A 55932-nucleotide genomic window follows, 5' to 3' on the forward strand; every position below is an offset into this window, starting at 1 on the left:
ACGTCAACGCATACAACGACAGAGCCGAGCCCTTCGTCTGGACCAAGAAAAAGGTCCGTCAACGCCGTTTCAAAGGCCGCCGTATCACTCAGCTCTGATTCCGGGTACTAGAGCTCGATCACGCCGCGGCGTGCCGCATGCGCGACCGCGTCGGTGCGGCCGGTGGCATCCAGCTTGTCGAGCAGCGAGCCGACGTGGAATTTGACCGTGTGCACGGAAATGCCGAGCTGGCGCGCGATCAGCTTGTTGGACGCGCCTTCCGCCATCAGCGCCAGGACATCGAGCTCGCGCTGCGTCAGCGCGATGTCTTCCGGCATGCTGCGCGGATCGCGGGCCATGACCGTCGCCGTGGCGGCCTCGCCGGGCGCGGCGAGCCGAAGCCCGGCGATGTTGCCGAGCAGGACCGCCAGGCGATCGGCGAGGGCGGGATCGTCGATCTCCAGGGCGAGCACGATCTCGGGCGCGTTGTCCTCGCTCACGCCTCCGGCCTCTCGCCGATCGTGACCTTGAAGCTGACGGGCTCGCCGCCGCGGCGCACCGCGACATCGACCACCGTGCCGACGCTCGCAGGCCCGAGCGTCCGCGACAGCGCGCGCACGCCGGAGAGCTTCTGGTCGTTGACCGCCACGATGACGTCGCCCTGGCGGATGCCGGCCGCAGCCGAAGGGCCGGCCTTGTCGACATTCATCACCATCGCCCCGAGGCCATCGTCGAGCCGCACCGGCTGGAGCCCGAGGCCGAGATATCCGCGGGCGATGCGGCCGCGCGCCTCGAGCTGTGCCGCGACCCGCTCGATTGTCGCCGTTGGGATCACCAGGACCCGCCGCGGCCCGAGCACGGCCATGCCGAAGGCTTCGCCTGATGTATCGAGCGCGAGCCCGCCTTGCTGCGCGAAGCGCAGGCGCACGTCGAGCTCGATCCGCGCATCGATGTCGCCGCCGCGCAAGGAGCGCCAGCTCTTGCCGGACAGTGATACCATGCCGAGCGCCGCGCTCGGCGCGTCGCGATCGGTGGCGACGACGACCGACAGCGTGCCGAGGGGCGGAACGGTCGCGGCCAGCTTGACCGGCGCAAGACTGGTATCGGTGCGCAACAGCGCGACGTCGGTCGTATGGTCACGGCCGACGATCGTGGCGGCCGCGGTGCTGCCGTCGGGGAGGCTGATCTGGATATCGCCCTCGTCGGCCAGCGCTTCGTGGGCGGTGACGATCAAGCCGGGTTTCCAGACGAAGCCGGTGGCGCGGGAGCGATGCGAATGCACGGCGACGACGGATGGCGCGGTGCGCGTCACGACATCCGCGAGCGCCGACGAAAGGGACGACAGAGGAGTGGGGTCGGTCATGGAAGGCTCCTGTAAATTGTTCTCAATCTGGGATGTCGCGGGCGATTGCGAAACTGGCCGGGTGGCCAGGACAGACGGGGCGGACCGGCTTCCGCTGGACCACGGCCGACGAACATGTGATTGGGACGCCCTCACGGGAACGTGTAGCAATCCAGGAATTGCCCCGCACGTCCCTAAGCGTTTCCAGCGAGCCCCGACCGATGACCGTCGACCTCACCCGCCGCACCCTGCTTCAACTCGCCGGTGCGACCTCGCTCGCGACGGCGGCGGCCGCCGCCGCTCGGGCCGAGGGCCTGCCGCAAGGCGGCGGGCCGACCTATGCCAGCCGCACGCCGATGCGGGTGGGCATGGTGACGCTCCGGGTCAAGAACCTCGACAAGGTCGCGGACTACTATCGCGACGTGATCGGGCTCACCGTGATGGAGCGCTCCGCCGGCGTCGCGACGCTCGGCACGGCTGGCATCACGCTGCTCGTGCTGGAAGCCCGTCCCGAGGCCGCGATCGAGCCGCGCAACGCCGCGGGCCTCTATCACACCGCCTTCCTGATGCCGTCGCGAAAAGATCTCGCGCGCTGGCTGGTGCACGCCGCCTCGCATCGCGTGCCGCTGTCGGGCTTCGCCGATCATCTCGTCAGCGAATCCGTCTATCTCGACGACCCCGAAGGCAACGGTATCGAGGTCTATGCCGACCGCGATCCCTCGCAATGGCAGTGGAGCGAGGGCAGCGTGAAGATGGCAAGCGACGAGCTCAACATCCCTGACCTCTTGTCGCTGACCAACACGCGCGTGGCAGACTACGCCAAGGCGCCGGACGGTCTGCGCGTCGGCCACATGCATCTGCGTGTCGGCGATCTCGCCGAGGCCGAACGGTTTTATCACGGCGCGGTCGGACTCGATCCGACCCGCCGCCGTGGCGGCGCCGCGTTCCTGTCGTCGGGCCGCTATCACCATCACCTCGGCATGAACGTCTGGCAGAGCCAGGGGGCCGGCCAACGCGACGATCAGACCACGGGGCTCGCCTGGTTCTCGCTAGCAGGACATTCTCGCCGCGCAGAAGGAACGCCTGCGCAAGGGCGGCGCGCAGGTCACGGCGCTCGCCAACGGTCTGGAGGCCGTCGATCCCTGGGGCACGCGGGTGCGCCTGATCAGGGTTTGATCGCTAGCGCGGGCATTGCTATGACCGGTCAGGCGCTAGCCAGTTTCCCGGGGTTCAGCCTGACATGCCCGATTTTCACGGCGTCTTTCCCTATCTCGTTTCGCCCGTGGATGCCGATGGCACGGTGCGCACCGAGGTCCTCGGCAAGCTTTGCGACGATTTGATCGGCGCAGGCGTGCACGGGCTGACGCCGCTGGGTTCGACCGGCGAGTTCGCCTATCTCAATGCCGCGCAACGCACCGCGATCGTGCAGACCACCATCCAGGCCGCGAAGGGCCGTGTGCCGGTTGTGGCCGGCGTCGCCTCCACCTCGACGGCGGATGCAGTGGCGCAGGCGAAGGCCTACGAGAGGCTCGGCGCCAACGGGATTTTGGCGATCCTGGAGGCGTACTTCCCGCTCGCCGATGCCCAGGTCGAATCCTACTTCCGCAGCATCGCGGATGCCGTCGACATCCCCGTCGTCATCTACACCAATCCGCAATTCCAGCGCTCCGATCTCACGCTCGACATCATCGCGCGCCTCGCTGAACATCCGCGCATCGGCTACATCAAGGACGCCTCGACCAATACCGGCCGGCTGCTCTCGATCATGAACCGCTGCGGCGATGCCTTGCGCGTGTTCTCGGCCTCGGCCCACATCCCGGCCGCGGTGATGCTGATCGGCGGGCTCGGCTGGATGGCGGGCCCTGCGTGCATCGTCCCGCGCCAGAGCGTCGCACTCTACGACCTCTGCAAGGCCGGCCACTGGGACGAGGCCATGGCGCTCCAGCGCAGGCTGTGGCGGATCAACGAGGCTTTCGCCCGCTTCAACCTCGCCGCCTGCATCAAGGCGGGCCTTGCGATCCAGGGCTACGACGTCGGCGATCCCGTCCCGCCGCAGGCCGCGCTGTCGGCCGAGGCGCGCAAGGTCGTGGAAGCGGCGTTGAGGGAGCTTTCCTAGCCGTCATGGCCGGGCTTGTCCCGGCCATCCACGCCTTGCCCTGTGGCACATAGAACGTGGATGCCCGGGACAAGCCCGGGCATGACGAATCTGTGGGTTTTCCGCCCAAAACCGCGGCTGGCCTCGCATGCCTCGATCCGCTAAAAGGCGGCCGCACTTTGAGGCTTAGAGGACCCCACGGAATGAACATTCTTCCCGGCAATTTGCGTTTCGGAGCGGGCCAGCCCGTCAAGCGTTTGGAAGACCAGCGGCTGCTCACCGGGAAGGGTCAGTTCATCGACGACAAGCCGGAGGAGGGCGCGCTGTGGTTGCATGTGCTGCGCTCGCCGCACGCCCACGCGAAGATCGTCGCGATCGACACCAGCGCCGCCGCATCGATGCACGGCGTCACCGCGATCTATACCGGCGCCGACCTCGTCAAGGACGATATCGGCACCATCCCGACCCTGAGCATCTTCAAGCGCCCCGACGGCAAGCCGATGACGGTGCCGCCGCGCCGCCTGCTCGCCCATGAGATCGTCCGCTACGCTGGCGAAGCGATTGCGGCGGTGGTGGCTGCCTCCCGTGCGGAAGCGCAAAGCGCGGCCGAAGCGATCGTGATCGAATACGACGTGCAGCCCGCGGTGGTCGATCCAGTCGAGGCCGTAAAACCCGGCGCGCCCGTGGTGTGGCCGGAGGCGCCCGACAACATCGTCGGCGCGATGAGCTATGGCGATGCCGCCAAGGCGGACGAGGCGTTTGCCAAGGCTGCGCATACGGTCGAGCTCGACATCGTCAGCCAGCGTCTGGTGCCCTCCGCGATGGAGCCGCGCTCGACCATTGCCGAGATCGACAAGAAGACCGGCCGTCTCCTCCTGCACGTGCAGTCGCAGACCCCGGCCTCCACCCGCGACGTGCTCGCGGAAGCGGTGCTGAAGCGCCCCAAGGACAGCGTCCGCGTGCTGGTCGGCGACATCGGCGGCGGCTTTGGCCAGAAGACCAACCTCTACCCGGAAGACGGCATCGTCGCCTATGCCGCGACCAAGCTGAACAGGAAGATCCGCTGGCGTGGCGACCGCACCGACGAATTCGTCGGCGGTACCCACGGCCGTGATCTCACCTCGACCGCGTCGTTCGCGCTCGACGAGAAGGGCAAGGTGCTGGCCTATCGCGTCAAGTCGATCGGCTGCACGGGTGCGTACTCCTCGGGTGCGGCCAACATCATCCCGCTGGTGCTCGGGCCGTTCGTGCAGACCGGCGTCTACGATCTGCCGCTGGTGCATTTCGAGGTGCAGTCGGTGATGACCAACACCGCGCCTGTCGGTGCCTATCGCGGCGCGGGCCGGCCCGAAGCGGTGTTCATCGTCGAGCGTCTGTTCGACGCGGCCGCGCGAAAAATCGGCATGGATCCGCGTGCGATCCGTAAAGCGAACTACATCAAGCCGGCGCAGCTGCCCTACACCAACGCCGCCGGCCAGGTTTACGATTCCGGCGCCTTCGCGCATATGCTCGACCGTGCCGTGAAGCTGGCCGACTGGGACGGCTTTGCCGCGCGCAAGAAGGCGGCGAAGAAGAAGGGCCTGCTCTACGGCCGCGGGCTCACCTCCTACATCGAGTGGACCGGCGGCCGCGCCCACACCGAGAAGGTCAGCCTGCACGCGACCTCGCAGGGCCGCGTTGTGCTGCATTCCGGTACCATGGCGATGGGGCAGGGGCTGCAGACCACCTACACCCAGATGATCTCCGACACGCTCGGCATTGCCATGGACAAGATCGACGTCGTCCAGGGTGACACTGATCTTGCGATGGGCTTTGGCAGCGTCGGCTCGCGCTCGCTGTTCGTCGGCGGCACGGCGGTCGCGGTCTCATCCAACGATCTGATCCAGAAGGCGCGCGAGAAGGCCGCGAACGTGCTCGAGACCTCGGTCGAGGATATCGAATATCAGGGCGGCATGCTCACCGTGGTCGGCACCGACCGCCGCATCAGCCTGTTCGATCTTGCCGAGAAGGAAGGCGGCGCAAAACTCAGCGTCGATTCCGAAGGTGAGGTCGACGGTCCCAGCTGGCCGAATGGCACGCATATCTGCGAGGTCGAGATCGACCCGGAGACCGGCGTGTCCAAGGTCGTGCGCTACACCACCGTCGACGACGTCGGCGTTGCCGTGAACCCGATGCTGGTCACGGGCCAGATCCATGGCGGCGTCGCGCAGGGCATCGGCCAGGCGCTGTATGAAGGCGTCTCGTATGACGCCGACGGTCAGCTCCTCACCGCGAGCTACCAGGATTACTGCATCCCGCGCGCCGACGACGTGCCGCCGATCGAGGTGACGCTGGACGATTCCGCGCCCTGCCGCACCAATCCGCTCGGTGCCAAGGGCTGCGGCGAATCCGGCGCCATCGGCGGCCCGCCCTGCGTCACCAATGGCGTGATGGACGCACTCGCCGAGCTCGGCATCACCCAGCTCAACACGCCCCTGACGCCGCAGAAGATCTGGAAGGCGATCAAGGACGCGAAGGTGGCGGGCTAGGCGCAACGCATTGTTGCGCGGGCTGTCGCGCCAAACTCAACTGTCGTCCCGGGGCGCGCAAAGCGCGAACCCGGGACCCATAACCACAGGGAGTGGTTGTAGCGCGAAGCAGGTCACTCCGAGTCCCCGTAACCACCTCTTCTTGTGGTTATGGGTCCCGGATCTGCGCTTCGCTTGTCCGGGACGACAGCGGAGTGTGTTGCGCCAGCGTGCTCTCTAAATCCCCAGCATCATCTTCGCGATGATGTCGCGCTGGATCTCCGAGGTGCCGCCGAAGATCGTGTAGGCCCGGCCGTTGAGATATTCCGGCACCACCGTCAGCATCTCCTCAGGCGTCGCCGGCGCGTGGTTGAGCTTGTAGAGCGGGCGCATCGGCTCGACCGCGAGGGCGTCGTGGCCGATTACGTCGACGCCCAGCCGCGTCACGGCCTGCCGGATCTCGCTGTTGCGCAGCTTCAGGATCGACGACACCGCGCCGGGATTCTGCCCGGTCTGCAGCGCCGAGAGGACGCGCAGCTCGGTCATCTCCAGCGCGTCGATATCGACCTCGACCTCGGAGATGCGCGAGGCGATATCGGGACTGTCGATCGCGCGACCGGTCAGATCTGACTCGGCGAGCTCCGCAATCGCCTTCAACCCCTCGCGCAGCTTCGCCGACGCAATGCCGGAGCCGCGCTCGAACTCGAGCAGATATTTGCCGTAGGTCCAGCCTCTGCCTTCGTCGCCGACGCGGTTGGCCACGGGCACGCGCACGTCGTCGAAGAACACCTGGTTGACCTCGTGGTCGCCGCCGATGGTCAGGATCGGGCGCGTCGTGATGCCCGGCGTTGTCATGTCGATGAGAATAAAACTGATGCCGTCCTGCTGCCGCGGCCCGTCGCTGGTGCGCACCAGCGCGAACATGCGGTTGGCGTGGTGGGCATGCGTGGTCCAGATTTTCGTGCCGTTGATGATGTAGTCGTCGCCGTCGCGCACCGCGCGCGTCTTCAGCGACGAGAGATCGGAGCCGGAGCCCGGCTCGGAATAGCCCTGGCACCAATAATCCTCGCCGGAGAGGATGCGCGGCAGATAAAAGTTCTTCTGCTCGGGACTGCCGAAACCGATGATGACGGGTCCCACCATCTTCACGCCCATCACGTTGACATTCGGCACGCCGGCCCGCGCGGATTCGGTCTCGAAAATCCAGCGCTGCGCTGGCGTCCAATTCGGTCCGCCGTGTTCGACCGGCCAGCCCGGTGCGCCCCAGCCCTGCCGGTGCAGCGCGCGCTGCCAGGCCATGCCGATATCAGGGTCGGAGAAAACCGACGGCGTCAGCGCGGTTGCACGCTTCATCTCCTCGGTGAGGTTCTTTGCAATGAAGCCGCGCACCTCGTCCTGGAAGGCGCGCTCCTCGGTGTTGAATGAGAGGTCCATGATGCGCTCCTTGTGTCAGGCCGTGCGGCCGAGCTGGGCGTGGCGGCTGTAATGATGCGCGCTGCCGCCGAACAGCGTGTCGAAGGCGACCAGCCGCTTGAAATAGGCGCCGACCTCGAGCTCCTCGGTGACGCCCATGCCGCCATGGAGCTGGATCGACTGCTCGCCGACGAAGCGCGCGCATTTGCCGATCTTCGCCTTCGCACCCGATGCAGCCCGTGCGCGCTCGACCGGCGGGCTATCTGCCTTCAGCGCGGCGCGCAGCGCCATCGAGCGCGCCTCGTCGACCTGCATCGCCATGTCGGCGAGGCGGTGGCGGATCACCTGGTTGGCGGAGAGCGGCCGGCCGAACTGCTTTCGGATCTTGGTGTATTCCAAGGTTGTGTCGAGCAGCGTCTGCATGATGCCGACGGCTTCGGCACCTAACGCGGCCATGGCGCGATCGACGGCCCATTCGATCGCGGGCAGGGCGTCATGTCCATCGCCGAGCAGGCCGTCCTCCGGCAGCTCGACGCCGGACAGCTCGATATTGCAGGCCCGTCCGCCGCCGAGACGCTCATAGTCGGTGATGACAACGCTGGGCGTCTTCGCCGGCACCAGGAACAGGCCGATGCGGCCCGACGGTCCTTGGTGATCGTGGATGTGTGCGGAGACGATGATCTCGTCGGCGGCGTGGCCGTCGAGCACCGCGATCTTGCTGCCGGCAAGACGCCAGCCTTGCGCCGTCTTGTGGGCGACGGTCGCGACCTTGGCGAGATCGGACCGCGCGGCGCGCTCGGAATGCGCAAAGGCGAGCTTCAGTGATCCGTCCGCGATCTTGGGCAGGCTCGCCTGCTTCTGCGCCGTGCTGCCGCATCTGTCGAGCAGCGCGGCCCCGAGCACGACCGTTGCGACATAGGGCTCGGACACCAGGCCGCGGCCGAAGGCCTCCATGAGAATGCCGGTGTCGACTGTGCCGCCGCCGAGCCCGCCATAGTCTTCGGAGATCGGCAGCGCCAGCCAGCCAAGCTCGGCGAACTGCTTCCAGACCGCCGGGCTGAAGCCGAGCGGGTCGTTCGCCATCTTGCGGCGGTGATCGGCATCGTAGCTCTCGGCCACGAAGCGCTCGGCGCTCACGCGCAGCAGCCGTTGCTCGTCACTCAGGTTGAGGTCCATGTCGTTACTCCGCGGCCGCCGGCGGCTTGCGCACGGAGGGATGCAGTCCGGATGGATCGACCACCATGCCGAACTCCTGAAGATTATGGGCGTGACAGAGCTGATGCAGCGCAAAGGCCTGGTCGATCGCGGCGGGCTGGCCCATCACATCGACCGAGCGATTCACCGCCTCCTTGGTCAGCTTCAGCGCGAAGGACGGCTTTGATGCGATCCGGCGCGCCAGCTCCAGCACCGACGCTGAAAGCTCCGCGCGCGGCACGACCCGGTTGACCATGCCGAGCTGATGCGCCTCCTGCGCACTCCATGCGTCGGCGGTGAACAGGAATTCCTTCGCCTTGCGCGGGCCGAGCTCCCAGGGATGCACGAACCATTCGACGCCGCAGACGCCCATGGTCACCACGGGATCGCAGAACTGCGCATCGTCGCTGGCGACGATGAGGTCGCAGGCCCAGGCCAGCATCAATCCGCCGGCGATGCACTTGCCGTGCACCTCGGCAATGGTCGGCTTTGCCAGGTTGCGCCAACGCCGGGTGATCTGGAGATAGATCTCCTGCTCGCGCGCGAAGCGGCCATGAGCATTGGGCTCCGCGAAGCCACCCCAATTTCCGATCGGCGGAAAATCGACGCCTGCGGCGTTCTTGCCGCCGGGGCGCAGATCGTGGCCGGAGGAGAAATGCGGCCCGTTGCCGGCGAGGATGATCACCTTGACCACGTCGTCCTGCACCGCCTCGTCGAAGGCGGCATTGAGGTCGTAGGTCATCTGCAGGTTCTGCGCGTTGCGCGCCTCGGGCCGGTTCATCACGATCCGGACAATCGCCGGCTCCGGCCGCTCCACGAGGATGGTCTCGAACGAGCTCATCGCGTTCCCCTTGGCGTTTCCGTTCTTGTTTTGCCCAAGTTGACTATGTCGGCCAGGGATAGGCAAGGGGCTTGCGTCAGTCGGCTGCTTTTCGCGCCGCCGGCACAAGATGTCTGGCACCGCGCGCGCTCAATCTGATAGTTTATGCCAGATTTCACCGGGAGGAATTTGATGCGCAAGATCCTGACCGTGCTGGCGGCTCTGGCCTCGCTGAGCCTGACCAATTGCGGCTACAACGCCATCCAGAGCGAGGACGAGCAGATCAAGGGCAACTGGTCCGAGGTCGTGAACCAGTATCAGCGCCGCGCCGATCTCGTGCCCAATCTCGTCAACTCGGTAAAGGGCTTCGCGCAGCAGGAGAAGGATGTGCTGCTCGGCGTCACCAATGCGCGCGCCAAGGTCGGCAGCATCCAGGCGACGCCCGAGGTGCTGAACGATCCCGCCGCCTTCCAGAAATTCCAGGCTGCACAGGGCGAGCTCTCCAGCGCGCTCTCGCGTCTTCTCGTCGTCACCGAGAATTACCCGCAGCTCAAGTCCGATGCGCTGTTCAAGGATTTGATGTCGCAGCTCGAAGGCACCGAGAACCGCATCACCGTCGCGCGCAACCGCTACATCAAGGCGGTGCAGGACTATAACGTCACCATTCGCTCGTTCCCGAGCAACCTCACCGCGATGATGTTCGGCTACAAGGAGAAGCCGAATTTCGCGGTCGAGAACGAAAAGGAAATCTCGACCGCGCCGAAGGTCGATTTCAATCCGGCGCCGTCGAAGTAAGCGCGCGTCATTTTGCGAATGCGCTTCGCCCCACCCACCGCTGTCATTCCCCGCGAAGGCGGGGAATCCAGTACGCCGCGGCTCCTCCGTAGTCCTCTGGCGTCTCTGGAATACTGGATCGCCCGGTCAAGCTGGGCGATGACAACGAGGTTGTGGCGCGCTTGTTCTGCTGTTTCACTGTGCGTTGCCCTCTTGCTCGCGCTTGCACTTACCTTTGCCTTCCCCGCCCTTGCCGATGTCGCCGTGCCGCAACTCACCGGCCGCGTGGTTGACCAGACCGGCACGCTGTCGAGCGGCGACATCGCCGCGTTGTCGCAAAAGCTGCGTGATTTCGAGACGCGCAAGGGCAGCCAAATCGCCGTCCTGATCGTGCCGACGACCCAGCCGGAGACGATCGAGCAGTTCTCGATCCACGTCGCAGACGCCTGGAAGGTCGGCCGCAAGAAGGTGGACGACGGCGCGATCCTCGTCGTCGCCAAGAACGACCGGCATTTGCGCATCGAGGTCGGCTACGGCCTCGAGGGCGCGCTCACCGACGTCACGTCGCGGCGGATCATCGACGAGATCATCACGCCGAAATTCAGGACGGGCGATTTCGCCGGCGGCATTACTGATGGCGTCGATCGCATGATCCGCGTGATCGACGGCGAGCCGCTGCCAGTACCCTCGCCGACTGTGAATTTCGGCAATCTGGACGATATTGCGCCGCTGTTCATTGTGACGCTGTTCGCCTCGATTGGGGTCGGCGGCTTCTTCCGGGCCATGCTGGGGCGGCTGCTTGGCTCATTGGCGACCGGCGGCATCATCGCAGCGCTGACCTGGCTCATTCTCGGGTCGTTTGCAATTGCGCTCGCTCTCGGAGCGCTCGGCTTCGTCATCGGCTTCATCGCCGATCTGTTTGCGGCGATGGCACCAAGCTCGGGGTCGTCGCGCGGCGGCTCGTGGTCGAGCGGCTCCTCGGGAGGTGGCTGGAGCAGCGGCTCGTCGTCCAGCGACAGCGGCGGTTTCAGCGGCGGCGGTGGCAGTTTTGGCGGCGGCGGCGCCTCGGGGAGCTGGTAGCGGTCATGAGCATCAAGCGCATTGCCAGACATCTCGTGCAGCATCATTGGCGGGCGAAGCAAATCTTCCCGCCAAAGGTGCTCGCCCGCATCGAGCAGGCGATCAAGCAGGGTGAGAGCACGCATTCCGGCCAGGTCCGCTTCGTCGTCGAAGGCGCGCTCGACGGGCGACCGCTGTTCCGCAACCAGCCGGCCCGCGAGCGGGCGCTCGACGTGTTTTCGCACCTGCGTATCTGGGACACCGCGCACAACAACGGCGTCCTGATCTATCTCCTGCTCGCCGACCGCGACGTCGAGATCATTGCCGATCGCGGCATCGATGCGAAGGTTGGTGCGGAGGGCTGGGAGAGCATCTGCCGCGCGATGGAGGCCGAGTTCGCCTCCGGCCAGTTCGAGCGCGGCGTGATCGGCGGCATCGCGGCGGTGTCGCGCGAGCTGTCGCGACACTTCCCGCCGCAAGGCCCGCATGCGAACGAGCTGCCGGATGCGCCGGTCGTGATGTGAACGGCGGCCGATGATCCACATTCCGTCATTGTGAGCGTAGCGAAGCAATCCAGAGCCTTTCCGCAGTGCCAGTCTGGATCGCTTCGCTGCGCTCGCGATGACGGTGTCGAGGCCCAGCCATTCCGCGGCCGTTCATCTTCCCCCGCTTACAATTTGTTTCACGCCCGCCACACCGGTTCCACGTTCCCGGCCAAATTCGGCCCCGGATGACTTCCTAAAATTTCGGTAAGCGGGTCCCGAAGTAAGGATTTCGCAAGCAATGAAAGTTACCAAAAGGTCAATCCAGAGTGGAGTATTCGAACTGTGAGCGAACCAATGGCTGAGCAGGCTGCCCAAGAGATCGGCGAACCGACGAGCGTCGTCGAACCCGCCGCGACCGCGCCTGCCGTCGAGGCTGCCGGCATCGAGGCCCCCTCGATCGCCCCCGACCATGAGTCGCCGCCCAAGCCGGATCCCGTCAAGGCAGAGGCCCCGAAGGTCGAGCCGCCCCGGATCGAAGTGCCGAAGTTCGAGACCAAGCCCGAGCCGAAGCCCGGCAAGCTCATCGTCATGGCGCCTTCGGAGCGCTCCTGGGAGCGCGAAGAATTTGCCCCGCATGTGAAGGCGGACGAGCCGCGCGAGACCGACGGCAAGCGCCGCCTGTCGGCGATGGCCGCGGTGGTGGCGATCGCCGCCAGCGTCGGCGCCATCAGCGGCGCGCTCGCGACCGCCGGCATGATGCACTTCGCAGCCCCGGCCCCCGCGCCGGCGCAGGTCGCCGACACCAGCGCGCTGGAATCCTCGGTTGCCCGGATCGATGCCGACGTCGTCGCACTGAAGGCGAACGTCGAGCACACCTCCAAGACTGGCCTCAGCCAGTTCAACCGGGCCAATGACCGCCTCGACAAGCTCGAGAAGGCCCAGGCCGAGCCGATGGCCAAAATCGCAAAGCTGTCCGAGACCGTCGACAAGCTCCGCGCCACGCCGCCCGCGGCCCCCACGCAGGCCGCCGCCGCCGCGAAGGAGACCACCGGCTCGATCGCGCCGACCCAGGTTGCGACCGCCGCCGCCGCACCGGTTCCGGCCCCTGCCGCGCCCAAGACCGAGGTCGGCCGGTTGCCGACGATCGATGGCTGGGTGCTGCGCGACGTCGCCAATGGCGGTGCGCTGATCGAGGGCCGCGGCGGCCTCTACGAGGTCTATGCCGGCGACCCCATCCCCGGAATTGGCCGCGTCGATGCGATCCGCCGTCAGGACGGCCGCTGGGTCGTCGTCACCAGCAAGGGCCTGATCGTCGCCCGCTGAGCGTTCGATATCCGACTTCCACAGAGGCGCTTCACCACCATGTGAGGCGCCTTTTGACTTGAATAGGCCGGCTCACGCGGTGTTACTGAAGGCATGAGCCGCGCGTTGCGAATTCTCTTTGCTGCCGCCGTCTTGCTTGGCGGAACTGTTTCGCTTTTCGCAGCGGACAACGCGCCGTTGACGCGCGGCACCGCGATCATCGATCCCGATCTGCTCCGCAAGCTCGACCAGAACGATTCGCTCACGATCTCGCGCCTGCTATGGCCGGAGCGGAACGCAAACGTTCCGCTGACGACCGATTTGCTGTTCTCGTCGCTCTCCCAGCTCAAGGAGATTCCGCCGGCGATCGACGCGGAGTTCGACCGCTACATCGTCAGGCAGAAGGCGGCGTACCCGACCGAGACCATTGGCGTCGGTGAAGGCTTTGACGTGCAGCTGTTCGATCGGGCCAATCTGAAATCCCGCGACACCCGCTTCGTGCTGGCCGGCATCGTCAATCGCATGGACCGCGCCTACGTCTCGGAGGAGGCGTGCGGCGAGATCAGGCTGATCTATCGGCTGGTGCGTTTCGAGAGCAAGCCGGAAGGTGGCAAGACCGCAACGCGTCTGCCGATGACGTTCAATCTGGTGATGAAGGCACGCGATGCGCGCCAGACCGACGCGAGCGGAAAGCCTGTGACCTGCGCCGAGGTCGCGCGGCGCTGGCTCGACAATGGCGACTGGCAGGGGCTGATCGGCAGCGGCATCTCCCCTTCGGACGCCATGCTCGACCGCATCGAGACCAATATCCAGATCTCGATCGCGCCGAAATCGGCACTGCACGATTTCCGCTCCGACTATCTGCTCAAGGTGTTCAAATATAACGCCGCGACAAAGACGTTTGAGGAATCGACGCTGGAGAACCAGATCGACCGCGACCACATCCTCGCCGACAACGATCTCCGACGTGACTTCAAGGCCTGGCTGCTTGCGCCGGAAAATCTCCGCGAGTTCGATCGCGGCGCGGTGCTGATCCCCGAGACATTCCTGGCCAAGGCCGCGGTGGTGCCGACGCCGGCGGGCCTTGACGCTTCGCCGTTGCAGCCGGAGTTCGGCATGGTGCAAGGGGAGGACAGGGACAACAACAAGGGCGAGCGGGTCTTCACCGACAACGACGTGGTCGGCGCGCTGAAGCAGGCGGCGGCGCGCGGCATCGACATGCAGAACATCCGCTCGGTCGCGGGCTTCCAGCGCCGCCTCAACGACGTCACCTGCGGCGGCTGCCACCAGACCCGCGGCATCGGCGGCTTCCATTTTCCGGGCGTCGACTGGCTGGCGGACAAGCCGTCGAACTCCACCATCGTGCCGGCCTCGCCGCATTTCTTCGGCGACCAGGTCCGCCGCCGCGACATCCTGACCGCATTCGCCGCGGGCAAACGCCCTGATTTCTCACGCGGATTTGCCAGCCGGCCGCAGACCCGGGGCAGCGGGGAGCTGGCCGGCACCGAATATCAGGATGGCTGGGGCGCCCATTGCTCCCTGCAAAGTGCGGGATCGGGAACGCCGGATAAGAGTTTTACGTCATGGAGCTGTGCTAAAGGTCTCACCTGTCAGGCTGCCGCGGCATCGAGCCGCATCGGCATGTGCTTCATCAAGACGCGTTAGCGCGTGATCCGAAAAAGTGTGTAGCGGTTTTTCGAAAAGATCACGCGCCGGATAAAACCAGCAACCGGTTTGGATGACCCATGACTGAGACCAGCGACGCCGACAAGGAGCGCAATCGCGAGATAGCGCGCAATGAGGAAGCCAAGCAGGTCACCGGCAGCAATCCGCGTCAGCACTTGGGCGGTCGCGGTGGTCGTCATCGTCGGCGGGATTCTGTTCACGCTCGGCTGGCTGGCGCTGCGGTAAGCCGCGCTTTCTTTCGTCATGCCCGGGCTTGTCCCGGGCATCCACGTTCCGGTGTCCGCGCTCAAGATCGTGGATGGCCGGGACAAGCCCGGCCATGACGGCTCTGAGAGTTCAGCGCTAACGCTCACTTCGCGTAGTTCGTCATCCGCTTGCCGGGCAGCAGCTCATAGGCCGGTTTCCAGCCGGGCAGCGCGGCCATGCGGCCGAGCCAGGCGTGGATGGCAGGGTGGCTCGCCGCGAAATCGAAGCCGTGCTCGTCGCTCGGATAGTGCAGGTAGGCCATCATCGAGATGTCGGCGACCGTCGGCCTCGCGCCGATCGCAAAGGCATTGTGCTGGAGATGTCCGTCGAGAATGCCGAGGAAGTCGTCGAGCCGCCGGCGAAAATGCTTCAGCACCTGCGGATCGTTTTTCTCAGTGAACGCCCGCATGAAGCGATAGGTCGCCATGTAGCCGGTGAGCTTGTGGTTGTCCCAGAACAGCCAGCGCAGCAGCTCGAACTTCTCGTCCTCGGTCTCGGCGCCGAAACGGCCGTATTGCTCGGCAAGCTTCAGCAGCAAGGGCGCGGTTTGCGTCATCTTCACGCCGTCGACCTCGAGCACGGGAATCTCGCCCATCGCGTTCACGACCTTGCGCCATTCCGCCGTGCGCGTGACGCCGCCGCCGAAATCGGTCCAGACCGGCTCGAACCTCTCGCCGCAAAGCGTCAGCATCAACGCCAGCTTGTAGCTGTTGCCGGATTCCGGGAAGTAGTGCAGGCGGTAGTTGGGCATGAGGGCCTCACGAGACGCGATGTTGCCGTGAGTTTATAGCGAGATCGTCCCACGCCGTCATTGCGAGCGCGGCGAAACAATCCAGCAATGCATCTGGAGACGCGAGCTATCTCCCCACCGTCGTCCCGGACAAGCGCAGCGCAGATCCGGGACCCATAACCACAGGCCGTGGTTTGACGATGACTCGTAGTTACCAGGGAGTGCGACAACCGCTCCCTGTGGTTATGGGTCCCGGGCTCGCGCCTTGCGCGCCCCGGGACGACGGCGGAGTGTGTTGCGCCGCCTTACCCCACCGCCCCCGAACCCCGCAGCTGCTTGATCGCCTTCTCATCGTATCCCGCCCCGCGCAAGATCTCGTCACTGTGCTCGCCGACGGCCGGCGGCTTGCGTGGCTGCACCTTCTTGGCGCCGTCGATCCAGATCGGGCTGGAGATGGTGAGCATGGTGTCGTTCTCGAACGGCACCAGCACCTCGTTGTCGAGCATCTGCTTGTCGTTGGGGATGTCGTCGAGAATGCCGACGATGCCGAACACGAGGCCGTTGCCATCGAGGATCTTGCGCCATTCGGCGAGATCCCTGGTCGCAAAGGTCTCATCGAAAATCTTGATCAGCTCGACCGAGCGGGCGTGACGGTCAGCCTTGGTGGCGAAGCGCGGATCGTCAATCAGGTTCTCGCGTTCCAGGCATCTGGCCAGTATCGGAAACTGCTTCTCCTCACTCAGCAGCGACAGGATCAGCCAGCGGCCGTCCTTGCACTGGTAGTGGTTGGCCACAGCGTTCAGCGCACGTTCGCGCGGCCGCCTCTCGGCGAACTTGGAGCCGCACAGTTTTGCCTGCGCCAGCGTGCCCGCGGCCCACACCCCGTTCGCCATCAGATTGGAGGCGACATGCGAGCCCTTGCCGGTCTTCTCGCGCTGATACAGCGCGGTGACGATCGCACTGTACAGGGCCATGGCGCAGGGATGATCGCCCATGCCTGCGACCGAACGGGCCGGCGTGGTGTCGATGTCAGCGCGGACGAGGTCCATCAGGCCGGAGCGCGCCCAATAGGCGTTGCTGTCGAAGCCGGGCTTGTTGGCCTCTTCGCCCTGTTCGCCATAGCCAGTGAACGAGGCGTAGATCAGCCGGTCGTTGAGATGGGCGAGATGATCATAGGTGATGCCGAGCTTGGCGCGCACCGGCGGCGGCATGTTGGTGATGAAGACGTCGGCCTCTTCCACGAGCTTGTAGAGCACGGCCTGCGCCTCCGGCTTGGAGAGGTCGAGCGCGATGCTCTTCTTGTTGCGGGCCTCCAGCAGCCAGGCGTAATTATGCTCGCTGGTCGGATAGCCTGGAATGTTGGGCAGATTGCGGTAAGGGTCGCCGGCGCCGGGCGGCTCGATCTTGATGACGTCGGCGCCGAAATCCGACAGCACGGTCGCGGCCGCGGGCGCTGCGATGAAGCTCGCGCAGTCCAGAACCTTGAGCCCTGCAAAAATGCCCTTTTCCATCGCGGCGTAGCTCCCTCGCTCTTGTTGTTTCCCGCGCGCTGGAATTGGCGCAGGCCAAGTCATGGCAGCATTAGACCGATGTTTCGCCGGGATGCAACGGCGCCAGGCGCAGGGCTCATTGCTGTGCAGTTCTCAGTCCCGTCATCCTGAGGTGCGAGGCATGGGACGCAACGCGTCCCATCGGGAGCCTCGAAGGATGAACGGCCCGGCTGCATCCCGGCCGTTCATCCTTCGAGGCCTCCGCTATGCTCCGGCGCCTCAGGATGACGGAACTGGCATCGTGCGTTGCTGCGGATGGTTCGAGCTGCGAGCCTCACTCCTCCCCCGCAAGCAGCGCGGCATTACCGCCGGCTGCCGCGGTGTTGATCGTCACGGTCTGCTCGGTCGCAAAGCGTGCGAGATAATGCGGGCCGCCCGCTTTCGGGCCGGTTCCGGACAGCCCGTTGCCGCCGAATGGCTGCACGCCGACCACGGCGCCGATCATGTTGCGGTTGACATAGATGTTGCCGACCTGGACGCGATCGATGATCGCCTCGATGGTGTCGTCGATCCGGGAGTGAACGCCGAGCGTGAGTCCATAGCCGCTGCGCTCGATCGCCTGCAGGACGCGGTCGAGGTTTTCCGCGCGATAGCGCACGATGTGCAGGATCGGTCCGAACACCTCCTCGGTGAGCTGGCCGGCGTCCTTGAGCTCGAAAATGTGCGGGGCGACGAAGCAGCCATCGGGTACAGTACCGGCAAAGTGCAGCCGCGCCTCGCTCTTCATCCGCGCGATATGCGCATCGAGGCGCTGCTTGGCCTCGGCGTCGATCACCGGACCGACATGGGTCGCGACATCTGCGGGGTCGCCAATCCTGAGTTCGCGCGCCGCGCCTGCGATCATCTCGATCATGCGGTCGGCAACATCCTCCTGCACGAACAGCAGCCGCAGCGCCGAGCAGCGCTGGCCGGCGGAGCGGAAGGCCGAGGTCACGACGTCGTCGGCGACCTGCTCCGGCAGCGCGGTTGCATCCGCGATCATGGCGTTGATGCCGCCGGTCTCCGCGATCAGCGGCACGATCGGCCCGTCCTTGGCGGCAAGCGTCCGGTTGATCAGGCGGGCGACCTCGGTCGAGCCGGTGAAGACAACGCCGGCGATGTCGGCATGCGCGGTCAGCACGGCGCCGATGCGGCCGTCGCCGGTGACGAGATGCAGCGCGCTCTTGGGAATGCCGGCTTCGTGCAGCAGCGCTACGGCCTCGCGGGCGATGCGCGGCGTCTGCTCGGCGGGTTTTGCGACGACGCTGTTGCCGGCCATCAATGCCGCCGTGACCTGGCCCAGGAAGATCGCCAGCGGAAAATTCCACGGCGAGATCGCGACGAAGGCGCCGCGCCCGCGCATGGCGAGCGCATTGCTCTCGCCGGTCGGGCCCGGCATGGCGGCATCAACGCCGAACAGCTTTCGACCCTGCGCGGCGTAGTAGCGGCAGAAGTCGGCGGCCTCGCGCAGCTCCGATAGCGCATCGTCCAGCGTCTTGCCGCCCTCGGCTTGCAGCAGCGCGATGAAATGGGCGCTCCGGCTCTCCAAGAGATGCGCGGCCTGCTCCAGTGTGGCCGCGCGCGTGGCCGCCGGCGTTCGGCTCCAGGCGGCAAAACCGGCGCGCGCAGCCGTCACCGCCGCGTTGGCCTGGCCCGGCGTTACGTCGGCGATGGGCTTGAGGCCGGCTGTCTCGGCCTTCACGTCTGCCAGCAACCGGTCGAGCGCCGCGCGCGCGCCGAATTCAACGCCGCGTGAATTGCGCCGCTCCGGCGCGAACAGATCGCCCGGCAACGGAATTTTGGGATGGGCCGCCGCTTGCGGCCGGACGATGGCATCGGCCGGACGCTGCAACAGCGCCACAACCGGCACGCGATAGTCGGCCGCCTGCGCCACGAACGACGAGTTGGCGCCGTTCTCCAGCAGCCGCCGCACCAGATAGGCGAGTAGGTCGCGATGGCTGCCGACCGGGGCATAGGTACGATAGGCGATGTCGGGGTGATCCTTGGCGAGCTGTTCGTAGAGCGCCTCGCCCATGCCGTGCAGGCGCTGGAATTCGAAGCCGCCGCCATCTTGCGCAAGCTCCAGCACGGTCGCGACCGTCAGCGCGTTGTGGGTGGCGAATTGCGGGAAGATGCGCGGCCGCAGACTCAAAAGCTTCGAAGCGCAGGCGACGTAGTTCAGATCCGTCATCGCCTTGCGCGTGAACACGGGATAGCCGTCCAGCCCGCGCTCCTGCGCGCGCTTGATCTCGGTGTCCCAATAGGCGCCCTTGACCAGCCGCACCATCAGCTTGCGGTCATGCGCGCGTGCCAGCGCGTCGACATAGTCGATCACGGCGCTGGCGCGCTTCTGATAGGCCTGGATCGCCAGGCCAAAGCCGTCCCAGCCGCTGAGCGAGGGGTCGGCGAGCGTCGCCGCGATCACGTCGAGCGACAGCTCCAGCCGGTCGGCTTCCTCGGCATCGACGGTGAAGTTCAAATCATGGGCCTTGGCGCGCTGCGCCAGGTCCAGCAGTTGCGGCACCAGCTCGCTCATCACGCGCGCACGGCTGATCGCCTCGAAGCGCGGATGCAGCGCCGACAGCTTGACCGAGATGCCGGGCCGGTCGGGCAGGGGATGGCTGCCCGCCGCCTTGCCGATGGTCTCGATCGCACTGGCATAGGCGTCGAAATAACGCCTGGCGTCCGCCGCGGTGCGCGCGCCTTCGCCGAGCATGTCGAAGGAGTAGCGCGTCTTCTGACCGGAGCGCGGACGGCCTCGCTCCAGCGCCTGCTCGATGGTCTCACCCAGCACGAAATGATTGCCCATCAGCCGCATCGCCTGGCGCGTGGCGGTGCGCACCGCCGGCGCGCCTAGCCGCTTCACCAGCCGGCCGATGGTGCCGTCGGGCGTCTCGCCGGGCTGGATCACCCGCGCCGAGAGGCCGAGCGCCCAGGCTGAGGCGTTGACCAGGAAGGCCGTCGACTTCGTCTCGTGGTGGATGAAGTCGCCCTCGCCGAGCTTGTCCTCGATGAACTGGTCGGCGGTGCGCGCGTCGGGCACGCGGAGCAACGCCTCGGCCAGCACCATCAGTGCGAGCCCCTCCTTGGTCGAAAGCGCGAACTCCCGCAGCATGTCCTCGACCCCGCCAAGCCGGTCGTCGCGCTTGCGGATCGCCTCGATCAGCCGCGTCGCGGTGCGGTCGATCCGCGCTTCCTGCGGCGGGCCGAGATGCGAAGCCGGCAAGAGCCGCGCGGCAATCTCGGCATCATCGGGCGCGTAGGGGGCAGTGAAGGGCGGCGGGATGTTCGGCATGGCGTGTCCTGTGGCTCAAATTCAGGATAAGGCCCGCTAGACCGTAGTTCGATAGACAAATTAGCCATTTTGCCTTAGAAAATGAAGATCTTTTGTATATTGGCCACATAAAATATGGAACTCGATCGAACCGACCGGAAGATCCTCTCAATTCTGCAGCAGGACGGGCGCATCGCCAATGTCGAGCTCGCCGAACGCATCGGGCTGTCGCCGACCTCGGTCGGCGAGCGGTTGAAGCGGTTGCAGCGGGAGGGCTTTGTCGAGGGCTATGGGGCGCGGCTCAATCCGCACCGGCTCGGCCTGGGTCTTTTGGTGTTCGTCGAGGTGCTGCTCGACAAGACCACGCCGGACAATTTCGAACGGTTCGCGCGCGCGGTGAAACTCGCACCCGAGGTGCTGGAGTGTCACATGGTTGCAGGCGGCTTCGACTATCTTGTGAAGGCGCGGCTTGCGGACATGACCGCCTATCGACGCTTCCTCGGCGAGACGTTGCTGTCGATGCCGGGCGTGCGCGAGACGCGAACCTATGCGGTGATGGAAGAGATCAAGCGCGACGCACCATTGCCGGTGGACTAACGAAGGGCCGTCGCGATTGTCATTGCTGTGGCGTTGAACGAGCGGTCTTCGCGGGAAAATAGCTCTCCGTGTGCAATCGCAACGCCTGTCGTCGAATGCACTGGCCGTCTTCAAAAATTTTTTTGGCCCGGCTCCCGGACAGATCCGGGAGGCAGCAAAGGCTGCCGGGCTTATACTTTGAGGTTCTCTGCGGAGGTCTTGCCCCGGTTTGCGATCTCTTCGTATTCCACCGTCTGTCCTTCGTTCAGGGACGACAGACCGGCTTTCTGCACTGCCGAGATATGCACGAACACATCCTTGCCGCCCGACGCAGGCTGGATAAATCCATAACCCTTCGTCGGGTTGAACCACTTGACCGTACCTTTAGCCATCACGTCTTCTCCGCGGGTCTTCCTCCGAGATCTCGAACCGCCAGTCCCCGCCAACCGGCCGGTTCGGTCCTAACAGGATACGCGGAATGTGGCCGGCTTGGTAGCTCAAACCATATCGGCATTTCGCCGAATTCCGCTCAACTTCGCAGCGTTTTTGCCGATTTTGCCCGTTTCGCGGTCAATTGATCGGCACGCCGCGCGCCATCTGTCAATAAGTCGCGGCCAGATAATCGACGATCTTGCCGACATCGGCATCGTCGATCGGGGCGCCATAGACCTTGATCATCTTGGTCACCTCGGCCTGCCAAAAACCTTTCTTGTCCTTCATCGGCGGTTGCGTGTTGACGTAATCGGCCGAGTGGCAGGCGCTGCAATTGCCCTGCACCACCTCGAGATTGGGGCCTGGCTTGAAGGCCGCGACCTCGTCGGGCGTCTTGTAGTTGATCGGCGCTGCAAGTGCCGAACCGACCATTGCGGCGACGGCGAGTGAGATGGCGAGGAGAACGGTGCGCTGCATGATCATTCTCCCTCAGGCCACGGTGACGCGGACGGTTTCGACGACGTTGCGTAGATAACCCGCCGGGTTCCAGCGTGGCGCATCCGGCTGGGTCTCGCCACCATTGCCGGTGGCGCGCACCTTGAGCTCGTGGGCGCCCGCCGCGAGCTTCACCGGCAGCTTCCATTCACGGAATGAGTATTTGCCGAGATCCTTGCCGAGCTTGGCGCTGACCCAGGTCTTGCCGCCGTCGGTGGAAACCTGGACGTCCTTGATGCCTTTGCCGCCGTCGAAGGCGATGCCGCGCAGCGTCGTGCCGCCGGCCTTCAGCTTGGCGCCATCGGGAACGCTGGTGATGAAGGATCGGATGGTGAAGCGGTTGATCGGGATCGTCGCCTTCGGCGCGGTGCCCGGCTCGACCGCATTGTTCGGCGTATCCGGAATGCGATAGGCCGACTTCATCCAGAAGCCGTCATAGACATTGTCGATGACGGTGATCTCGTTGAGGTGCTTGACCCAGTAGGTGCCGTAATAGCCGGGCACGATCAGGCGCAGCGGAAAGCCGTTGAGGAACGGCAGGTCCTCGCCGTTCATGCCATAGGCCAGCATCACCTCGCCGTCGGTGGCATGATCGAGATCGAGCGCCTTGACGAAATCCGGCGTCTTGTCGCTGACGGGGCCGTCCATGCCGTTGAAGGTGACCTGCTTGGCGCCGCTCTGCACGCCCGCCATCTCCAGCACGGCCTTCAGCGGCACGCCACGCCAGCGCGCATTGCCCATCGCGCCGTTGGCGAGCTGGCCACCGGCGACACGCGGCTCGGAGAAGCCGCGGCTGTTGCCGGAGCACTGGTTGACGGCGACGATCTCGGTCGCCTTCATTTTCCTGATGTCCTTGAGCGACAGCTTGAGCGGCTTGTCGACCTTGCCCTTGACCTCGAGCGTGAACTTGTCGGGATCCAGATTGTAGGGCAGGTCCGAGAGGTGATAGCGGACGAAGAACGCGTTATTCGGCGTGATCGGACCGTCGTTGAAGATCGCGAACGGTGTCTCGAGCTGCGGCGGCCGGCTGGTCAGGCCGATCATCGGCCGCTTCTGCGGATATTTCACCAGCGGCCGTTCGCCATTGGCGAAGGGAAGCGTGACGGTGTCGAGTGCCAGCGCCTTGGTGGAATTCAGTGTGGCCGCCATAGCGGCAAGGCCCGCTCCTTTGAGCAGGTCGCGTCGATCGAACATTCTCGTCTCCTCCCGGAGCTTTTCGTTGGACCGCAGTCATCACCGCGATCCCGCACTCATCTGTCGCAACGATTGAGATGAAGTCAATTCGTGCTTTCGCAGCAGGCCCATGTCGCTGCGTTGCAGCAAGGCGGTGTTACGCGGCGACGCGCGTGCCGATATCAACCAGCGCCGACAGCTGCCTCGTATCCGCAACGACGCGCACGGCCAGGGGCTCGTCGCGGCCGCGGATCGCGACCTCCTGCTGCGGCAGCGCATCGTCGGCAAGGCCGGCGGTACGGCGAACCTCCTCCGAGACGATCGCCTCGCAGGCCAGCGTCTTGGTCATGTCCTGGAGCCGGGCCGCGACGTTGACGGCATCGCCGAGCGCGGTGAAGACGATGTGATCGCGATAGCCGATGTCGCCGATGATGACCTCGCCGCCGTGAATGCCGATGCCGAAGCGGATCGGCTGGCGGAGATCGTGGCTCAGGAGCTCGTTGAGTTCGTCGATATGCGTGGCGATGCCGGCGGCAGCCTTCAGCGCTTGCCGGCAGGCGGTTTCCGGATCGGCTGACAGCCCGAACAGCGCCAGCATGCCGTCGCCGACGAACTGGTTCGGCTGGCCGCCGTTCTCGATCACGGCCCGCGAGACGGCGCCGAGGAAACGGTTGACGATGAAAACGGTGTCGAATGGCAGCCGCTTCTCGGCAAGCTGCGTCGAACCGCGCATGTCCACGAACAGGCTGACGAGGTAACGCTCCTGGCCGATTCTGGCCGACGTCGAGGCCTGCCCGTCCGCCGAATGCGTGTGGGGCGTGAACAGCTGGAAGAACGAGAGGTCGGAGTCCGGCCGCAGCTGGCAGGCAAGCCGGATCGAGGGATCGGCGGTGCCGACGCGCGCGAGCACGAAGGCCTCGCGTTGCGACGGCTCGGGCAGGGCGGCATGGTCGCCGATGATGCGGATGCGGCAGGTCGAGCAGCGGGCGCGGCCGCCGCAGACGCTGGCATGCGGCACATTGTGGCGCAGGCTCGCCTCCAGCACGGAGAGACCCTTCGGCACGCGCACCGTCTTGCCGTTGCCGTAGGACAGCGCGATCATGCCGCGGCGCCGTTCGCGCAAGGCGCGCACGCCGCGCGCCGCCAGCGCCAGTCCGAGCAGGCCGACATAGCCGATGGTGAGGCCGCCGGTGATGCGGTCGAGCGTCGCGGCTTCCGCGGTCGAGCCGAGCTGGCGGCGGGTGAGATTGTGCGTGCGCCATTCGCCGTCGTCGACCTCGATCTGGACACTGCGTCCGCCCTGGTAGACGCCGAGCAGCGACAGCGTCGGGATCAGCACGGCGGCGGCGAGCAGATAGGGCGCGGCGCGCGCGAAGAACGGTTTCAGGCGCAGCCAGAAATAGATGCCGATGCAGCCATGGACCCAGGCGATGATCAGCAGGATCGTCATGGTCCAGATCCGGTTCGAGGTGACGAAGAACAGATAGAGTTCCTGCGGATAGAGTTTTTGGTGCCCGTACAGCGTGTAGCCAAGCCGGACGCCGATCACATGGGCCATGACGAGGGCGGGGATACTCAAGCCCAGCACGAGCTGGAGCGGCTCGATCGTCCGCCAGCGGAACTGGCGGCGCTGATAGAGCGCGTAGATGCCGAGCCCCATATGCGTGAGCGCGGCCGTATAGAACACGATCGCGATGGGGAGGAACCGCCAGAACGCCGTGTGGTAGTAGACCCCGATCTCCATGGCATCGACCGAGATGTTGCCGAGCGCATGGTTGAGGAAATGGCTCACCACGTAGGAGAACAGGATGACGCCGCAGACCAGCCGAACCTGCCGCATGCTGGTCGCGCGGGACAGTTCGGACAATCGTGAGGATGCAGTGGCCATGATTCGGTTGTATCAGTTCATGAAGGAGAACAGCCAGCGTAGCGTTTAATTCCAGGGGCGGACAGCTGGCCTGATCACATGCGCGGCAAGGTTACGATATCGTAGGGTGGGCAAAGGCGCGCGCCACACCCACCGCTGTCGTCCCGGACAAGCGCCGCGAAGCGGCGCGCCGATCCGGGATCCATATCCACAGGATCGGATTTGACGAAGACTCGTGGTTACCAGTTCGTGCCACGACTCCTCCCTGTGGCTATGGGTCCCGGGCTCGCGACTTCGTCGCGCCCCGGGACGACATCGGTGTTTGCGGGACCACCCCCCGCATTGACTCCCCCTCCCAGGTTGGCGAAAAGCGCGGCCGTGACGACAGCCCCTGATATCACCGTGTCCCCAGCCGGCGCCGCGCGCCGTCCCCTCGTTATGGCCGTGCTTGTCATCGCCGCGATGACGCTGCTGCGGATCGTCTACGCCTCCGCGATCGAGCTGCGCACCGACGAGGCCTATTACTGGACCTGGTCGAAGGAGGGAGCGCTCAGCTTCCTCGATCATCCCCCCATGATCGCCTGGTTCATCCGTTTTGGTACCGCGATCTTCGGCGACACCGTGCTCGGCGTCCGCTTCGGCGGCATCGTCGCGATGCTGGTGACGCAGCTGCTGCTGGCCGACATCGTCCGCCGCCTCACTCATGATGCGCGCGCCATCATGTTCGCGGTGCTGATGCCGGAGGCTGCGCTCTACTACGGCCTGCTGATGGCCAAGGTCGCGCCGGACGTTGCCATGATCCCGTTCGCGGTGGCGATGACGTGGTCCCTGGTCCGGCTCGCGCAGGGCGGCGACGGACGCTGGTGGCTGGCGGCCGGCCTGTTCGCCGGACTGTCGATGCTGTCGAAATTCACCGCGATCATGTTTGCGCCGGCGGTCGCCGCGTTTCTGCTGGTGCCGGATTGGCGCTGGCGCTGGCTGCGCAGTCCTTACCCCTATCTCGCGGTGCTGATCGCGATCGCGGTGTTCTCGCCGGTGCTGATCTGGAACGCGCAGCACGACTGGGCCTCGTTCCGTTTCCAGGGCGTGCGGGCCACCGCCAATTACGGCATCTCGCTGCGCACGATCGGCGACTACATCGGCCTGCAATTTGGCCTGGTCGGCTTCGTCATGCTGCCGGTCGTGCTGTCAGGCCTCGTGATGACGGCGTGGCGCGGCTATCGCACGCGCGAGCCGGTCGCGATCCTGCTGTCGACCGCGGTACTGGTGCCGTTCCTCTATTTTTTCTTCAAGTCGACGACGCTCAGGGTCGGCGACACCTGGCCGATGTTCATGTGGCCGGTCGGCTTTGCCGCCGCCGCGGTCAACCTCGTCATGCTGTCGCGCGAGGGCTGGTCGGCGCGGATGATCCGGTCGAGCATTTTCTGGCTCAATACGGCGGTCGTCTCCGGGATCGCCTTCGTCGTCATCGTGTTCCTGTACTACGTCGCCGCGCCCTGGAATCTGCTCGGCAAGATCGACCCGATCGGCGCCGAAGCCGGCTACGAGCAGGTCGCTGCGCGTGCGCAGGCCGCGCTCGACGAGACCGGCGCGACCTGGATCGCGACCACGGACTATCGCACCTACGCGATGATGCGCTGGCTGTTCAGGGGCCGCGTGCCCGTCGTCGAGATCAACGAACGCGGCCGCTTCCAGGATTTTCGCGATCCCGGCATGGATCGGATCAGCGGGCATGCGGGCATCTATGTCGGGCGAGAGCCGGACAATCGCGCACCGGTGTGGGGATCGATCCCGACGAAGCGCGAGCAGCTTGGCCAGGTCGAACGTCGCTGGCGCGGCGTTCTGACGGACACCTATGTGATTGAGAAGCTCACCGGCTGGACGCCGGAACTCTCGCCGCCAACGGATTCGCCGCTGTTTCAATGGCGGGTGCTGGCGGCGGAATTCGAGAAACGTACGCTCGCCTAGCGAGGCACCCTTCTTTCCTCCTCCCCTTGTGGGCTCCCAAAGGCAAACGAGGCCACGCGTTGAAGCGGCCTGGCGTGGCATGAGAACAACATACAAACAGAAATCCGAGCTGATCGCTTAGCTGCAACCAGCATTTTTCCCGACATTCACAGGCCGCCATCCCAGATTACCACCCGCTCAAGCATTTAAGCCACTAAGCTGGAGCTATCGTGACGAAACATATTTTCTCTTATTGATATTATCTGCGGGGATAGGACATGTTTGATGTCTATCGCAATGGCAAGCGGGACTTCCTCGTCGTCAGCAACGGCTCTCCGATGCCCGCGCTCTACTCTTCCAACAAATGGCGCAAGAGCAGAGCGAGAGTTCTCAAGGTCAGCGACGAGATCAGGGCAGCCGTCCAGGAGCGAGGTTATTATCTTGGCAGCGTGCGGGTGACCAAGAAGGACCTGATCCACACCGGGTGCACCGTTGCCGATACGACATCGGGCAATCTCTGAACATCCGGCCGACTAGGCCGCCAACCGCGCCAGCCCGGCCTCAATCACGACGATGTCTTCCTCGATCTGCCGGATGGTACTCCTGCAGTCGATCCCGGTACATGCATCGAGATCTGCGATAAGTTTGCGGCGCTGTGTCCGAAGCTCATCAAGAGCTGCTTGGTCCCTGAGCGAAACGTATCCCTCCACGATCAGCTCAATTGCACCTGCCACCATCAAACTCCCCACGCCTTGTTAGCCCCGTCAAGGCACTCCCCGACCAAGCGAGGATCGAGCGTGCCAATTGGTTATGCGATTCAATCCCGCGCACTGAGTTCTTCCAGAACAACGCGCCTCCGCAACTCGTGTGCAGCAGCGGTCAAACGAGACCCCGCGATCAGCCCGAGCCGCCTCAATCTTGGCAGAGCGACGGCGTCGCACAGCTCGATGGAGAGCCCGGCTCCCAATATCGCAATGGCGCGTTGCTCCTCCGCATCGAGATCAGTCCAGGGAATGCCCTTCATCACCGGCCTCAAATCGTCCAGTGCACCTCAAAATCCAAACGCGCGCCTGATTTGCCGCAGCATATCCATGGCCGCGTCGGTGTACCGACCGTTGGTCAGGTATCGATCCAGTTGCAGTGTGCTGATCAGCGCCACAAGCGCTGCCATTAAGCCCTTAAACATTGGGCCTCTCCTGAAAGAGACCGCCAACCGGGCGTGTCGAAATATTGAACCGTTTTCAGAATGCGCGCCGCATATGGCGGCCTAATATGCAAATGGTGACATTGACTGGTAACCAGTTTCTTAACGGGTTGATGCGCCGTGGTATGGGGCGGCCAGAGGCTGACTTGAAAGCGACGACTTGGATTGCCGCCTCCTTGTGCTCAGTTGCCATAAATCGCGGCAGATAATCTCCCAATACTCGAAAGGGCTAACTCGATAGTTCGCTTGCGAGGCGCGGCTTGACTGAGCAAGGTCATTCTACCGGACCATTGCCCTTTAACCCCGTCCGGGTCTGCCTCAGATCAGCCGGCGAGGGGTGACATTCCGCTCGTTGGCTCGATTGGATGGCACTCAGCTGCTCGGAGCCTTTCGTGTGGTCCTTTGCTGTTGCGGCACTGTTCCTGGCGCTGTTGGTGTTTGGTGCGGTCGGGTTTATCATTGTCAGCTTCGACTTTCCCGATGAACCGCGAGCTTAAGCTTCGCTCATTCAGGCGCCGCGCCATGTGTTGGTCCGGCGAATGGCGCGAACGGTGGCGCGAATAGCACCGCTACTCCTCGTCCTTCTTCCGCAGCAGATCCGTCGCGAGGTCCGACAGTTTTGGCGGCGGCAGCGCCGCGAACGGCAACGGCCGCGTCACGTCGATCGCGGCCAGACCCAGCCGTGCGGTCAGCAATCCGTTCAGCACACCTTCGCCGAGCCGCTGCGACAGCTTTGCCGCGATGCCGTGGCCGAGCATCTGCTGCACCAGGCTGTCGCTCGCGGCCATGCCGCCGGTGATGGCGAGATGGGCGATCACGTGGCGGAGCAGGCGGATCATGCCGAGCGCGCCGGGGCGACCGCCATAGAGAAAAGCGAGCTGACGGATCAGGCGCAACGCGGCCACGAACACGAACAATACGTCGATCGCCGCGCGCGGCGAAACTGCGGTCACGATCGAGACCTTTTGCGCGGCCGACGACACCAGCCGCCGCGCTTCCGCATCCAGTGGCGACATCAATTCGCGTTCGGCAAGCCGGATCATGTCGGCGCCGTCGATGATCTCTCCGGTGTGGCTCTCCAGCGTGGCGCGGGCGCGCGCAAGCTGCGGATTCTGGTGCGCGATCTTGAGCAGGTCCTGCACGATGACGCGGCTCTCCTTGCGGTCGTCACTGGCAAGGACTGCGGCGGCGCGCGCGTGCAGTTTCTCGATGGTTGCAAGGCGCGCCAGACCAAAGGCCTCGCGCCCGATCACCACCGCGAGCGCCAGTGCGGTGACGAAGCCGAATGCGAGGCCGACGAAGCCGAGCGTTTCGCTGCGCGCAAACAGATCCTCGATCAGACGGACCACGCCGAGCCCGGTGCCGAGCAGCGTCAGCCCGCCGAGCCCGGACCAGAACAGCGTGCCCCAGGGAAAGCCGCGACGCGCCGGGAGCGCGGCCTCGATCGGCACTGGCAGCGCCTGCGGATCGTGCTCCGGCGTGATCTGGATCGTGGCGCGTGCGAGCCGGCTGGTCTCCTCGGCTTCGGTGACGACGACGCCGGGATCGTCGAGCCGGAACGTCGCCGGCCGCCGCGGCTTGGATCGGTCGTTCATGACAGCTTGTCTCCGATCAGGAACTGCAGGGCACGGTCGAGGCGGATGTGTGGCAGCGCCGGCTCGTCATTGCCTTCGCGTTCGAGCTTTGGCGGACGGAAGCGCAGGAAGCGAAAATCGCTCTTCTCGGCGGCCTCGGTCGAGAGGCCGCGGAATGCGCCGGTGCCGTTGAACAGCGGCTCGGGATCCGGCGGCAGGTCACCCGGAAAGGTCGCAACCTCGGTGTTGCCGTCGAAGAACTCGCCGCCGGCGCTTTCGCCGGCCGCCGGCGTTCCCAGGATCGACGGCAATTTGTCGCGGCCATGCGCGACCTGGGCCTCGCGCGTGGCGCGAACGGCGGCGAGCGCCACCACGTCGATCTCCGCGCCGGTATCTTCCGCGCGCACCACCGCGCGGGTGACCGCGCGGCGCAGCACCGCCTCGAGCCGGTCGTGACTGGAATGATGCAGATGGTCCGCCTTGGTCGCCGCGAACAGGATGCGGTCGATACGCGGCCGGAACAGGCTGGAGAGGAACGTGCTGCGGCCGATGCGGAAGCAGTCGAGAATTCCGGCAAGCGCGGCTTCGAGATCGTGCAGCGCTTCGGGGCCGGAGTTGAACGCGGCGAGGGCATCGGCCAGCACGATCTGGCGATCGAGCCGGGCAAAATGATCGTGGAAGAACGGCCGCACCACGACGTCCTTGTAGGCCTCGAAGCGGCGGACCATCATCGCCCACAGCGATCCCTCCGGTGCCTGGCCGCCCACGGGCACGTCGAGCGGCGCAAAAGTCAGCGCCGGCGTGTCGGCGAGATTGCCGGGCATCAGGAAGCGGCCGGGCGGCAGCAGGCTCATCGCGAAGCGCTCGTCGCGGCAGGCGCGCAAATAGCCGGTGAAGAGCCTTGCCGCCGTCAGCGTCGCCTGCTCGTCCTCGCGCGCCTCGGGCTTGAGCGTCGCGAGATGCGCGTGCCAGTCCGCCGCAAGATGCGCGCGCGGCGCCTCGCGCGACAGCGCGAGGCTTTCGGCCGACCATTGCTCATAGCTTTTCTGGAGCAGCGGCAGGTCGAGCAACCATTCGCCGGGATAATCGACGATGTCGAGCGTCAATGTGCGGTCGGCGCCGTTCTGGCGCTGATAGTCGATGACGAGCCTGAGTTCGCTGATGTCGACGGTCGAGTTCGGCCAGCGCCGCTCCTCGATCAGTGCGCGCAAATGGTTCTCATAGGCGAAGCGCGGCACCGCGTCGTCCGGCTGCGGCGCCAGATGCGCCCGCGCGATCCGGCCCGAGGCATAGGCCTCGAACACCGGAAAGCGGCCGCCGCGGGTGAGGCCGTGGATCAGCGCGGTGATGAATACGGTCTTACCGGCCCGTGACAGGCCGGTGACCCCGAGCCGCACCGTCGGGTTGAAGAAGTGCTCGCCATAGTCGATCAGCGCTCTTGCCGACAGCCGCGCTTCTTCGACCATATCCTGGAAACTGAATGCCATATGAACGTGATTGATCCCGGGCGGGCGGAATTGTGAGACTGTTCACAAAAGTGGCATTCGCGTGAGGAAAATCAAGCTTCATACTTCCACCGCCTTTATCGGCAAATCAGTCGTTTGAACGACGCGCCGATCTCGAAAGACCCCTACAAGAGGGCATTGCCTGAGTCCTTGCGGATTGCCATGACCGTCTTCCAGCTGAAACAGCTCGCATCCACCTCCGTGCACGCCGCGGCCGACGCGATCGGCTGGAACTACGACCGTGCCGAATTGATCGCGGACGGCGTGATCCACGCGATCGGCGTGTTCTGCGGCATCGTCGCCGCCACGGTCCTGGTGGTGCTGACGGCGGTTTATGCCGACGCCACCAACATCGTGGGGGTTTCGATCTATGTCGCCGGCCTGCTCTCGATGCTGGTGCTGTCGGCGACCTATAATCTCTGGCCGGTCTCGCCGGCAAAATGGCTGCTGCGGCGGTTCGACCATTGCGCGATCTATCTGCTGATCGCGGCGACCTATACGCCGTTCATCCTCGAGGTGAGGGACAGTGTGTTCGCGCTGGTGCTGCTCGGCGGCGTCTGGTGCGTCGCGATCCTCGGGATCGTGCTGAAACTTCTCTACCCCGGCCGGTTCGACCGCGTCGCGGTCGGCATCTATCTGGCGATGGGCTGGAGCGGCGTGATGGTCTACGACGCCGTGGTCAAGGCGCTACCTGCGCTGGTGCTGGGCTTCATCCTTGCGGGCGGCCTGCTCTACAGCTTTGGCGTGATCTTCCATGCCTGGCGGCGGCTGCGCTTCCAGAATGCGATCTGGCACGGCTTTGTCTTGGCCGGCGCGGCGTGCCATTATACCGCGGTGCTCGACCTCGTGTTGAGCTGAGCAAGATCCGCGAAGCGGAATTAGCGAAGCGGTATAAGATGGCGAAGCGCTATCCGAAAAGAGAAGCGCTACAACAAGACAAAAGAGGAGACGTCGCATGCAGGTGACCGGCAAGGTCGTGGTCGTCACGGGCGGCGCAAACGGCATCGGCAAGGCGCTGTGCGAGGCCTTCCACAAGGCGGGTGCCGCCAAGGTTGTCGTCGCGGACATGGACGCCGCCAATGCTAGAGCCGTCGCCGCCACGGTGGATGGAGCGGCCTTCAGATGCGACGTCGCGCAGGAAAAAGAGATCGCCCACGTCATCGAGGAGACCGAGCGGCAGTTCGGGCCGATCGAACTGTTCTGCTCCAATGCCGGCATCGGCGGCGGCTTCGATCCGATGTCGGTCAATGCCGGCGGCGCCTCCGACGAGCCGTGGCAGCGGAGCTGGGCGATCCATGTCATGGCCCATGTCTATGCGGCGCGGTATCTCATTCCCCGTATGAAGGCGCGCGGCGGCGGCTATTTCCTCAATACGATCTCGGCCGCGGGCCTGCTGTCGCAGGTCGGAAGCCCCGCTTACTCCACGACCAAGCACGCCGCGGTGGGTTTTGCCGAGAATCTCGCGATCTCGCACAAGGCGGACAATATCAAGGTCTCGATCCTCTGCCCGCAGGGCGTTGACACCAACATGCTGCGCTCGATCCCCAAGGGCCCGCAATCCGGCGACGGCGACCTTACGCCGGAGCAGGTGGCGAAAGACGTGCTCGCCGGCCTCGAGCAGGAGACGTTCCTGATCCTGCCGCACCCGCAGGTGCTCGGCTACATGCGCAAGAAGACCGAGAATTACGACCGCTGGATCGGCGGCATGGCCAAGATCCAGGCGAAGATGCGGGAGGAGTTCGGGAAGTAGGGTAGGCTAGTGCCACCCGCACCGCTGTCATTCCCCGCGGAAGCGGGGAATCCAGTACGCCGCGGCCTATCGAGGAATCACAGCCGTCTCTGGAATACTGGATCGCCCGCCTTCGCGGGCGATGACACCGAGAGCGGGGCTACGCCGCCGACTCCCCCTCACCCTCCATCCGGCTCTGCCGCAGCGCCCGCGCATAGAGCATCATGCCCTCGCGCACCGTGCGCTGCTCGGCCTCCGTCAGCGCGGCCAACGCGCCGCGCACCTGCTGGCGGCCGAACGCGTGCAGCGCCTCCAGCGTGCGCCGGCCCTTCGCCGTCAGCGACAGGAGCTTGCTGCGCGCATCGGCCTCATCAGGCGTCTCCCGCAGCTCGCCGCAATCGACCAGCTTGCGCACCATACGGCTGACGCTGGATTTCTCCAGCCGCAGGAAATCGCCGAGCTCGCCCGAATTCATCGGGCCGCGGATCCCGATCTCCAGGATCGTGTGCACCGCCGAGGGCGGATAATCCGAGGCCGCCACTGTCGCATCCATGAAGCCGAGCTCACGCACCATCAACCGCGAGGCGGCGCGGATGTCGTCGATCAACGCAAGCTCGGCCATCTTGACTCCCGGTATATAGTTGTATCATACAACTATATACGCGCAACGTCGCGCGCAAGCGTTTTGGAGTGAGCCATGAGCGGAATTTTGCCGGCCGGGATGCGGATGAGGGGCCAGGTCTGCCTCGTCACGGGCGGCGGCAGCGGCATCGGCCGCGCCACGGCGCTGCGGATGGCAACCGAGGGCGCCGAGGCGATTGTCGTTGCGGGACGGCGCGAAGCCGAAATCGAGGACACCGCCGCAGCGTGCCGGGAGCTCGGCGCTGACGCGATCGCGATCCAGACCGACATCACGCGAGAGGATGACGTCGAATGTCTGGTTCGCACGGCGGTCCAGCGCTGCGGTCGGCTCGATGTCGCCTTCAACAATGCCGGATTCCAGGAGCGCCGCGCGCCGCTGGAAGAGCAGGGCACGGAGATCTACGACACGGTGTTCGACACCAATGTCCGTGCGCTGTTTCTGTGCCTGCGCCATCAATTGCCAGCGATGCTGGCGCAGGGGCGCGGCAGCATCGTCGTCAACGCCTCCGTCAGCGGCGTGCGCAATCCCAATCCCGGCTTCTCGCTCTACTCGGCCTCGAAGGCCGCCGCGATCTCGCTGACACGCTCGGCCGCGATGGAGAATGCCCCGCGCGGCATCCGCATCAACGCGATCGCGCCGGGCCGGGTCGTCACCGACATGATGCTGCGCGCCGGCGTCGGCGATGTCGCGACCGTCAGTGCGGGCCTGCCGCTGCGGCGGATGGGGAGCCCGGAGGAAGTGGCGGAGGCCGTGGTGTGGCTGTCGTCCGACGCGTCATCCTATGTCGTCGGGCACGTGCTCGCCGCCGACGGGGGATTCCTGGCGTCGTGATGTCGTAGTCGTAGTTCGTAGCCCGGATGGAGCGCAGCGTAATCCGGGGCCGACTCGCTTGTGGCACGATTCCCGGATTTCGCTTCGCTCCATCCGGGCTACGCGCCCCCCTAATGCTTCTGCCCGTACAACACCGGCACAGCTGAATCCACGACGACCTCGACGAGGCTCGTCCCCTCGAACGCCATTCCGCGCTTGAGCGCCTCGCCCAGCTCCGCGGCCTTGCTCACCCGCACCGCATGGCACCCCATGCCTTCGGCGAGCCTGACGAAATCGATCCCCGGCAGTTCCAATCCCGGCACGTTCCTCACCTGCATCACCTGGCTGAACGAGCGCATTGCGCCGTAGCCGGAATTGTTGATGACGACGATGGTCAGCGGCAGCTTTCGTTGCGCGGCGGTCCACAGCGCCTGGATCGAATACATCGCCGAGCCGTCGCCGATCAGGCACACCGTCCGTTGCTTCGGCTTGCCGAGCGCCATGCCGACCGCGGCGGGCAGGGAATAGCCGAGGCCGCCGCTCGCCATGGTGTAGAAACTGTCCTGGCCGCGCATCGGCATGAACTTCTGCATCGCCGGCCGGTGCGAGGGCACTTCCTCGACGAGTGACGCGTCGTCCGGCATCGCCTGCGACAGCGAGTGCAACAGGAATTCAACTGGCAGCGGATCGGCGGCTTGCGGCGCCGGCGGCAGCGTGCGGCCCCTTGGCGTCGCGCGTTTGCTCTCCGGCAGCAGGTCGAGCAGCAGGCTAAGTGCCGGCTTCATGGTCGCGATGATGCTGGTGCCGACGGGCGTTACCGCTGCCGCATCCGGATCGTCGGTGATCTGGAAGATTGTCGCGCCGCCGTCGAAAATCGCGGCATGGCCCTCGACATGGAAGGTGAACACCGGCGCGCCGACTACGACGACGAGATCGTGCTCGCGCAGCGCGTCGGACAGTTGCGCCGGCGAGGCGTGCAGGAAGCCTGCGAACTGCGGATGACGCTCGGGGAACGAGCAGCGCGCGGAGAACGGGCTGACCCAGACGCTGGCCTTGGCCTTCTCGGCGACGCGCACCATCAAATCGACCGCTCCGGCGCGGTCGACGCCGGGGCCGACCACGAGGGCGGGATTCTTGGCTGAGCCGAGCGCGGCGACCAGCGCCTTCATAGCATCAGCCTCAGGCCCGATCTCGCGGCTGACCTTGCGCGATTCGACCGGCGCGCAGGCATGCGTCCAGTCGTCGATCGGGATCGACACGAAGGTCGGCCCGCAGGGCGGCTGCATCGCGGTGTAATAGGCCCGCGCGATCGCGGCCGGAACGTCCTCGGGCCGCGCCGGCTCGACGCTGTATTTGACGTAAGGCCGCGGGAATTCCGAGGCGCGCTCGGCATAGAGGAACGCCTGCAAGGGCAGGATCGAGCGCGCCTGCTGGCCCGCGGTAATCACGAGCGGCGTCTGGTTGCGGTGCGCGGTGTAGATATTGCCGAGCGCGTTGCCGACGCCGGCCGCCGAGTGCAGATTGACGAAACCCGCATTGCGCGTCGCCTGCGCGTAACCATCGGCCATGCCGACGGCGGAGGCTTCCTGCAACGCCAGCACATAGTCGATATCGTCGGGCCAGTCGCTCAGGAACGGCAGTTCGGTCGAGCCGGGATTGCCGAACACCCTGTCGATGCCCAGCGAGCGCAGTAGGTCCAGCGTCGCCTGCTTCACGGTGACGGACTTGCTGCCGCTCTTTCCGTTCTTGGCCATGGTTTCCGTCCCTGTTGTTGATTGCCGCCACCAGCCTCACCCGTCATTGCGAGCGAAGCGAAGCAATCCGGACTGGGCCTCTGCGGTGACAGTCTGGATTGCTTCGTCGCTTCACTGCAAAATTGCTCCGCAATTTTGTCACGAGCTCCTCGCAATGACGAGGAGAGAGCGTCACCACACCGCCGTGCCCTTCATCGTCGGCTGCCCTTCCGCATTCGCGGTCCACAGCTCCATACCCGTGTCGGTGTCGTTGGCGTTGATGGAGAACTCGGTGCCCTCGAACAGCGGCTGAAGGCCGCGATACGAAAACTTCTTCGGCGCCTTGCCATCGCGCAGCTTCGCCGCCATCTCCACGATCAGTGCCGCCTGCAGCGGCCCGTGGAAGATCAGGCCCGGATAACCCTCGACCTTCGTGACGTAGTCGCGGTCGTAATGGATACGGTGGCCGTTGAAGGTCAGGGCGGAATAACGAAACAGCAGCACGGGATCGGACACATGCGTCTCGCGGTGCTGCGCCTTGGGCGGCGGGGGCGGGGCCTTGGCGCCGGCGGGCGCGCTGCTCGTCATCTCGCGATAGACGATGTCCTGCCGCTCGCGGATGGCTGTGCCCCGCGGCGAGGAGATGCTGTGCTCGACCGAGACGAAGCACAGCGTGCCCGTCGAGCCGGTCTTCACCTGGACATCGGCGATGCGCGAGGTCCGCGTTGATTCATCGCCGACGCGCAGCGGCTGCAGGAACTCGATCTCGCCGCCGGCCCACATCCGGCGCGGCAACGGTACCGGCGGCAGGAAGCCGCCGCGGGTCGGATGGCCGTCGGGTCCTAGCATCGACATTGGAAACACCGGCTGCGCCAGGCACCAGTGCACCGTGAACGGCGCGGCGTCACCCTTTTTGGGCTCGCCGACCTCCTGGAACAGCGTCGCGCGCAGGCCCTTCACGAGCTGCGCGGTGACGATGTCGGTGGCCTCGGTGCTGCGGCCGATCCATTGCCGCAAGTGATCGATGTCGAGCTTCTCGGTCATGACGCCTCGCTCTGTTACTTCTTGGGGCGTTCGCCGATGGCGGGCACAGCGCCGTAAGCGCGCGTCTCGCCGACGATGATCGGTGCCGGCGCGGGATAGCTGACGCGCCCGTTCGGCGTGTCGACTTCAATGCGGCGCAGATGCGGATGATTGGTGAGGTCGGCCATGGTGTTGACCTCGGCAAACGCGATGTCGGCGTCCGACAGCCGCTTCAACAGCTCGTCGCGCGTCATCTTGCCGAAAATATCTGCGACCGTCGTGTCGGTGAAGTCGCGGTTGCGCACGCGCTCGACCATGTTGGCGACGCGCGGATCGGCCGGCAGGTCGGGTTGGTCGAGCACCTTGACGCACAGCGTCTTCCACTCGCGCTCGCTCTGGATCGAGATCAGGATGTCCTTGCCGTCCTTCGAGGTGAACACGCCGTAGGGCGCGATCGATGGATGGCGGAGGCCCATCCGCTTCGGCGGATTGCCGGCTTCGGAATTGAGCAGCGGCACGGTGCACCAGTCCGCCATCACGTCGAACATGGAGATGCGGATGTCACAGCCCTTGCCGGTACGCCCGCGTGCGATCAGCGCTTCCAGGATCGCCGCATGCGCAGTGGCGCCGGTCGCGACGTCGACGATCGACATGCCGACCCGCGAGGCTCCATCAGGGTTGCCGGTGATCGAGGCAAGGCCGCTCTCGGCCTGGATCAGCAGATCATAGGCCTTGCGGTGCGCGTAGGGACCTTCGTCGCCATAGCCCGTGATCGTGCACGAGATCAGCTTTGGATAGTCCTTCAGCAGGCGCTCGCGCGAAAAGCCGAGCTTGTCCATCGAGCCCGGCTTGAGGTTCTGGATCAGCACGTCCGCGCTCGCGATCAGCTTCTCGAGCTCGGCGCAGCCTTCTTTCGTTGCGAGATCGACCACCGCCGATTGCTTGCCGCGGTTGAGCCAGACGAAATAGCTGCTCTGGCCCTTGGCCGCCGCGTCATAGCCGCGGGCGAAATCGCCCTCGGGCCGTTCGATCTTGATCACTTCCGCGCCGGCGTCTGCCAGCCGCGACGAGCAGAACGGCGCCGCGACGGCCTGCTCAACCGCAATCACCCTGATCCCGTCCAATGCTCCCATGGCGCGACCTCAGTACGAGCGGGGCATGCCGAGCACGTGCTCGGCGACGTAGGACAGCACCAGATTGGTCGAGATCGGCGCCACCTGGTAGAGCCGCGTCTCGCGGAATTTGCGCTCGACGTCGTACTCCTCGGCGAAGCCGAAACCGCCATGGGTCTGGATGCAGGCATTGGCTGCTTCCCAGGACGCATCGGCCGCCAGCATCTTGGCCATGTTGGCCTCCGCGCCGCAGTCGAGCCCGGCTTCGTATTTGCGCGTCGCTTCCTTCACCATCAGCTCGGCCGCGCACATCGAGGCGTAGGCCTTGGCGATCGGGAACTGGATGCCTTGATTTTGGCCGATCGGCCGGCCGAACACCGCGCGCTCCTTGGCGTAGTTCGTGGCCTTGGCGATGAACCATTTTGCATCGCCGACGCATTCGGCGGCGATCAGGATGCGCTCGGCATTCATGCCGGAGAGGATGTAGCGGAACCCCTTGCCTTCCTCGCCGATCAGATTCTCCGCCGGCACCTTCATGTCGGTAAAGAACACTTCGGTGGTGGCGTGGTTCATCATGGTGCGGATCGGGCGAATCTCGAGGCCGTTGTTCTTGGCTTCGCACATGTCGACGATGAACACCGAGAGCCCGTCCGTGCGCTTCTTGCTCTGCTCCTTCGGCGTGGTGCGAGCCAGCAGCACCATCAGGTCGGAATGCTCGGCGCGGCTGGTCCAGATCTTCTGGCCGTTGACGATGTAGCTGTCGTTGCCTTCCTTGCGCGCAAACGTCTTCAGCGAGGAGGTGTCGGTGCCGCTGGTCGGCTCGGTGACGCCGAATGCCTGAAGCCGCAATTCGCCGCTTGCGATCTTCGGCAGATATTTTGCCTTCTGCTCGTCATTGCCGTGCCGCAGCACGGTGCCCATCGTGTACATCTGGGCATGGCAGCCGCCGCCGTTGCAGCCGGCACGCTGGATCTCTTCGAGGATCGCAGCCGCCGCGGACAGCTTCAGGCCCGCGCCGCCATATTCCTCGGGGATCAGCACCGAGAGGTAACCGGCCTGCGTCAGCGCATCGACGAAGGCCTTGGGATAGGCCATCTCACGGTCGAGCTTGCGCCAGTATTCGCCGGGAAACTGCGCGCAGAGCTTTGCGACGGCCTCGCGGATATCGGCGTGATCTTCGGTGTGGTGTTGTTCACTCATAGCGTTTTCCATCGATAGCGGCAGTCAAGATAACGCCGGCCGATCCCCTGGCGTTGTGAAAACATCGCCAGCCCCCTATGCTCATTTGCTATAGCGTATGAAGTAGCCTTCCAGGATTGGCAAGCATGGATTTCCGGCAGCTCAGGACCTTCAGTTGCGTGGCGGAGCTCGGCAGCCTCTCCAAGGCCTCCGACACGTTGCGCGTGGCGCAGCCGGCTCTGAGCCGGCAGATCAAGCTGCTGGAACACGAGCTGCGCACCGAATTGTTCACCCGCAATGGCCGCGGCATGGTGCTGACGGAAGCCGGCCGTCTCCTGCTGGCGCGCACCTCCGGCATCGTGCGGCAGATCGACCAGATCCGCGACGATATCCAGTCGACCAAGGGGCCGCCGTCCGGCCAGGTCGTGCTCGGCCTGGTTCCGACCGTGAGCTGCGTGCTGTCGGCGCGCTTCGCGCGGCGCTGCGTCGAAAAATTTCCCGGTATTTCGCTGCGCATCGTCGAGAGCTACAGCGGCCATCTCGTCGAATGGCTGCATCGCGGCGAGATGGATCTGGCCATTCTCTACGGCCGCTCCGCCGATCTGCATCTCAACGTGGAGAGCCTCGGCCGCGACAACATCGTCGCGGTTGGTCCGCGCGGCTGCGGCCTCGCGCGCAAGAAGAGCGTTGATGTCGGCTGGCTGCTGCGCCAGCGGCTGGTGCTGCCCAGTCACTCTCACGGTCTCCGCGCGCTGATCGAGCACGCGGCCGCCCAGCGCAAGATCAAGCTCAACGTCCAGCTCGAGGCGGATTCGTTCCGCGTGCTGACGAGCCTCGTCGAGGAAGGTCTCGGCTTCGCGCTGCTCCCGCCCTCGTCGGTCCACGGCGAGGTCGCCGACGGACGGCTGGAGACCGCGCCCGTATCCAAGCCGATGACGCGCGAGCTCATTTTCGCCTCTCCGATCGACCGTCCGGCCTCGACGGCATCCTTGGCCGTCACGACGCTTTTGCGCGAGGAAGTCGCGGCCTGCCGCAAGGAAGGCCTGTGGGACATCAAGTTGAGTTGAGCGCCGGTACCGAATTCTCAGGAGGATTTAGGCCACAAGCCCGCAGCTGGCCCTTCGCATCTTGAGCGAGCTGTCATGCCAGAATTTTATAGCTGGGGCGCGCTCCTCGAGCGTTAGGAGTACACTCTTCGCCCTACACTCGGTGTCATCGCCCGCGAAGGCGGGCGATCCAGTATTCCAGAGGCGGCGCGGCTAGAATCGAGGAGCCGCGGCGTACTGGATGCCCCGCCTGCGCGGGGCATGACAGCAGAGATTGGCGAGGCCGCTTGCCTTAAGGTAGTCCCTAGAGCACGCCTACCCGGGAATCCTCACCGGCAACGACTCATACCCCTTGATGAAGCTCGAATAGATCCGCTTCGGCTCGCCGACCACCTCGATCCGGTCGAAGCGCTTCAGCATCTCCTCCCAGACGATCCGCAGCTGCAACTCGGCGAGGCGCATGCCGACGCAGCGGTGGATGCCGAAGCCGAACGAGAGATGGGTGCGCGGCCGCGGGCGGTCGATGATGAAGTCGTTCGGCTTCTCGAACATCTCCTCGTCGCGGTTGCCCGAGACGTACCACATCACGACGCGGTCACCCTTCTTGATATGCTTGCCGCCGATTTCGGTGTCCTGTAGCGCGGTGCGCCGCATATGCGCCAGCGGCGTCTGCCAGCGGATCACCTCGGGCACCATGGAGTCGATCAGCTCTGGATTGGCGCGCAGCTTGTCGAACTGGTCCGGGTTCTCGCTCAGCGCCAGCACCGAGCCGCTCATGGTGTTGCGCGTGGTGTCGTTGCCGCCGACGATGAGCAGGATAATGTTGCCCATGAGATTGTCGGGGTCCATGAAACGCGTCGCGTCGTTATGCGCCATCAGCGATAGCAAATCGTTGCGCGGCGCGGAGTTGACGCGCTCGTTCCAGAGCTTGGACATGTAGGCGTAGCATTCGTCCATCTCGCGGCGGCGCTCTTCGGCGGAGGCGACGATGCCGCTCTTGGGCAGCGCGGTTGCGACATCGGACCAGCGCGTCAACTTGCGCCGCTCGTCCCAGGGGAAGTCGAACAGGGTTGCCAGCATCTGCGTCGTCAGCTCGATCGAGACGCGCTCGACGAAATTGAAGGTCTCGTTGCGCGGCAGGTTGTCGAGCACGGTCTGCGAGCGCTGGCGGATCAGTTTTGCCAGCTCGTCCAGATGCGTCGGCGTGAACATCGGCGACACCGTCTTGCGCTGCGCCGAGTGCTGCGGCTGGTCCATCGCGATGAAGCTCGGCCAGTCATAGCCCTGCGGCACGTCGCGGATCCCGATGCCGCCGAGCGTCGAGTCCGAGGAGAAGATGCCGTGACTGGTGTCGACATGCATGATGTCGTTGTACTTCACCACCGACCAGTACGGCTCGATCGGCGCATTGGTGCAGTAATGCACCGGCTCTTCCTTGCGCAGCCGCTCGAACCACGGCCACAAGGTGTGGTCCTGGAACAGCCTGGGTGCGCCGGGGTGGAATTGCGCCAGCGGCGTCGCATAGGCCTCCTCGCGGGCCCTGCGCATGCGTTCGGCGTTGTCGGTTTTGACCGGAGTCTGGATGTTCATGGTAGTAGCTCCAGTGTTTCTCTTTCTCCCCGCAAGCGGGGAGAGGGAGTGATCTCACGCCGTGATCTTCACCGGCAAGGTTTCAAGTCCCTTTACGAAACTCGAATAGACCCGTTTTGGTTCGCCGACCACGTCGATATGGTCGAAGCGCTTGAGGATCTCTTCCCAGATAATCTTGAGCTGAAGTTCGGCAAGCCGCAAGCCGACGCAACGGTGAATGCCGAAGCCGAAGGACAGATGCGTGCGCGGGCGGGCGCGGTCGATGATGAAATCGTAGGGCTTTTCGATCGCTTCCTCGTCGCGGTTGCCCGAGACGTACCACATCACGACCTTGTCACCTTGCTTGATCTGCTTGCCGCGGAACTCGAAGTCGGCAAGCGCCGTGCGCCGCATATGCGCCAGTGGCGTCTGCCAGCGGATCACCTCCGGCACGAAACTGTCGAGCAGGCCGGGGTTCTCGCGCAGCTTGCGATACTGCTCCGGATGCTGGCTCAGCGCGTAGATCGATCCCGACATCGTGTTGCGGGTGGTGTCGTTGCCGCCGACGATCAAAAGGATGAGATTGCCGAGGAAGTTTTTTGCATCCATGTCGCGCGTCGCGGCGCCATGCGCCATCATCGACAGCAGGTCGCTCTTCGGCGGCTGCTCGATGCGTTCCTTCCACAGTCGCGCGAAATAGCCCGCGCATTCCGTCAGCTCGGCCTGCCGTTCGTCTTCGGTGGCGACGAGGCCGTCCGGCCCGGGAATGGTGGTGGCGATATCAGACCAGCGCGTCAGCTTGCGGCGGTCCTCCCAGGGAAAGTCGAACAGCACCGCGAGCATCTGCGTGGTGAGCTCGATCGAGACCTTGTCGACCCAGTCGAACACCTCGCCGCGCGGCAGATTGTCGAGGCACTCGGCGGAGCGCTCGCGGATGCTGAGCGCGAGATTGTCCAGATGCGTCGGGGTGAACATCGGCGCCACGGTCTTGCGCTGCGCCGCGTGGCGTGGCGGATCCATCGAGATGAAACTCTCGCGGCGCAGGTCCGGGTCGATGTCGCGGATCGTGATGCCGCCGAGCGCGGAGGCCGAGGAGAACACCGAATGGTTGGTCTCGATCTCCATGATGTCGCTGTAGCGCGTCACTGACCAGTACGGCCCGAACATCGAGTCCTTGCAATAGTGCACGGGATCTTCGCGGCGCAGCCGATCGAAATACGGCCAGAACGTATCCGTCCTGAACAACTCGGGATCGCCCGGATCGAACTGCTCCAGCGGCAGTGACGTGGCGCGCGCGCGTAGCTCGTCGAGCTTCGCCGCGCTCTCGATGGTCCCATGCATGACCGCTCTCCCTGACATGAACCGCGCGTTCTCGTTGAATTCTGCGCTGCGGTATTTGATTTGCAATTACAGCCGGTTGTCTGCGTCGGAGCAAGGGAGACTTTTGCCACATCCAACCTTTGCGAGAGGTGGCTAGATGCGTAGCCCGGATGGAGCGGAGCGAAATCCGGGATTCGGGCCGCCATTGGCGCTGTCCCGGATTGCGCTCCGCTCCATCCGGGCTACGCATCAGCAATCGTCACGCAGATGTGTCAACGTGATCTCCCGCACCCCCGCGCCTGCGGAATCATGCGAGAAATCGAGGTAAATCGAACCCAGCCATCTTGGGGATCGACCAAATCTCTGATCTATAGTTTGACCGTATCAGGTCCGCACCCCGAGGTTGCCGCCGTGAACGACATGCAATGGGCCCCCATCGGCTCCGAACCCTTACCCCCGCCGCTGCCGCCCACGCGGGTCGACTTCACCGGCAACCGCTCCGAGTTCCGCAAAATGGTCACCAAGGGTGCCATGCTTGAGCTCGTCACCTTCGGCTTCTACCGGTTCTGGCTGGTCACCGACATCCGCCGTCATTTGTGGACGAACACCGCGGTCGACGGCGATGCCGCCGAATACACCGGCCGGGCCAAGGAGCTGCTGGTCGGCTTCCTGTTCGCGCTCGCGATCCTGGTGCCGATCTACCTCGCTTATTTTCTCATCGGCATCGAGTTCGAGCGCTGGCAGGGCTTTGCCTCGACGCCGCTGTTCATCAGCTTCTATGCCTTCGGCCAGTTCGCGATTTTTCGCGCGCGGCGCTATCGCCTGACGCGCACGGTCTGGCGCGGCGTCCGGTTCTGGATGGACGGTTCGGGCTGGGCCTATTCGTTCCGCGCCATGGCGTGGGGCCTGCTGGTGTTCCTCACCCTCGGCCTGGCGCTGCCCTGGCGCGAGGCGTCGCTCGAACGCTACAAGATGCGGCACACCCATTACGGCGATCTCTCCGGCGACTTCGAAGGCGACGGCTGGACCTTCTTCAAGCGCGGCTGGTGGCTGTGGCTCTTGAGCCCGATCGCACTCGTGATCTTCCCGCTCGCCCCGTTCTTCTATGCCGAGTTCAAGGCACGTGAATGGCGCTGGTGGCTCGATGGCATCCGCATCGGCGGTGTCAGCCTGTCCTCGGAGTTGCCGCACAACGCGTTCTACGGCCTGTACTGGAAAGTGATCGGCTGGTGGATGCTGCTTTCGACCATTTTCGCCGCCTATATGGGCGGTGGCGCCTTACTCGTCGTCCAGCTGAGCGGCGTTCCGGCTGATCAGGTCTTCGGCTCCGGAAATGCCGGCAAGAGCATCCCGATGCTGATCATGATGGTCATCGGCTATTTCGCCGTGGCGCTAGCGATCAACATCGTCATGCGGGTCTATCTGCAGCGCGATCTCTGGGCCAAGGTTCTGGAAACCGTCGAGGTGCACAACATCGGAGCCGCGGCGGATGTGCGCGGCAGCGGTGAGCTTGCCAGCGCGCTCGGCGAAGGTTTTGCCGATGGGCTCGATGTCGCGGGATTCTGATTTGTGAGTGAGTTGTCCACCGAGGTTCCAGCGCAGTCCGCCAAGCCGACGATCTTCTTCGACGGCGTGTCGAGCCGCAGGCGCGAGGTGTCGCTGGCGCTCGGTGACGCGCTCGACATCGTCGAGGAGGGTGGAGCGCCGGTTCGCTGGACCTATGCCGACATTCGCCGCGCCGACAGTCCGGCCGGGATATTGCGCCTGGCCTCGACATCCGCGCCGCCGCTGGCGCGGCTTGAAATTCGCGACGCCGCGCTCGCCGCCGACGTGACCGCCCGCTGCATGCGTCTCGACGAGCACCAGACGTCGCGCCGCGGTGTCGCAAAAATCGTCGGCTGGTCGGTGGCCGCCGCCGTCTCCATCGTTTGCGTCGTGCTGTTCGGTGTGCCGCTCGCTGCCGACCGGCTCGCGCCGCTGGTGCCCAAGCCGATCGAACGGCGCATCGGCGACGCCTCCGAAGTCCAGGTGAAAACCATCTTCGGCCGCAAAGCGTGCGAAGACCCCGCGGGCAAGGCCGCGTTCACAAAACTGGTCAATCTTCTGCGCGATGCCGCCGGCCTCGACGACGATTCCATGACGGCCGGTGTGCTGCCGACCTCGGTGCCGAATGCATTCGCGCTGCCCGGCGGCAAGGTGTACGTGCTGAGGGGCCTGGTCGACAAGGCCGTAAACCCCGACGAGCTCGCCGGCATCCTTGCCCACGAGCTCGGCCATCTCAAGCATTACGACAACATGCGCGGGCTGATCTACAACGGCGGCACATCGTTCCTGATCGGCCTGTTGTTCGGCGACGTCACCGGCTCCTCCGCCGTGATCTTCGCCTCGCGCAGCGTGGTCGAAGCCTCCTATTCGCGCGAGGCCGAGACCGCTGCCGATACGTTCGCGATCGAGATCATGCACAAGCTCGGCCGCTCGCCGAAGCCCGCGGCCGAATTGATGTTCCGCATCACCGGCAAGGAAGGCGGCTCCGGCCTCACCACGATCCTGGCGAGCCACCCGCTCACCGAAGACCGCCTCGCGCGCATGACGAAGGAAGATCGTCCCGCCAGCGGCCCGCCGCTGCTGACGGACAAGGAATGGCAGTCGCTCAAGCTGATTTGCGGCAGCGGGAAGATCTAGAGCGTTTTCGAGCGAAGTGGCGACCGGTTCGCGTGAAGAAAACGCGTCAAAAAAAGAGCTCCGCGCCTACCGCCTCCCGTAAGCGCGGTCGCCGGCATCGCCGAGGCCCGGCAGGATAAAGCCGTTCTCGTCGAGACCTTCGTCCACCGCGGCCGTCCAGATCGGAACGTCGGGGTGCAGTCCGCGCAGCCGTTCGAGCCCTTCAGGGGCCGCGATCAGGCAGGCGAGCCGGATGTCCCTGGCGCCGCGCTCCTTCAGCCGGTCGATTGCGGCGACGGCCGTGTTGGCGGTCGCGACCACCGGGGTCACCACGATCGCCAGGCGCTCGCTGAGATCGGACGGCGATTTGAAGAAATACTCGACCGCGGCAAAACTGAGCGGCTCGCGGTAGAGGCCGATATGGGCGACGCGCGCGGTCGGCACCAGATCCATCATGCCGTCGACGAAGGTCGTGCCGGCGCGCAGCATTGGCACGAACACCAGCTTCTTGCCGGCGATCTTGGCCGAATGCATCGTCGCCAGCGGCGTCTCGATGACGGTATCGGCGAGCGGCAGATCCCGCGTGATCTCGTAGCACAGCAGCATGCCGATCTCCTTGATCAGCTCGCGGAAGGACTTGGTCGAGATGGATTTGTCCCGCACCAGCGTCAGCTTGTGCTGCACCAGCGGATGATCGACGATCGTGACGCCTTCCATGAAACGCTCCTAACGAAATGCACTTGGGTGAAACGCGACGGGCCGTTGCTTCTTCCCTTCTCCCCTTGTGGGAGAAGGTGGCATAGGCGGCCCTTGGGCCGCCGTTCTTAAGAACGCCGATGCCCCGCATCGGCTACGGCGCCGGATGAGGGGTCTCTCTCCACGAACTCCAATGAGAGATGCTCTCGCGGAGACAACCCCTCACCCGGCTTCGCTTTCGCGAAGCCACCCTTTCCCACAAGGGAGAGGGTTAGAAAACAGTACCGTCGCTGATCACCTTGAGCGGCGGTGCGCCGTCCGGCCGGCGCGCGAAGGCGATGGCGCGGCCGGCAGCCCAGCTGCCACCTTCGAGAATGCTCGCGAGGGGCAAGGTCTCGGGCGTGCGGCCGAGCCTGGCGCGGATGCTGCCCGCAAGCCGGTCGAGCAGCGCGACGGTGAGCGCGCGCCACTCCACCACGAGCAGGGAATCGACCGCATGCGCGCGCTCGGCATCGGCGGGATCGCGCAGGCGCAGCACCTCGTGATCGACGAACAGGCCGCCATTGCGGTATTCGGCGAGCCCGGTCAGGCCGTCGATGTCGGTGACGTCAAAGCCGGCGCGTTGCAGCGGTTCGATCAGCGAATAGCTCAGCCATTGCGACAGCTTGTGCAGGGGTACGAGGCCTGCCGTTGCGTCGTCCGCCTCGATGGCAGGATGACGCCAGCAATCACCGAGCGGAATTCCGGCGAGCTCGAGCCGTGACGGCCAGATCGGTCCAAGCTGGTTCAGCACTGCGGACAGGATGATGGACGCGGCGACCGCGCCGCCCACAGCCTGCGCCGCGATGTGATCGAACAGGCCGCCTGGCCGCGGCGTATCGTGCAGGCCGAAGATGTCCGCGCGCTCCGCAACCAGCTTGCCCAGACGTCGCAGCAGATCAGTGCGTCCGTCGAGACCGAGCAGCGGATTGGCATCGTTCACCTGAAAGGCCGAGGTGAGGGAGGCCAGGGGTAGTTTCACCAGCACGTCTGCATCGGCCCTGAACGGCGCACGCGCATCGCCGGAGAAGAGCCCGCCTGCAAACATGTCGAGGCTTGCGATGGCAAGCCCTTCGGATCGGCCGATACTTTCGCCGGTCCCGGCGTCGCGATAGCGCCACGTGGCTCCCGCACCAGCGTCGAGCAGCACGCTGACGATGGCGAGGTCGAACTCGGCGCGCGCGCGTACCGCGCGATCCGGCCACGATACGTTGTAGGCAAGGCCCGCCCAGCGATCGACGCCGCCAAGCACGAAATGCCGCCAGCGGGCATGGAAGGGGATGTCCAGCGTCGGATAGGCCTTGCGCGTGACCGCGATCACGGCCTCCGCCACACCATCCATGCGGTCGAGGTCGATCGTGAAGTGCCGGAGCCCGCCGGCGAGACCGATCTCAAGCATTTTTGCGGCACGCGCGCGAACCGCTCCTGCGCTGAGCAGGGAGCGGGCCTGTTGTTCCAAAGCCTCCGCCATCGCGCGATCAGTACTTTTCCAGCGAGCGCCCGACCACGCCATTCACGTCCTTCTCCGGCGCGATGTCGGTCGAGTAATAGCCGGCAGCCTTTTTCGCGGCGATCTCGACATAGGCGTCGGCCGGGATCAGCTCCGGCGGGATCGGCACGCGCTCGACGATGTCGATGCCCTGCGAGGTCAGCGCGTCATGCTTCATGTCGCTCATCGACAGGAAACGGTCGATGCGCTTCAGGCCGAGCCAGTGGATCGTATCCGGCATCAATTGCTGGAAGCGCGCGTCCTGGACGCCGGCGACGCATTCGGTGCGCTCGAAATAGGCGGCCGCCGCGTCGCCGTCCTCCTGGCGCTTGCGCGCATTGTAGACCAGGAACTTGGTGACCTCGCCGAGCGCGCGGCCTTCCTTGCGGTTGTAGATGACGAGCCCGAGCCCGCCCTCCTGCGCGCCGCGCGCGGATTCCTCGATGCCGTGGATGAGATAGGGGCGGCAGGTGCAGATGTCGGAGCCGAACACGTCGGAGCCGTTGCACTCGTCATGCACGCGGCAGGTGATCTTGGTGCGGTGGTCCGGCAGTTTAGTCACATCGCCGAACATGTAGACGGTGGTGCCGCCGATCGGCGGCAGGAACACCTTCATGTCCGGCCGGGTGACGAGCTCGGGGAACATGCCGGCGGTCTGCTCGAACAGCGTGCGCCGCAGCTCGGTCTCGCCGGTGCCGAAGCGCGTCGCAAGGCCCGGCAGGTACCAGACCGGATCGATCGCGATCTTCACCACCGACACGCTGCCATTGGCATGCACGACCTCGCCGTCGGCGCGCAGCCGTTTTGCGGCGAGCGCCTCGCGGATCTCCGGCAGGTCGAGCCGCGCGCGCGTCACTGCGATGCTTGGACGGATATCGACGCCCTCGGCGATGTCCTTGCCAAAATTCTCCGCGACGAGATGCCCCCAGGGATCGAGCGCGACGATCTTGTCGGGATCGCGCCATTGCTCAAACGGGCCGATGGTCGCGGCCGGAAAGGTGTTGGTGAGGTCGGGCCGGCGGATCGGATCGAGCGCGCCGGCCGACACCGCGAGCGCCCGGTACATGGCGTAGGAGCCGCCATGGCTGCCGATCACGTTGCGATCCCCGGCGCGCGACACCGTGCCGATGATCGGCCCCCGGGCGCGCGCGTCGGCTGCGCCCCAGTGAATCGGAAACGCGGCCTTTTTGCCCGGCTCCGGATGGGAGGTCAGGCGGATGTGATCGGTACGGTTCGCGCGGCTCATGTCCAGGCTCCCAAAAAGCCAACGGCCCGCCGCTCGGACGGGCCTGGCTCACCTGCGTTGCCGGTGCCGAACACCGGCGCTGCAAGCTCAATCCAACATATTGTAGCGGCTGGCGACGACAGACAAGTTAATGGTGCCGCGCCGGGCAGGCGATCATTGCCAAATTCCCGTCATCTACGAGCCGGTCCGGCTCGCCCGAAGGCCGCACTTTCGCTCTGGCCAAACCTTTCCGTCCGACCCGTGTGACGCCTCTAAGCAATTGAAGTAATTTTATTTTTCATGATTTCAAGAGGACGTTGCGGTGGCCGTGCGCCAAGACTGTACAAAACGTATATAATCAGACAAAATGTATAAGTCGCCTCGCCCCGGAGTCCGCCATGCCCGCCGCCAGCTACATCGACCCCCGTAATGGAAAGCTCTACGCGCTCGACCAGCCGCGCTGGTGCTCGGACGAGCGCACGCCGCTTCTGGTGACGCCGGGGGCGGGGATCTCGCGCGAGGACATCGACGGCCGCGCGCGCTCGCTCTGGCGCTACAGGGCGGCGCTGCCGGTCGAGATCGCAAAGCCGATCTCGCTCGGCGAAGGCTGCACGCCGCTGGTTCAACAGGCCTGGGGTGACCTGCGCCCGTTCTTCAAGCTCGAATGGTTCAACCCCACCGGCAGCTTCAAGGATCGCGGCTCGGCGGTGATGCTGTCCTTCCTGCGGCAGATCGGCGTCGACGCAATACTCGAAGACTCCTCCGGCAATGGCGGCTCGTCGATGGCGGGATTAGGAGCCGCCGGCGGCATGCGCGTGAAGATTCTGGCGCCCGCCTCGACATCGCCGGCCAAGATCGCGCAGGTGCGCGCCTATGGCGCGACGGTGCAGCTCGTCGAGGGCCCGCGCGAGGAGTCGGAAGCCGAGGCCATTCGCCAGTCGAGCCAGACCTTTTACGCCAGCCACAACTGGCAGCCGTTCTTTCTCGAAGGCACCAAATCGCTCGCCTATGAAATCTGGGAAGATTTTGGTTTTTGCGCGCCCGACAACGTCATCGTCCCCGTCGGCGCCGGCAGCAGCCTGCTCGGCTGCGCCTTCGGCTTCCGCGAGTTGTTGAAAGCCGGCCAGATCGCAAAGCTGCCGCGCCTGTTCGCGGCGCAGCCGCAAAATTGTTCGCCGATCGATGCAAGCTTCAAGGCCGGTGTCGACACGCCTGTCGCGCGTGAGGTGAACAAAACCATCGCCGAGGGCACCGCGATCAAGAATCCGCTGCGGCTGCGTGAGATCATCGGCGCCCTGCGCGAGAGTGGCGGCGGCACCGTTGCGCTCACCGAGGACGAGATCGTCGCAGCCTTGCGTCGTCTTGCGCGGCAGGGCCTGTTCGCGGAGCCAACCAGCGCCAGCGCGGCCGCTGCGCTGGAAAAGCTCTCGGCTGCTGGAGCGATCAAGGCGAACGAGACCACGGTCGCGGTCCTCACCGGTACGGGGCTGAAGGCCGCAACCACTGTCGCCGATCTCGTGCAGTAGGGGCGGGCGATGGGCCGAGCCAAATTCACTGCGTCGAGCAAGGCGACCGCCGAGCAAAAATTGTTGTTCGATCAGTTGCGGCAGATCGCGCAAGGTCTGGGCGAGACCTTTGCGCCGTTCTGCGAAGTCGTGCTGCACGATCTCACTGACCCCAAACAGGCGATCGTCGCCATTCACAACAATCTGTCGGGACGCAAGGTCGGCCAGGGCGCGACCGAGCTTGGCCTCGCCCGCATCGCCGACCCCGACTACGCGCAGGTGATTTCGAACTACGCCAACAGCTTTGCCGACGGAAGGCAGGCCAAGAGCACCTCCATCGGTATCAGGGGTGCGGACGGTTCTTACGTTGCCGCGCTCTGCCTCAACGTCGACCTGACGCTGTTCCAGGGCTTGCAGAGCGCCATCGGCCAGTTCGTCAGCGTCGATGCGAACAACAGCCCACGCGAGCAGCTCCTCCCCGTCGGCGCGGACGCCATCCGCGCCCATATCGACCAGTTCGCCGGGCGCCGCGCCACCACGCCCCGCGCGCTCAACACCGAAGATCGCCGCGCGCTGCTGCACGAATTGCGGGACGCCGGCTGCATGCAGGTACGTCGATCCTCGGACATCATCGCGGCCCATCTCGGGGTGTCGCGCGCCACGGTGTATGCCGATGCCCGCTAATCTGTTGGACCTCGAAACGCCCTGCCTGCTGCTCGACGAGCAGCGGCTCCGCGCCAATGTCGCGCGGATGAAGGCGCACCTCGCGCCTCTCGGCGTGGCCTTCCGCCCGCATCTGAAGACCGCAAAATCGCTGGACGTCGCCCGCATCGCGATGATCTCGGCCACTGGGCCGGCCACGGTCTCGACACTGCGCGAGGCCGAATATTTCGCGGCCGGCGGCGTGCGCGACATGATCTACGCCGTCGGCATCGCACCCGCGAAGCTCGCGCGCGTCTCCGCCATCCGCGCCACCGGCGCCGATCTTGCCGTGATCCTCGACAGTCTGGAGCAGGCCGACGCCGTCGCCGCACATGCCGCGCGAACCGGCGAAGCCATCCCTGCATTGATCGAGGTCGACGCGGACGGCCATCGCTCCGGCGTCGCTCCGACCGACGCGGCAACGCTGGTCGCCATCGGCAAGCGTCTGGTCGCAGGTGGCGCGACCTTGCGCGGCGTGCTGCTGCACGCTGGCGACAGCTACGCACTGAACGATCCCGCAGCCATCGCGGATGCGGCAGAAGCGGAACGCATTGCCGCCGTGACTGCGGCGAACGCCTTGCGCAGCGCAGGTCTGCCCTGTCCCGTCGTCAGCGTCGGCGCGACACCGACCGCGCGTTATGTGCGCGACCTGACCGGCATTACCGAGGTGCGCGCCGGCGTCTTCATGTTCGGCGATCTCTATCAGGCCGGCGTCAGCTCGGTTGAAGTGGGCGACATCGCGCTCTCTGTGCTCGCGACCGTGATCGGACATCAGAAGGCAAAGGGCTGGATCATCGCTGATGCCGGCTGGATGGCGCTGTCGCGCGACCGCGGCACGGCGAAACAGGCGCTCGACCAGGGTTATGGCGTGGTCTGCGATCTCGCTGGGAAACCGTACCCGGACCTCATCGTCACCGACGCCAACCAGGAGCACGGCATCATCGGCTTGCGCAAAGGCTCGAATGCCGCGCTGCCCGACCTCCCCATCGGCTCCCGCGTCCGCATCCTCACCAACCACGCCTGCGCGACCGGCGCACAATATGATCGCTATCAGGTGCTGGATGGTGAAGGCGGAGTCAGCGCGGTCTGGCCGCGGATCAATGGGTGGTAGGAAGTGCGTCGTGGGGCCTTGCTTACCCTCCAGGCGAGGGTAAGACGCACCTCACTCCTTCAGATCATTCACGCGCTTCACCCAGGCGCGCACATCGGCGAGCACCTTGGGCAGCACCGCCCTGACCTCCTGCACGGTCATGCCGGGCTTGATGCGAGGATCGTAGAGCAGGTTAAGGATGTACTGGTCGTAGACGTCGAAATAGCCCATCGACACATTGTCGTTGAACATGGTCCACGGCACGCTCGCGGTGTCGTTGATCGGGCCGAGCGATTGCAGCAGTTCCTCATAGGCGCAGTCGAGAAAGGTGAAATCGCCGTTGTCGACGGTGAGGATCACGTCGGAATGCTCGATCTCGAAATTGTCGTTCTTGCGGAAGCCGGACAGGCATTGCGGATCGAGCGAGGTGCGGATCTCGCGCGCCTTCTCCGCGCCGTAGAAGCTGGAGATCGTCCGAAACAGGTCGCGGTCGCGAACCAGCTTCACCCGCACGTTCGCGGCTTCGCTGGTGTCGATCATGGCGATGTCGAGATGCTGCACGCGCCTGCCGATGTCGGCCACGACCTTGGCGAGCTGCGTCTTGCGGTCGGCGCGCTCGCTCTCGGCGTAGACGCGCACCGGCCCGTCGAATTTCCGGATGCGGTCGACGCGGCCGGCGAGGTGGTATTCGGCGCCGAACGCAGTCTTCAGAAAGCCTTCGACGATCTCGCCGTCGGTAAAGCTCTTCTTCTCGGCGCGCTGGCGCGAGGCGACCGCGGGCAATTCGCCCGCGACGGCGATGGTAGCGGTGTCAGGGACGAACGCGAAGGTGGCGAGTGCCAGCAGGGCGATGCGAAAGCCGGACGAAGGCGGGGCCAATGCGCTCATTGCTACCCGACGCTGCCGCATTCGGAAGCGACGCACAAGACCGCATATTCACGCGCCCTGCGGGTTCCCGCAGTTCGCCGACGGCTAGTTGTTGAGCACGACCACCTTGGTGCCGACCGAGACGCGGCTGTAGAGATCGCTGACGTCCTCGTTGGTCATGCGGAAGCAGCCTGAGGACACGGCCTGGCCGATCGTCTCCGGCTCGTTGGAGCCGTGGATGCGGTAGAGCGTCGAGCCCAGATACATCGCGCGCGCGCCGAGCGGATTCTCGATGCCGCCTTTCATGTGGCGCGGCAGGTCCGGCCGGCGGGCCAGCATCTGCGACGGCGGCGTCCAGTCCGGCCATTCCTTCTTGGCGGTGATCCTGTGCACCCCGCCCCAGCGGAAGCCGTCGCGGCCGACGCCGATGCCGTAGCGCAGCGCCTGGCCGTTCTGGAGTACCAGATAGAGGCGGCGCTCGCTGGTGTTCACCACGACCGTGCCGGGTGCGTAATTGCCGTTATAGTAGACCGTGGTGCGGGGGATCGGGCTCGAGCCGCCGCGGAAGAAGCTCGGACCGAAGCCCATGATGTCACGCGAGTCGAACCCCTCGGCGAATGCGCCGCCGGCGGCGGTCGACAGCAATGCGATGGCGGCAATCGGTGCGGCAAAAAATCGGATCATTGTTTCCCCCAGCAAAAAATCGGATTCAACTGAAGTCACAGGCCATATTTGCGGGCATTTCGCAAGCCACGGGCCCGTGAGGAGATCATCCTTAACGTTTGGCGTTACCAAACCGGCAACCACGCTAATTTGCCTGAAAGCATTAGCCAAACAAGCGCATCGTCGCGCGGGGCAGGCCAGCGATGCCGGCTATTGCTTTGACGGAGGCGGCGAACAATGATTGATCGACCGGACATTTGAATATTGCCGGTTGCAGGGAGCTTTGGGATGAACGGTGCGGAAAGCCTGGTGCGGACGATGGTCAAGGGTGGGGTGGATGTCTGCTTCACCAACCCAGGCACCTCCGAGATGCATTTTGTCGCGGCGCTCGATCGCGTACCGGGCATGCGCTGCGTGCTCGGCCTGTTCGAAGGCGTGGTGACGGGGGCCGCCGACGGCTATTTCCGCATGAAGGGCACGCCCGCCTCGACGCTGCTCCATCTCGGCCCCGGCCTGGCCAATGGCCTGGCCAATCTGCACAACGCCAAGAAGGCGAATTCCGGCATCGTCAACATCGTCGGCCAGCATGCGGTCTACCACATCGACTACAACGCGCCGCTGACTTCGGATATCGAGGGCCTGGCCCGGCCGATGTCGTCCTGGGTCCGCACCTCGCCGGACTCCAAATCGGTTGCAGCTGACGGCGCCGCGGCGATCGCCGCCGCCAAGAGCGCACCGCCACAGATCGCGACCCTGATCCTGCCCGCCGACACCGCCTGGAACGAGGCCGATGGCATCGCCGAGGTACCGGCCGAGCAGCAGCGCGCCAGCTATTCGCCGCAGGCGGTCGAACGGGCCGCGAAGATCCTGCACGGCGACGGCGAGGGTACGCTGCTGCTGATGACCGGCAGCGCGCTGAGCGAACAGGGCTTGGCGCTGGCCGAGCGTATCGCCGGCAAGACCGGCTGCACGGTGATGGGCCCGACCTTCCGTCCCAAGATGGCGCGCGGCCGCGGCCGCTATTCGATCGACCGCATTCATTACGTGATCGAGAACGCGCTGCCGATGCTGGCGAAGTTCCGACACATCGTGCTGGTCGAGTCCGATGATCCGGTGGCGTTCTTCGCCTATCCGAACAAGCCGAGCATGCTCAAGCCCGAGGGCTGCGAGGTGCATCGCATGACCTCCTGGGGCGAGAATTCGGTCGCGGCGCTCGAAGCGCTGGCCGGCGCAGTGAAGGCGAGTGCAAAGGACGTCAAGCCGCAGGCCCTGGCTGAGCTGGTGAAGCCGACCGGCGCGCTGACCTTCGCCTCGATCGCGCAGGCGATCGCATGCGCCATCCCCGAGAACGCGATCATGGTCGACGAATCCCTGACCACCGGCCGCGGCTTCTTCCCGCCGACGGCGGCGGCCGCTCCGCACGACTGGCTCCAGAACATGGGCGGCTCGATCGGCTTCTCCACGCCGCTGTCGATCGGCGCCGCGATCGCCTGTCCGGACCGCAAGGTGATCACCATGGTCGGCGACGGCAGCGCGATGTACACGATCCAGTCGCTCTGGACGCAGGCGAGAGAGAACCTGAACATCGTCACCATCGTGTTCGCCAACCGCATCTACCAGATC

At 65.2% G+C, this 55932-nt stretch carries 50 protein-coding genes and 1 pseudogene (1 of these 51 only partly in view); 21 read left to right on the forward strand and 30 right to left on the reverse strand.

The features are described from left to right. Window positions 1–107: 107 nt before the first annotated feature. A complete protein-coding gene (locus QJT78_RS17530; RefSeq protein WP_028151530.1) occupies window positions 108–479 on the reverse strand; it encodes a helix-turn-helix transcriptional regulator in 372 nt (123 codons plus the stop codon). Then, the gene (locus QJT78_RS17535) at window positions 476–1342 is read right to left on the reverse strand and encodes a S1C family serine protease (RefSeq protein WP_028151529.1); all 867 of its coding nucleotides are present in this window, start codon (window positions 1340–1342) and stop codon (window positions 476–478) included. Before QJT78_RS17535 ends, QJT78_RS17530 begins: the two co-directional genes overlap by 4 nt. A 200-nt stretch (window positions 1343–1542) precedes the next feature. Between QJT78_RS17535 and QJT78_RS17540 the strand changes: the two are divergent. The 3 genes and pseudogenes from QJT78_RS17540 to QJT78_RS17550 all read left to right on the forward strand — a co-directional run bounded on the left by QJT78_RS17540 (window position 1543) and on the right by QJT78_RS17550 (window position 5944). Next, a pseudogene (locus QJT78_RS17540) lies at window positions 1543–2497 on the forward strand (VOC family protein). A gap of 64 nt (window positions 2498–2561) precedes the next feature. Next, window positions 2562–3437 (forward strand): dihydrodipicolinate synthase family protein, encoded by an 876-nt coding sequence (locus QJT78_RS17545; RefSeq protein WP_028151527.1) that lies wholly within the window; start codon window positions 2562–2564, stop codon window positions 3435–3437. A 182-nt stretch (window positions 3438–3619) separates the two neighbouring features. Continuing rightward, on the forward strand, window positions 3620–5944 hold the full coding sequence (locus tag QJT78_RS17550; protein WP_028151526.1) for a xanthine dehydrogenase family protein molybdopterin-binding subunit: 2325 nt from the start codon (window positions 3620–3622) through the stop codon (window positions 5942–5944). Between the two features lie 216 nt (window positions 5945–6160). Here the strand turns inward: QJT78_RS17550 and QJT78_RS17555 are convergent, their stop codons facing one another. The 3 genes from QJT78_RS17555 to QJT78_RS17565 are packed head-to-tail and all read right to left on the reverse strand — an operon-like array spanning window position 6161 to window position 9371. Continuing rightward, window positions 6161–7357: an acyl-CoA dehydrogenase family protein gene (locus QJT78_RS17555; protein WP_028151525.1), complete on the reverse strand. Its 1197-nt coding sequence runs from the start codon at window positions 7355–7357 to the stop codon at window positions 6161–6163. 15 nt (window positions 7358–7372) lie between these two features. Beyond that, a complete protein-coding gene (locus QJT78_RS17560; RefSeq protein ID WP_038953520.1) occupies window positions 7373–8512 on the reverse strand; it encodes an acyl-CoA dehydrogenase in 1140 nt (379 codons plus the stop codon). Between the two features lie 4 nt (window positions 8513–8516). Continuing rightward, window positions 8517–9371 (reverse strand): enoyl-CoA hydratase, encoded by an 855-nt coding sequence (locus QJT78_RS17565; protein WP_028151523.1) that lies wholly within the window; start codon window positions 9369–9371, stop codon window positions 8517–8519. A 171-nt stretch (window positions 9372–9542) separates the two neighbouring features. Between QJT78_RS17565 and QJT78_RS17570 the strand changes: the two genes are divergently transcribed. From QJT78_RS17570 to QJT78_RS17590, 5 genes are all read left to right on the forward strand, one after another. Further along, on the forward strand, window positions 9543–10145 hold the full coding sequence (locus QJT78_RS17570; protein ID WP_028151522.1) for a LemA family protein: 603 nt from the start codon (window positions 9543–9545) through the stop codon (window positions 10143–10145). Between the two features lie 138 nt (window positions 10146–10283). Then, window positions 10284–11204 (forward strand): YgcG family protein, encoded by a 921-nt coding sequence (locus QJT78_RS17575; protein ID WP_028151521.1) that lies wholly within the window; start codon window positions 10284–10286, stop codon window positions 11202–11204. Window positions 11205–11209: 5 nt separating this feature from the next. After that, window positions 11210–11707 carry a TPM domain-containing protein gene (locus QJT78_RS17580; protein ID WP_028151520.1) on the forward strand — a complete coding sequence of 166 codons (498 nt, stop codon included), beginning with the start codon at window positions 11210–11212 and terminating at the stop codon, window positions 11705–11707. Window positions 11708–12022: 315 nt separating this feature from the next. Then, window positions 12023–12991: a hypothetical protein gene (locus QJT78_RS17585; RefSeq protein ID WP_028151519.1), complete on the forward strand. Its 969-nt coding sequence runs from the start codon at window positions 12023–12025 to the stop codon at window positions 12989–12991. A 93-nt stretch (window positions 12992–13084) separates the two neighbouring features. Beyond that, window positions 13085–14635, forward strand: coding sequence for a hypothetical protein (locus tag QJT78_RS17590; RefSeq protein ID WP_028151518.1), 1551 nt, complete (start codon window positions 13085–13087; stop codon window positions 14633–14635). On the opposite strand, the gene QJT78_RS17595 is transcribed toward QJT78_RS17590, so the two are convergent. From QJT78_RS17595 to putA, 4 genes are all read right to left on the reverse strand, one after another. Then, complete coding sequence (locus tag QJT78_RS17595) at window positions 14632–14901, reverse strand: hypothetical protein (protein WP_162137158.1); 270 nt, start codon at window positions 14899–14901, stop codon at window positions 14632–14634. The two genes, QJT78_RS17590 and QJT78_RS17595, sit on opposite strands and share 4 nt — an antisense overlap. 104 nt (window positions 14902–15005) lie before the next feature. Continuing rightward, the gene (locus QJT78_RS17600) at window positions 15006–15653 is read right to left on the reverse strand and encodes a glutathione S-transferase family protein (RefSeq protein ID WP_028151517.1); all 648 of its coding nucleotides are present in this window, start codon (window positions 15651–15653) and stop codon (window positions 15006–15008) included. 284 nt (window positions 15654–15937) lie between these two features. Then, complete coding sequence (locus QJT78_RS17605) at window positions 15938–17143, reverse strand: CoA transferase (RefSeq protein ID WP_028151516.1); 1206 nt, start codon at window positions 17141–17143, stop codon at window positions 15938–15940. 313 nt (window positions 17144–17456) lie between these two features. Next, complete coding sequence (gene putA, locus QJT78_RS17610; protein WP_028151515.1) at window positions 17457–20456, reverse strand: bifunctional proline dehydrogenase/L-glutamate gamma-semialdehyde dehydrogenase PutA; 3000 nt, start codon at window positions 20454–20456, stop codon at window positions 17457–17459. Between the two features lie 114 nt (window positions 20457–20570). Here putA and QJT78_RS17615 point away from each other — a divergent pair, with 114 nt between their 5' ends. Further along, window positions 20571–21032: an Lrp/AsnC ligand binding domain-containing protein gene (locus tag QJT78_RS17615; RefSeq protein WP_014492276.1), complete on the forward strand. Its 462-nt coding sequence runs from the start codon at window positions 20571–20573 to the stop codon at window positions 21030–21032. 170 nt (window positions 21033–21202) lie between these two features. On the opposite strand, the gene QJT78_RS17620 is transcribed toward QJT78_RS17615, so the two are convergent. The 4 genes from QJT78_RS17620 to QJT78_RS17635 form a co-directional block, all read right to left on the reverse strand. Then, a complete protein-coding gene (locus tag QJT78_RS17620) occupies window positions 21203–21403 on the reverse strand; it encodes a cold-shock protein (protein ID WP_008134691.1) in 201 nt (66 codons plus the stop codon). A 208-nt stretch (window positions 21404–21611) separates the two neighbouring features. Beyond that, window positions 21612–21920: a sulfite:cytochrome C oxidoreductase subunit B gene (locus QJT78_RS17625; protein ID WP_028151514.1), complete on the reverse strand. Its 309-nt coding sequence runs from the start codon at window positions 21918–21920 to the stop codon at window positions 21612–21614. Window positions 21921–21932: 12 nt separating this feature from the next. Continuing rightward, complete coding sequence (locus QJT78_RS17630) at window positions 21933–23132, reverse strand: molybdopterin-dependent oxidoreductase (protein WP_028151513.1); 1200 nt, start codon at window positions 23130–23132, stop codon at window positions 21933–21935. 136 nt (window positions 23133–23268) lie between these two features. Then, window positions 23269–24999, reverse strand: coding sequence for an adenylate/guanylate cyclase domain-containing protein (locus QJT78_RS17635; RefSeq protein WP_028151512.1), 1731 nt, complete (start codon window positions 24997–24999; stop codon window positions 23269–23271). A gap of 417 nt (window positions 25000–25416) precedes the next feature. Between QJT78_RS17635 and QJT78_RS17640 the strand changes: the two genes are divergently transcribed. Both QJT78_RS17640 and QJT78_RS17645 read left to right on the forward strand, forming a co-directional pair. Then, entirely contained in the window at window positions 25417–26946 is a 1530-nt protein-coding gene (locus tag QJT78_RS17640) for a glycosyltransferase family 39 protein (RefSeq protein WP_049807567.1), read from the forward strand. Between the two features lie 257 nt (window positions 26947–27203). Then, window positions 27204–27446 carry a hypothetical protein gene (locus tag QJT78_RS17645; RefSeq protein WP_028151510.1) on the forward strand — a complete coding sequence of 81 codons (243 nt, stop codon included), beginning with the start codon at window positions 27204–27206 and terminating at the stop codon, window positions 27444–27446. Between the two features lie 12 nt (window positions 27447–27458). Here QJT78_RS17645 and QJT78_RS17650 read toward each other — a convergent pair whose 3' ends face one another. The 5 genes from QJT78_RS17650 to QJT78_RS17670 all read right to left on the reverse strand — a co-directional run bounded on the left by QJT78_RS17650 (window position 27459) and on the right by QJT78_RS17670 (window position 31190). Then, window positions 27459–27659: a hypothetical protein gene (locus QJT78_RS17650; RefSeq protein WP_162136502.1), complete on the reverse strand. Its 201-nt coding sequence runs from the start codon at window positions 27657–27659 to the stop codon at window positions 27459–27461. Window positions 27660–27742: 83 nt separating this feature from the next. Beyond that, entirely contained in the window at window positions 27743–27949 is a 207-nt protein-coding gene (locus tag QJT78_RS17655; RefSeq protein WP_028151270.1) for a hypothetical protein, read from the reverse strand. A 27-nt stretch (window positions 27950–27976) separates the two neighbouring features. After that, the gene (locus QJT78_RS17660) at window positions 27977–28111 is read right to left on the reverse strand and encodes a hypothetical protein (protein ID WP_256461605.1); all 135 of its coding nucleotides are present in this window, start codon (window positions 28109–28111) and stop codon (window positions 27977–27979) included. A 587-nt stretch (window positions 28112–28698) separates the two neighbouring features. Further along, the gene (locus QJT78_RS17665; protein WP_028151269.1) at window positions 28699–29724 is read right to left on the reverse strand and encodes a TIGR01620 family protein; all 1026 of its coding nucleotides are present in this window, start codon (window positions 29722–29724) and stop codon (window positions 28699–28701) included. Further along, window positions 29721–31190, reverse strand: a complete 1470-nt coding sequence (locus QJT78_RS17670) for a YcjX family protein (protein ID WP_028151268.1) — start codon at window positions 31188–31190, stop codon at window positions 29721–29723. Before QJT78_RS17670 ends, QJT78_RS17665 begins: the two co-directional genes overlap by 4 nt. 180 nt (window positions 31191–31370) lie before the next feature. Here QJT78_RS17670 and QJT78_RS17675 point away from each other — a divergent pair, with 180 nt between their 5' ends. Further along, complete coding sequence (locus tag QJT78_RS17675) at window positions 31371–32066, forward strand: hemolysin III family protein (RefSeq protein WP_028151267.1); 696 nt, start codon at window positions 31371–31373, stop codon at window positions 32064–32066. Window positions 32067–32163: 97 nt separating this feature from the next. After that, window positions 32164–32958 carry an SDR family oxidoreductase gene (locus QJT78_RS17680; protein WP_028151266.1) on the forward strand — a complete coding sequence of 265 codons (795 nt, stop codon included), beginning with the start codon at window positions 32164–32166 and terminating at the stop codon, window positions 32956–32958. A 139-nt stretch (window positions 32959–33097) separates the two neighbouring features. Here the strand turns inward: QJT78_RS17680 and QJT78_RS17685 are convergent, their stop codons facing one another. Continuing rightward, the gene (locus QJT78_RS17685) at window positions 33098–33559 is read right to left on the reverse strand and encodes a MarR family transcriptional regulator (protein ID WP_038953529.1); all 462 of its coding nucleotides are present in this window, start codon (window positions 33557–33559) and stop codon (window positions 33098–33100) included. A 75-nt stretch (window positions 33560–33634) separates the two neighbouring features. On the opposite strand from QJT78_RS17685, the gene QJT78_RS17690 reads away from it, so the two are divergent. Next, entirely contained in the window at window positions 33635–34411 is a 777-nt protein-coding gene (locus QJT78_RS17690; protein WP_028151265.1) for a glucose 1-dehydrogenase, read from the forward strand. A 110-nt stretch (window positions 34412–34521) separates the two neighbouring features. On the opposite strand, the gene mdlC is transcribed toward QJT78_RS17690, so the two are convergent. From mdlC to QJT78_RS17710, 4 genes are all read right to left on the reverse strand, one after another. Continuing rightward, window positions 34522–36144, reverse strand: a complete 1623-nt coding sequence (gene mdlC, locus QJT78_RS17695) for a benzoylformate decarboxylase (protein WP_038942959.1) — start codon at window positions 36142–36144, stop codon at window positions 34522–34524. A gap of 171 nt (window positions 36145–36315) precedes the next feature. Next, a complete protein-coding gene (locus QJT78_RS17700; RefSeq protein WP_028151264.1) occupies window positions 36316–37167 on the reverse strand; it encodes a MaoC family dehydratase N-terminal domain-containing protein in 852 nt (283 codons plus the stop codon). A gap of 14 nt (window positions 37168–37181) precedes the next feature. Continuing rightward, on the reverse strand, window positions 37182–38279 hold the full coding sequence (locus QJT78_RS17705; RefSeq protein ID WP_028151263.1) for a CaiB/BaiF CoA-transferase family protein: 1098 nt from the start codon (window positions 38277–38279) through the stop codon (window positions 37182–37184). Window positions 38280–38288: 9 nt separating this feature from the next. Further along, window positions 38289–39458: an acyl-CoA dehydrogenase family protein gene (locus QJT78_RS17710; protein ID WP_028151262.1), complete on the reverse strand. Its 1170-nt coding sequence runs from the start codon at window positions 39456–39458 to the stop codon at window positions 38289–38291. Window positions 39459–39583: 125 nt separating this feature from the next. Between QJT78_RS17710 and QJT78_RS17715 the strand changes: the two genes are divergently transcribed. Next, entirely contained in the window at window positions 39584–40504 is a 921-nt protein-coding gene (locus QJT78_RS17715; RefSeq protein ID WP_028151261.1) for a LysR substrate-binding domain-containing protein, read from the forward strand. Window positions 40505–40798: 294 nt separating this feature from the next. Here QJT78_RS17715 and QJT78_RS17720 read toward each other — a convergent pair whose 3' ends face one another. After that, entirely contained in the window at window positions 40799–42073 is a 1275-nt protein-coding gene (locus tag QJT78_RS17720; RefSeq protein ID WP_028151260.1) for a cytochrome P450, read from the reverse strand. 54 nt (window positions 42074–42127) lie between these two features. After that, entirely contained in the window at window positions 42128–43393 is a 1266-nt protein-coding gene (locus QJT78_RS17725; RefSeq protein ID WP_028151259.1) for a cytochrome P450, read from the reverse strand. Between the two features lie 399 nt (window positions 43394–43792). Between QJT78_RS17725 and QJT78_RS17730 the strand changes: the two genes are divergently transcribed. Next, on the forward strand, window positions 43793–44938 hold the full coding sequence (locus tag QJT78_RS17730; RefSeq protein WP_028151258.1) for a YjgN family protein: 1146 nt from the start codon (window positions 43793–43795) through the stop codon (window positions 44936–44938). A 3-nt stretch (window positions 44939–44941) separates the two neighbouring features. Then, on the forward strand, window positions 44942–46054 hold the full coding sequence (locus QJT78_RS17735) for a M48 family metallopeptidase (protein WP_028151257.1): 1113 nt from the start codon (window positions 44942–44944) through the stop codon (window positions 46052–46054). A gap of 66 nt (window positions 46055–46120) precedes the next feature. On the opposite strand, the gene upp is transcribed toward QJT78_RS17735, so the two are convergent. The 3 genes from upp to QJT78_RS17750 all read right to left on the reverse strand — a co-directional run bounded on the left by upp (window position 46121) and on the right by QJT78_RS17750 (window position 49503). Further along, the gene (gene upp / locus QJT78_RS17740; RefSeq protein ID WP_038942954.1) at window positions 46121–46750 is read right to left on the reverse strand and encodes a uracil phosphoribosyltransferase; all 630 of its coding nucleotides are present in this window, start codon (window positions 46748–46750) and stop codon (window positions 46121–46123) included. Between the two features lie 250 nt (window positions 46751–47000). Beyond that, window positions 47001–48239 (reverse strand): URC4/urg3 family protein, encoded by a 1239-nt coding sequence (locus tag QJT78_RS17745; RefSeq protein ID WP_028151255.1) that lies wholly within the window; start codon window positions 48237–48239, stop codon window positions 47001–47003. Between the two features lie 7 nt (window positions 48240–48246). Beyond that, window positions 48247–49503 (reverse strand): GTP cyclohydrolase II, encoded by a 1257-nt coding sequence (locus QJT78_RS17750; RefSeq protein ID WP_014492301.1) that lies wholly within the window; start codon window positions 49501–49503, stop codon window positions 48247–48249. Between the two features lie 377 nt (window positions 49504–49880). Between QJT78_RS17750 and QJT78_RS17755 the strand changes: the two genes are divergently transcribed. The 3 genes from QJT78_RS17755 to QJT78_RS17765 are packed head-to-tail and all read left to right on the forward strand — an operon-like array spanning window position 49881 to window position 52800. Continuing rightward, a complete protein-coding gene (locus tag QJT78_RS17755; RefSeq protein WP_028151254.1) occupies window positions 49881–51008 on the forward strand; it encodes a threonine synthase in 1128 nt (375 codons plus the stop codon). 9 nt (window positions 51009–51017) lie between these two features. Next, a complete protein-coding gene (locus QJT78_RS17760) occupies window positions 51018–51671 on the forward strand; it encodes a PAS domain-containing protein (protein ID WP_028151253.1) in 654 nt (217 codons plus the stop codon). Next, window positions 51661–52800: an alanine racemase gene (locus QJT78_RS17765; RefSeq protein WP_240537565.1), complete on the forward strand. Its 1140-nt coding sequence runs from the start codon at window positions 51661–51663 to the stop codon at window positions 52798–52800. The genes QJT78_RS17760 and QJT78_RS17765 overlap by 11 nt, the downstream gene beginning before the upstream one ends. A 51-nt stretch (window positions 52801–52851) precedes the next feature. Here the strand turns inward: QJT78_RS17765 and QJT78_RS17770 are convergent, their stop codons facing one another. Next, the gene (locus QJT78_RS17770) at window positions 52852–53667 is read right to left on the reverse strand and encodes a DUF2927 domain-containing protein (protein WP_028151251.1); all 816 of its coding nucleotides are present in this window, start codon (window positions 53665–53667) and stop codon (window positions 52852–52854) included. An 84-nt stretch (window positions 53668–53751) separates the two neighbouring features. After that, window positions 53752–54330, reverse strand: coding sequence for a L,D-transpeptidase (locus QJT78_RS17775; RefSeq protein ID WP_014492306.1), 579 nt, complete (start codon window positions 54328–54330; stop codon window positions 53752–53754). 267 nt (window positions 54331–54597) lie between these two features. Here QJT78_RS17775 and QJT78_RS17780 point away from each other — a divergent pair, with 267 nt between their 5' ends. Further along, on the forward strand, window positions 54598–55932 hold the 5' portion of the coding sequence (locus tag QJT78_RS17780) for an acetolactate synthase large subunit (RefSeq protein ID WP_028151250.1). 213 nt of this gene lie beyond the right edge of the window; the window shows 1335 of its 1548 coding nt (coding positions 1–1335); its start codon is at window positions 54598–54600; its stop codon lies beyond the right edge, outside the window.

Origin of the sequence: Bradyrhizobium sp. Mp27 (assembly GCF_029953005.1) — a bacterium.
GTDB lineage: Bacteria > Pseudomonadota > Alphaproteobacteria > Rhizobiales > Xanthobacteraceae > Bradyrhizobium > Bradyrhizobium barranii.

What these genes read in the sequence shown, in the direction of transcription:
- QJT78_RS17535 (WP_028151529.1), bottom strand. Translation starts at nt 1,342, where the DNA reads ATGACCGACCCCACTCCTCTGTCGTCCCTTTCGTCGGCGCTCGCGGAT.
- QJT78_RS17775 (WP_014492306.1), bottom strand. Translation starts at nt 54,330, where the DNA reads ATGATCCGATTTTTTGCCGCACCGATTGCCGCCATCGCATTGCTGTCG.
- QJT78_RS17550 (WP_028151526.1), top strand. Translation starts at nt 3,620, where the DNA reads ATGAACATTCTTCCCGGCAATTTGCGTTTCGGAGCGGGCCAGCCCGTC.
- QJT78_RS17630 (WP_028151513.1), bottom strand. Translation starts at nt 23,132, where the DNA reads ATGTTCGATCGACGCGACCTGCTCAAAGGAGCGGGCCTTGCCGCTATG.
- QJT78_RS17575 (WP_028151521.1), top strand. Translation starts at nt 10,284, where the DNA reads ATGACAACGAGGTTGTGGCGCGCTTGTTCTGCTGTTTCACTGTGCGTT.
- QJT78_RS17635 (WP_028151512.1), bottom strand. Translation starts at nt 24,999, where the DNA reads ATGGCCACTGCATCCTCACGATTGTCCGAACTGTCCCGCGCGACCAGC.
- QJT78_RS17770 (WP_028151251.1), bottom strand. Translation starts at nt 53,667, where the DNA reads ATGAGCGCATTGGCCCCGCCTTCGTCCGGCTTTCGCATCGCCCTGCTG.
- upp (WP_038942954.1), bottom strand. Translation starts at nt 46,750, where the DNA reads ATGGAAGGCGTCACGATCGTCGATCATCCGCTGGTGCAGCACAAGCTG.
- QJT78_RS17710 (WP_028151262.1), bottom strand. Translation starts at nt 39,458, where the DNA reads ATGAGTGAACAACACCACACCGAAGATCACGCCGATATCCGCGAGGCC.
- QJT78_RS17605 (WP_028151516.1), bottom strand. Translation starts at nt 17,143, where the DNA reads ATGGAAAAGGGCATTTTTGCAGGGCTCAAGGTTCTGGACTGCGCGAGC.
- putA (WP_028151515.1), bottom strand. Translation starts at nt 20,456, where the DNA reads ATGCCGAACATCCCGCCGCCCTTCACTGCCCCCTACGCGCCCGATGAT.
- QJT78_RS17600 (WP_028151517.1), bottom strand. Translation starts at nt 15,653, where the DNA reads ATGCCCAACTACCGCCTGCACTACTTCCCGGAATCCGGCAACAGCTAC.
- QJT78_RS17765 (WP_240537565.1), top strand. Translation starts at nt 51,661, where the DNA reads ATGCCCGCTAATCTGTTGGACCTCGAAACGCCCTGCCTGCTGCTCGAC.
- QJT78_RS17660 (WP_256461605.1), bottom strand. Translation starts at nt 28,111, where the DNA reads ATGTTTAAGGGCTTAATGGCAGCGCTTGTGGCGCTGATCAGCACACTG.
- QJT78_RS17545 (WP_028151527.1), top strand. Translation starts at nt 2,562, where the DNA reads ATGCCCGATTTTCACGGCGTCTTTCCCTATCTCGTTTCGCCCGTGGAT.
- QJT78_RS17750 (WP_014492301.1), bottom strand. Translation starts at nt 49,503, where the DNA reads ATGAGCCGCGCGAACCGTACCGATCACATCCGCCTGACCTCCCATCCG.
- QJT78_RS17580 (WP_028151520.1), top strand. Translation starts at nt 11,210, where the DNA reads ATGAGCATCAAGCGCATTGCCAGACATCTCGTGCAGCATCATTGGCGG.
- QJT78_RS17555 (WP_028151525.1), bottom strand. Translation starts at nt 7,357, where the DNA reads ATGGACCTCTCATTCAACACCGAGGAGCGCGCCTTCCAGGACGAGGTG.
- QJT78_RS17675 (WP_028151267.1), top strand. Translation starts at nt 31,371, where the DNA reads ATGACCGTCTTCCAGCTGAAACAGCTCGCATCCACCTCCGTGCACGCC.
- QJT78_RS17690 (WP_028151265.1), top strand. Translation starts at nt 33,635, where the DNA reads ATGAGCGGAATTTTGCCGGCCGGGATGCGGATGAGGGGCCAGGTCTGC.
- QJT78_RS17665 (WP_028151269.1), bottom strand. Translation starts at nt 29,724, where the DNA reads ATGAACGACCGATCCAAGCCGCGGCGGCCGGCGACGTTCCGGCTCGAC.
- mdlC (WP_038942959.1), bottom strand. Translation starts at nt 36,144, where the DNA reads ATGGCCAAGAACGGAAAGAGCGGCAGCAAGTCCGTCACCGTGAAGCAG.
- QJT78_RS17700 (WP_028151264.1), bottom strand. Translation starts at nt 37,167, where the DNA reads ATGACCGAGAAGCTCGACATCGATCACTTGCGGCAATGGATCGGCCGC.
- QJT78_RS17570 (WP_028151522.1), top strand. Translation starts at nt 9,543, where the DNA reads ATGCGCAAGATCCTGACCGTGCTGGCGGCTCTGGCCTCGCTGAGCCTG.
- QJT78_RS17655 (WP_028151270.1), bottom strand. Translation starts at nt 27,949, where the DNA reads ATGAAGGGCATTCCCTGGACTGATCTCGATGCGGAGGAGCAACGCGCC.
- QJT78_RS17705 (WP_028151263.1), bottom strand. Translation starts at nt 38,279, where the DNA reads ATGGGAGCATTGGACGGGATCAGGGTGATTGCGGTTGAGCAGGCCGTC.
- QJT78_RS17590 (WP_028151518.1), top strand. Translation starts at nt 13,085, where the DNA reads ATGAGCCGCGCGTTGCGAATTCTCTTTGCTGCCGCCGTCTTGCTTGGC.
- QJT78_RS17685 (WP_038953529.1), bottom strand. Translation starts at nt 33,559, where the DNA reads ATGGCCGAGCTTGCGTTGATCGACGACATCCGCGCCGCCTCGCGGTTG.
- QJT78_RS17625 (WP_028151514.1), bottom strand. Translation starts at nt 21,920, where the DNA reads ATGCAGCGCACCGTTCTCCTCGCCATCTCACTCGCCGTCGCCGCAATG.
- QJT78_RS17755 (WP_028151254.1), top strand. Translation starts at nt 49,881, where the DNA reads ATGCCCGCCGCCAGCTACATCGACCCCCGTAATGGAAAGCTCTACGCG.
- QJT78_RS17560 (WP_038953520.1), bottom strand. Translation starts at nt 8,512, where the DNA reads ATGGACCTCAACCTGAGTGACGAGCAACGGCTGCTGCGCGTGAGCGCC.
- QJT78_RS17565 (WP_028151523.1), bottom strand. Translation starts at nt 9,371, where the DNA reads ATGAGCTCGTTCGAGACCATCCTCGTGGAGCGGCCGGAGCCGGCGATT.
- QJT78_RS17620 (WP_008134691.1), bottom strand. Translation starts at nt 21,403, where the DNA reads ATGGCTAAAGGTACGGTCAAGTGGTTCAACCCGACGAAGGGTTATGGA.
- QJT78_RS17725 (WP_028151259.1), bottom strand. Translation starts at nt 43,393, where the DNA reads ATGCATGGGACCATCGAGAGCGCGGCGAAGCTCGACGAGCTACGCGCG.
- QJT78_RS17720 (WP_028151260.1), bottom strand. Translation starts at nt 42,073, where the DNA reads ATGAACATCCAGACTCCGGTCAAAACCGACAACGCCGAACGCATGCGC.
- QJT78_RS17715 (WP_028151261.1), top strand. Translation starts at nt 39,584, where the DNA reads ATGGATTTCCGGCAGCTCAGGACCTTCAGTTGCGTGGCGGAGCTCGGC.
- QJT78_RS17680 (WP_028151266.1), top strand. Translation starts at nt 32,164, where the DNA reads ATGCAGGTGACCGGCAAGGTCGTGGTCGTCACGGGCGGCGCAAACGGC.
- QJT78_RS17645 (WP_028151510.1), top strand. Translation starts at nt 27,204, where the DNA reads ATGTTTGATGTCTATCGCAATGGCAAGCGGGACTTCCTCGTCGTCAGC.
- QJT78_RS17745 (WP_028151255.1), bottom strand. Translation starts at nt 48,239, where the DNA reads ATGGCGGAGGCTTTGGAACAACAGGCCCGCTCCCTGCTCAGCGCAGGA.
- QJT78_RS17760 (WP_028151253.1), top strand. Translation starts at nt 51,018, where the DNA reads ATGGGCCGAGCCAAATTCACTGCGTCGAGCAAGGCGACCGCCGAGCAA.
- QJT78_RS17640 (WP_049807567.1), top strand. Translation starts at nt 25,417, where the DNA reads ATGGCCGTGCTTGTCATCGCCGCGATGACGCTGCTGCGGATCGTCTAC.
- QJT78_RS17615 (WP_014492276.1), top strand. Translation starts at nt 20,571, where the DNA reads ATGGAACTCGATCGAACCGACCGGAAGATCCTCTCAATTCTGCAGCAG.
- QJT78_RS17595 (WP_162137158.1), bottom strand. Translation starts at nt 14,901, where the DNA reads ATGACGAAAGAAAGCGCGGCTTACCGCAGCGCCAGCCAGCCGAGCGTG.
- QJT78_RS17585 (WP_028151519.1), top strand. Translation starts at nt 12,023, where the DNA reads ATGGCTGAGCAGGCTGCCCAAGAGATCGGCGAACCGACGAGCGTCGTC.
- QJT78_RS17730 (WP_028151258.1), top strand. Translation starts at nt 43,793, where the DNA reads ATGCAATGGGCCCCCATCGGCTCCGAACCCTTACCCCCGCCGCTGCCG.
- QJT78_RS17670 (WP_028151268.1), bottom strand. Translation starts at nt 31,190, where the DNA reads ATGGCATTCAGTTTCCAGGATATGGTCGAAGAAGCGCGGCTGTCGGCA.